The organism is Colwellia chukchiensis (assembly GCF_002104455.1).
Classification (GTDB): Bacteria; Pseudomonadota; Gammaproteobacteria; order Enterobacterales; family Alteromonadaceae; genus Cognaticolwellia; species Cognaticolwellia chukchiensis.
The window spans coordinates 230,685-274,737 of record NZ_NBOC01000003.1; the positions used below are offsets into that span (position 1 = coordinate 230,685).

The following is a 44,053-nucleotide window of genomic DNA, read 5'->3' on the forward strand; positions in this document are numbered from 1 at the left end:
CATGGCTTTATCAAGTAAAGCGAAACCCAGTGCCCGAGCTTGGTTCGCTGGGATATTGGTTTCAAAAAAGATCCATAAGTGCGCCCCGTTGCCAGAACGCGAGATTTCTATCGCGTGGGGAATATCAAACGCTTGGCACGCTTTAGACATTGCTTTGACTTCTTCTTGCCAACAGCCTTTGTCAAAATCGGCGGCTAACAAATAGCACGAATTATCTCTCAGTAAGGGATACAGCCCCACCACTTGTTGACCGGCAAGGTGCCTGTAAATAATGTGCTCGTTTAATTCGCTAAACTTTCGGTGTGAACAGTCTTGGCATTTAATGCGGGGCTTGTTGCATAGTCCGCTTACCCACTCATTATCACAGGCTACGGAATAGCCACTGCGGCCCTGTTGGTTTTGCCAACGATTGGCAAAGATATCCTCTCTTCCACGAAATCGTTGTCTGAATAGGGCGACTTTTTGTGCTGGCGTGAATGTCTGTACTGAACGCTCGTTTTGAGCGCTACGCAAGGCTTCTCTTAATGCGAGAAGCTGCTGCTTTTCGTTTTCAAGCTCAGCTAGCCTGTTATCAATAGCAGAAATGTTTGGGTAGTGAGCGTCATTCATGACAACATAATTTTTATGCGCAGCGCTATGAAGCGCGAACTTGCGGCGGTTTGATGAGCGACTCTGCTGGAATACCTAGCCCTTCATGAAGTTTCCAAATCATTTTTAGCGTGAGTGATCGCTTATGGTTTAGGATTTCATAAACACGATTGCTTTTACCTATCATGGGTTCAAGATCTTTAACGGTTAAGCCTTTGCGCTCCATCTCAAACTTTATTGCCTCAACAGGGTCTGGCAAATCCATTGGAAAATGCTTTGCTTCGTAGGCCTCGACTAACGTAACCAAAATGTCCAGCTTTTCGCCTTCAATGGTATCTGGCTCCGCCATCATTAGGTTTTCGATGTCGTTTAATGCCGCGCGGTAGTCGGCATCTGTTTTAATAGGTCTGATGTCCATTATATTTACCTCTTGTTACTACCTTTTGGCTTTAAATCGTTTGCACATCAATTTTTTATTCGGCTCGTCCATGAGCCTTACCCTTCGGGCTCGCGTTGCTCATGAAAATTCGTTCCCGACGAATTTTTCGTATTGTGCATGGTTGCCGATAAAACGTATGTAAACCACCTTGTAGGCATAATTGATCCAAACAACTAACCGGTATTTATTACCGGCAATGTTAAACACGACACGCCCATCTTTGAGGATGCTGGCATTTCTAAAGTCCTGTTTCACATCCGACGGTGATCCCCAATCAGCATTTAATGCATGCCTATACCACGCTAACGTTGGCTCTTTCGCGTCAATGTATTCTGGGCTGTCTTCCCAAAATGTTTTTAAGGTTGATAGTGCGATAATTCTCATAAACAGATGTTAGTCCCATATTGGGACTTTTGCAAGTTTGGCATTTTGATGCGGTTAGGAGTTCTTACCGCATCCCCAATTGCCCCATTCCTTGGGGCGGTTCAAATCCCTCTTATTCACCCTCTAAAGCTCGGCATATCAAGTGTTGCCCCATTGTCCCAACTGCCCACGGTAAGTGAGCAAATGGCTTGCTAGTTTCGCCTGATGGGCCTTTTCGGCATGCGGCTGCGTTTGCCATCGAAGAAGGCCAATACTCTGAACCAATAGAGAGATTCTTCATAACCTAGGCTGTACGTTGGGCGTGCAGGCGAGATGAGCCCCAGTTTGCGTCCTAGGCTGACAATCACGTAGAACGTGAGTTTTAGCGTCAGCCAAGGAGCGAGTACCACGAGTACCATCAGGCAATACCGAGTAAGTGCGTAGCCTATACCATAAGGCTGTTCGAGTAAGGCAATGCCAATACACCAACCAAGGCCTGCCAGCATGGCTATTGGAAAGGTAATGGAGGCGAGTCGCATCATCAGTTGCATGTTAACGCCCTCCTGTGTTGTGCTGTGAAGGGTGCTCAAAGTTCACCAGTGGTTCGATCACATCAGCCACTGTTTGATGGGCAATACGGCGCTCTTCAAAGTAGTCGTGGCGGTCGTAGATGCCCTCAACGCCTTTTAGCTTATGGTTAAGACAGCGTTCGGCCACGTTGCCTGCGATGCCTAAAGAGGCGGCAAGGCTGCGAAAGGTGCGGCGTAAATCGTGTACGGTGAAGTGTTCAAGCTTGCCCATTTTATTGGGTGGTTGCTTTTTCCGGCCTGGTTCTCGACCAAAGAGTTTAGAAATGGCACGGTTCAGCGTATCTGGCCCCATATGCGGACGATGGCTTGCTCGTCTGGCTGGAAAAACATAAGGCGAGCCACAAGCGCGGATTTGCAGCTCGTTAAACCAAGCAATGGCTTGGCGCGGTAAAGGGATGCTAATTGGCACGCCAGTTTTACTGCGTTCTTTGGGTAGGTCCCATACGCCTGTGGTTAAATCCATTTCACGCCACATGGCTTCGCACAATTCGCTTTTGCGCACGCCCAATACCAAGAACAGGCAGCAAGTGAGGTAGTTGTCGCGGCCAAAGCTATTGATATGGGTATGAAATACGCTAAAGGCGTAGTGAATTTCCTCTTTGCTGAGCATCCTGTCTTTACTGGACTCCACGCCACCGGCATCGTCTACGGTAAATGCTGCGGCTGGGTTGTTCAGCGTTAAGTCGAGCTTTATCGCATGCCGAAACAGCTGCTTCATGTACATCAAGGTATCGTTGGCAATGGTAGGGCGGTTACTTTCTCGAATGCGCTCTAATACTTCGCGTACGTCACGTGCAGTCACCTCAGCAATACACTTAATGCCAATGACTGGGCTTATGTCTTTGGTGTAAACCCGATACGGAATCTTGGGATGCTTAAGTCGTCGACTAAGATCGGTTCGATACCAGTCATGGAACAGTTGATCCACGGTTTCAATGTCAGGTAACTCGATTTTCTGTTTTTCCAGAAGAGGATCTATGCCGTCACGTACTTCCTTTCGAAAGTATGCAGCGGCAATTCTGGCGTCTGCCAACGACATTAAAGGAAATTGCCCCAAGGTTGCTTCTCGTCTTCCTTTGGCTGTGGTGTAGCGGATCATCCAATAAGGCGAGCCCTGTTTGCGGACGCAAAAGTATAGCCCTTCACCATCTGAATATTTTTTTGGGTCGGCTTTGCTGTATGCAAAAACCTGTTTTGCTGTGAGTTTTCCCATGTTTACTCCATAGTTGCTGAAATAATGGAGGGGGCAATAATGGCTGCCCACCACCGATTTGCTTATTGAATCAGCAGCTAACCTGTTGTGGTGGCGAGTTAAATGCGAAAATTGGGTAACTTACTGCCCACCAATTTGCTCACCGCAAAATGCTTATTGAGCAAAAATGAGGGGACTGCCCACCATTCTGCCCACCACTAAACAGGTAGTTGGTAACGGACATCTGCAAACCAATTTGGACGGGAAAAATAAAAAAGCCCTGTATTTACAAGCAAATAACAGGGCTTCTAAGACATTCTTGGACGGGTAAAAAAACTATTCGATATTTTGTATTTGCTCTCTCATCTGTTCAATCAGCACTTTTAACTCCACCGCGGCATTGGTGATGTCAGCGTTGATTGATTTTGACCCTAAGGTGTTGGCTTCGCGGTTAAATTCTTGCATCATAAAATCTAAACGTCGGCCTTGAGCGCCGCCTTTTTTCAAAATGCTGCGGGTTTCTTTTACATGGCTGTATAAGCGGTCGATTTCTTCATCTACATCCATTTTTTGTGCCAGTAGCACTAGCTCTTGCTCAACTCGGGTCGACTCTAGCTCTACCTTGGCATCAGCAAATTTGTCGGTAATGCGCTTGCGTTGCCATTGAATAATTTCTGGCATCTGGCTTTTGACTAGCTCGGCTTGGGTAACAATAGCATCAAGTCGTTGCTCTATGAGGGCTTTCATGTTGGCACCTTCATCGGCGCGGGCCGCAATAAAGTCTTGCAGCGCTTGCTCAAAGCCGGTCATTATTTCTGCTTGAATGGCATTGATGTCGGCTTCTTCTGCTTCCATCACCCCTGGCCAGCGCATGATTTCTAGCGGGTTAATTTGGCTATTAAGGGTTTGCTCATTGATCCAATTGGCGTGTTTTAGCAAATTTTCTGCCAGCGCGGTATTCATGGATAAATTGCTTTTTTCACCCGGGTTGGCATTAAAGCGTAAATTACACTCTACTTTGCCGCGATTTAATTGTTTGCGAAAACGCTCGCGTAAAAGCGGCTCTATACTGCGAAATTGCTCAGGCAGACGAAAATAGGTTTCGAGGAAACGTTGATTTACACTGCGAATTTCCCATACGGCATTGCCCCATTCACCTTTAATTTCATGGCGAGCAAACGCTGTCATACTATGTATCATTGAATTTCCTATCTTGTCTAAATGGGTTATTAGTTGCGATTATGCCCCAGCGAAAATCTGCTGGCTACTGCTATCCGTGTTGGCATCGCAATTTATCTGCATTGGCTTTAGGGTTAACTGTTGCTTTTTTGCCAGCGAGTTTTTATGTGCTCGGCAACACGAAAAGCATTGGCATAAATGGTAAAAGTATAAGGCACACTGCCGCCTGTAGGCATAAATGACGCATCAGTAATAAATAAGTTTTCTACCTCATGGGCCTGACAATTTTTATTTAATACTGAACTAGCGGGGTCGTCACCAAATCGGCAGCCGCCGGCCATTAAATTTGAAGCGGGCGCGCTACTGATAGATGATGAGACATTACTAGCGCCCATTTCATGTAATAGTTTTTCCGCTTTTTCAGCTAAATATTCGCCCACAGCGAGGTCGTGTTGATGAGCACCAATGCGAATTTTTGCCACCGGATCGCCCCACTTGTCGGTCACCGTTTCATCTAAGCTAACAAAGCAGTCATCTGTTGGTAGCCAGTCATTAAACACTTCAAAACGCAAGGTTTTATAGGTTGTAAACTCGGTTTTCATGGCTTGCTTTAACGCCTCACCCCAAACCAGTTGCTCGCTGCCCTGCTCATCAATTTGCCACTTGGTACTTTGCGCACGCGCGATCGGGTTTTGATAGAACAAAAAGTCTATGGTGCCGCCTTTGGCTTTGCCATTGCGGTGAGTGCCGGTAAAGGCTTTATCGTCAATCTGATACCAGTCTTGCAAGGCGCGATTGATAAACGGCCCTACTTGCTTTAGTTGTGCTTGTTTTTCCGCACTTAAGTCTTGATAAAAGAAGTCGCCACGCCCAATACCCCCACCACTAAAAATTAAATTTTTACCCACTTGCCCTGAGTTGTTGGCAAGACCATTGGGAAACTTTTCTCCTTTCGAGGCTAACAATAATCGTGAGGTTTCTACCGCTTGACAGGCCAGCACATAATATTTCGCGCTGGCCATTTGTTTACGACCCGCCTTATCGTAATAGCGCACCCCTAAGATATTGCCTTGCTTATCTGTGTCGACTTTATAGGCTTTAGCATGGGCTAATATGGTGCAATTACCGGTTGCCACGGCGTGATTAAGTAGCGCGGCTCGGCCACTACCTTTAGCGCCTGACGAGCAGCCATAACTGCTGCAATAGCCAGAATATTCACAGCTATTTCGGCCCATGGCTGGCTGCGATAAAATCGCCCGTGGCACAGGCACTGTGTGATAACCAAGTTTTTCAGCGCTGCTGTCTATCCAGGCAGCTATGCCATGCTCGGCAACGGGCGGATAAGGAAAGTCGGTGGAACGCGGCTCTTGCTGCGGGTGTGCGCTAACCCGTCCTGATACACCCACCACTTGCTCTACCAAGGCATAATAAGGCTCAAGTTCGTCATAGCTCAATGGCCAATCAACTACATTTGCCCCTTCAATTGCGCCAAATTCTGATTTTAAACGAAAGTCTATCGGTTTTAAGCGATGAAAGTAGCCACTCATAAAGTTAGATGAGCCGCCAACGACGTTACCATTCCAGAAGCTCCAACCCGACTCGCTAGTAGCCTCGCCGTGCCAATAACTTTCGCCACTGTCGGTTTCATACTCTTCTTCAATGACGTGTTGCTCATCTTCTAGTTTTGGATTGTAGGCATCGCGCAGGCTGATCGCTAACTCGTCTTTATAAAACTCTTTTTCCGTCAGCCAAGGGCCTTTCTCTAGTACTAATACTTTCGCGCCCGCATTCGCTAAGGTGTAAGCCACAGGTGATGCGCCAGCGCCACTGCCCACTATGCAAATATCATATTTCATGCTTTTCGAGTTCCTGTTTGCTTGCGGGTATATTGCTGGTGACTGAGCACGGCTGTGGCATCGCTTTGCTTACTCGTTTTTTTATCGCCTAAGGTGCTTGTTGTTTGACCGGGTAATTCATAATAGCGTTTACCTATCGGTGGTAACGGAAAACCTGCTTGGTGCTCTAACCACTGCCAACCGATTCCGTTTGGGTTACCGCCATAGCTTGGTGGCGTCAGCATGGCTTCAAAAATATAACCGACTAAGTTACTAAGCCAGTTCTCACCGGCTCGTGATTGACTAATAGCTTTGAGCATCTGCTCTTTTTCAGTAATGGCTAATTCAACAAAGTCTTTGTGTTTCTGGCTTTGCGTAAAGCCATTGAGCCAGCCAACGCCTTGATAAATAAACGCTGTTTCAGCGGCATCGGTAGGTTGCTGATATACGACATTGAATAAATACTGTGTCGCTTTAATATCTTCAGCACTGGGCCCTGTTGCTGATACTGGCAATAAATGCTTAAGCACGCTATCTAAGGTTAACCAAGGGTTTGATTGCATGGCTGTTTGAAATTTACCTTCAAGCGTTGCTGACCAACTTTGCCTTGGCATTGCCGCCACCATAGTCGCACCAGCGGCTGACTTTAACAGTTTGCGCCGTGAAAGCTTGGTTTTTAACCACTGGGGTGTGATAAAACTGCCGTTCATAAAGGCATTAGTGTTTGGCGCTAAAGTCATTGCGATTGTCCTTGTTATTGCGCATTTTCCATTGCGCTAAAAATGCTAACCAATGCTCTACAGAGTACTCTAAATTGTCCAGTAATTCTGCGGTATCTTTTGATAATAATAACTGCCCGCTATTTGTCGAAACATACATATGAGGGTAACCTAGCACCGGCGGCAACGACGCCATAAAGGCCTGATTATCATTGCTGTCACTGACATTAATTTTTAGCAGTACATAATTATCATGCAAAGCTTGGTAAACCTTGGGGTGCTTTTCGAGAAAGGCATCCATTTTATGACACCAAGTACACCAATTACCGCCTATTTCAATTAAGACATTACGCTGCGTTTGCTGGGCTAACGCTATCGCAGCTTGCGCATCTTTAAAGGGGTCGCGTGTGTCGTCATATACTTGGCTGTAAGCTGGTAGCCTATGTTGTAACGTTGGTGCTAATGACTGAGCGTTGGCCGTGTTAAGCAGTAATAAATTGAGCAACAATAAAAAACTAAACCGCTGAGATTGCATAAATTTTCTCTATATTGCTAACATTTTTGGTTAGCGAGTAATAATGATTAAGTACAATGACCTTAGAATAATTAACTATATTTCAAATTACTTGCTTGGTCATTATGTCAAATTGACAGATGAAGCATTATAATGCGCAACATTAAATCATTTATAGGAATTTCACCATGCGTCCAAGCGGCAGAACTTTAGGGCAAATTCGCCCTGTAACCATCACTCGTCAATACACAGCACATGCAGAAGGCTCAGTACTTATTGAGTTTGGTGAAACTAAAGTAATTTGCACCGCTAGCGTTGAATTAGGTGTACCGCGCTTTTTAAAAGGACAAGGCAAAGGTTGGATCACGGCCGAATACGGCATGTTACCACGTTCAACTCATACCCGTATGCGCCGCGAAGCTGCAAGCGGTAAACAAAGCGGTCGCACCTTAGAAATTTCTCGCTTAATCGCTCGTTCATTGCGCGCAGCCGTTGATTTAAACGCCCTCGGCGAAAACACCATTACCCTCGACTGTGATGTTATTCAAGCCGATGGCGGCACGCGCACCGCGTCAATTACTGGCGCTTGTGTTGCACTAGTTGACGCGTTAAACCAAATGCGCGCTAAAGGTATTATTACCACTAACCCGCTTAAGCACATGATAGCCGCGGTTTCCGTGGGCATGTACCAAGGTGAAGCGGTTGCGGATTTAGATTATCCGGAAGACTCTGCCGCCGATACCGATATGAACGTGGTGATGACTGAAACCGGTAAATTAATCGAAGTACAAGGCACAGCAGAAGAAGAGCCGTTTAGCTTTGACGAAATGCAAGCCATGCTAGTGTTGGCAAAAAACAGCATTAACGAACTATTTGATATTCAAAAAACCGCTTTAAGTTAAGCCTGTAGGAACTGATCATGAAAGATTATCAACGCGAATTTATTGAGTTTGCCTTAGCAAAACAAGTGTTACGATTTGGCGAGTTTACCTTAAAGTCTGGCCGTACTAGCCCTTATTTTTTCAATGCCGGTTTGTTTAATACCGGTGGCGATTTAGCTCGCCTTGGACGCTTTTATGCCGCCGCATTACAAGACTCAAAAATCGACTATAACTTATTATTTGGTCCTGCTTATAAAGGTATTCCTATTGCCACTACAACCGCAGTAGCGCTTGCCGACAGCTATAACATTGACATGCCGTACTGTTTTAATCGTAAAGAAGCGAAAAAGCACGGTGAAGGTGGTAATTTAGTTGGCTCTGCCCTTAAAGGTAAAGTTATGCTTGTCGATGATGTCATCACTGCAGGCACCGCGATTCGAGAATCAATGGAAATCATTCAAGCCCATGGCGCGGAATTATCTGGGGTATTAATTGCCCTCGACCGACAAGAAAAAGGTCGAGCTGAACTTTCTGCCATTCAAGAAGTTGAGCGTGACTTTAATACTCAGGTGATATCGATTGTCACCTTAGCTGATTTAATTAGCTACCTTGAAGAAAAGCCAGCGATGGCGGATAGCTTAGCAAGCATTAAAAAGTATCGCCAAGACTATGGTATTTAATGTCTTTATTCATCAATTCGCCATGCGAAAATAAGCAAAAAGCCTGCACATTGCAGGCTTTTTGTTAATTCAACGGGCCATTGTACAGTTAAGCCATAATTTTAAATTGATAATTTAACGGTTTTTCATAGGCTTGATTGATATTGGCATAAAACTGTTCAATGCGGCTTGCTCTAGCATCTATCGCCTGTGGTCGACGCGCTAGTACCTGCTCTTGTGCCGATAATGTTTGTTCAACCAAGGTGTCAAAAGCGACACTTTGCGCTTGGCTTTCTGTTTGCTGTTGGGCAAAAACATCATTAGGCTTTATCAAGCCAACAAAGTCAGCTTTCGCATAGGGGTCGTCTAAGGTTTCAATTGACAACTCAGACTGAGCTTGCGCAATAAGTTTCGCTGCTGATGCCGCAATGCGCGTATCTTGAATCGACGGATTAGCAGGAGCCAATGCCGCGGCATGAATTTTCTGCATTTTGGCGATAGTGGCCTTAGGATCGCCATCAACTGGCGCTAAATCAACCGACACTTCACCAGAAACTGCATATTTATTGCCATCTGGGCCAAGGGTAAAGGTATAGCTAGGTGCGCCCGTATGTGCGCCACCTACCGCGGCATGCGCCAATTCATGTGAACGAACTTCTTGATCGCGCCGTTTTAAGCTTTTTAGCTCTTGTTGCTCAACAAAAATTTGCTGTTCTGTTTTATCCGCTTGTTCTTTATCTTGCTCGCTGTCATTAGCACGATTATTTTGTGCTGAATCTTGCTCGTTTTGCTGGTTACCGTCGCTATCTTCGCCAATCACATCTTGGGCAAGCTCGGCTTGCTTACGCAAACTGGCAAAATCTAACGATTGATTATGTTGAGCAGGTGTGCGCGCTCGTTCTTTGTCTGACGCCACACCTTTTTCCGCCGCAGCCGGCAGTAATGGCTCTGTTTTGCTGATAACTTCTCGTTGTTGATTTTCACGACGCAAGCTATCTGTCTGTAGATTAACAGCCGTTGGTATTGGCAGTAGCGAGCTTTGCGGCGTAATATTCATCGACTTTAAACACGCACATCAATTAAGGTGCCAAGGTTTTCATCCGCAGACTCAACCACCTTGGCTGACGCTTTGGCTTGAAATTCAGCAACGCGTAAATCCACCACCGACTGACTCAGGCTAACAGACTCGTTATCAGCTTGGTTACTGTTTATGCTAATATTTTCTTGTGTATTAGCCGCCACTTCAGGCCTAGTGCTTACACTCGTTGCGATATTTTCAGCCGCTTTGCTAGCGTCTGCACTCGCTTTTTGAAAGCCCTGTACGCCGACGTTAAAGGCTGATTGAATTTCCATCGTCTGCTCCTAAATATATTTTTAAACCATAATATATTTCTTAAAACCCTGTGTTCAATTATCAACCAAATTAGCGAAAAAGTAAACTAAGATGCAGTTCCAAACTGCTTGGCTATCCAGTCTTCTAGCACAGTTAAAAACTCTTGCTGGTGAGAAATAAATGGTGCGTGCGACGCCTGCTTAAATAAGTAACTTTGGCTTTGCGGGGCTAAGGCGGTGATCAAAGGGATCACTTGCTTAGGCACTAAGCTGTCTTGCTGACCATAAAGTCTTAAGAAAGGCCGTTGAATAGTAGACAGTTGCTCAGACAACTGGGCAGTGGCGAGTATTTGTAATGCAGCGTCTAGTACTTGCCGTTGAGGCTGTTGGCGCTGCATTACCAAGTCTCGAATACATTTAACATCTTGACGAATACTCGGGCTGCCTAATGCTTGAATTTTTAGAAAATTACTGATGGTCTTCTCGGTATCTTCGGCCAGTTGCTGATGAAACATTGCTAGCACGTCGGCTTTAATGCCCGGCCAATTATCACGCGCCATAAATTGTGGCGAGCTCGCCACAGTCACTAAGCCCAGCACCTGCTCAGGTTGTGTAATGGCAATTTGACTCGCCACTAGACCGCCTAACGACCAGCCAACATAAAGTGCAGGCTTTGCCACCGCTTTCGTGACCTGCTGTGCGAGCTCAGCCAGTGTGTAGGCTTGTATTGAATAGGCATGATTATCACCAAAGCCCGGTAAATCAACGGTGATCACTTGAAACTTATCGACTAGCTGCAACAAACATGGTTGCCACACTGCAGAATTAAGTCCCCAACCATGAATAAATACGATAGCTAAACCTTGACCTTGGCTCGCTATTTTTAATCTTTCTGCCATGCTTAATATGCTCTGAAACGGATGAGCGGCTAGTTTAACGAAAGGATGCTATAAATGGAATTTGCCAGTAGCTTTATCACCACAAGCGCTGCCAAGCTGCAACATGGGCTGTGGTTAGCGCTTAATTATTGCAAACTGAAAGTGAGCTGTTGTATTTTGTGTACTAATCGCTGTCAAGTACAGCCCTTGCTTTGTCAATATTGTCAGGCTGACCTTGCCTATTTTAAACACCCTGTTGTTCCTTATAACTTGCTGTCTTGGCCAGCGGTCGCCCAACTTATCAAACAGCCTCATTTTGATCAGCTCATTGCGATCGCACCTTATGTCTGGCCGTTTAAGCAATGGATCAGCTTATTAAAGTATCAGCATCAAACCGAATTAGCTGGCTTGCTAAGCCATTTGTTAGTTAAACACTGGCAAGACTACCTGAAACACGATAACCCCCTAATAAACAGCCATAATTCGCTTGTATTATCCGTGCCTTTGCATATTCGAAAATGGCAAGTTCGGGGCTTTAATCAAGCGCATTTAATTGCCAAACAGTTTGCCAAGGCCAGCAATTATCGCTATCAGCATGACGTTATTATCCGTGCAAAATACACTGAAAACCAGGTTGGAAAATCGGGTGTGGCGCGCCGCAAAAACTTAAAAAATGCCTTTGAACTTAATTTAACGCCTACCCCGCCGCCACATGTCATTCTCATTGATGATGTGGTTACCACAGGCACCACCGCCAATGAAATTTGCCAGCTACTAAAGAAACACGGTGTGCAAACTGTAACTTTACTGTGTATTTCGTTAGCGCTACCACACTAGCTAACTTGCATTAATACTAGCGACCAGCGGCGCTAAAGGCTTTGGCAAAAAATAAACTATTGGCGATGACTTTCATGCTCCCTAAAAAATAACCCCGAAACGCTAAATTATCCGTACTGGCAATCACTCGGCCTTTACCAACATTGTGCGCCACTAGCGTTGGGTTATGCGCCAAGCGATTAACTAAATTTTGATCGCTATAACCACTCAATAATGGTGCTTTTGCGTAAGATGCCACAGTAATAAAGGGAACATTAGTTTGCTCCATGATCACTGTGCTATTGCGAAATACCGGCAATGGTTGCTGAGCAAAGCCGTAAGTCAACGGGTGCGTGTGATCTAAATTAGCTTGAAAAATAGCACCAGCAATACGTTTTCTGCCCGCTAATTGCTCTTTATCACCATAGTTGAGATTTTCCGTGTCAAATAATTGATCGATATGGGCTTTGTTAACAAAATCGACATTTAATAATTCTTGCTCAGACAGCCAACGCGCGGCACGTTTTTGCGAAAATAAAACACCGCCGTTTTGGAGCCAAGTTTTTAGTTGTGCAAATGCCTTTTTGCTTAAGCTGCTATAATTGCCGTCCACCATAATAACGTGGCTATAGGCTGCTAAGTCAATGCCCGCTAAGCGTGGCATTTCTACCACAGAAACCGGTATTTCCAATAAGTTATCTAAATAGTAAAGCATTTCCCCTGCTTCATATTGCGACACGCCTTTGCCCCCCACCAGTAGCACTTTAGGTAAACTAATGGTTTGCGATGAACGGCTACCAATATCAATACCTGTTGGCGTTAAACCTGTTGTTAACGCGTGTAACGGAATTTGGCTGTCCAGTGCAAGTTGGCTTAAAACCTCCCGCCAATTTTCTAGCGTTTGCGTACCAGCGGCAACGACAATACTACCCGGATTAAAGGTTTCGATTTGACCATTAATCTCGGCTGAAAATACTTTGGTAGCAACTTTAGCGGCGATCTTGGCTTTTGTAAGCTTATACAGCAACTTAGGCGCTAGAAAATCATGCCAATGAAAAACATAAGCATAGGCGTTATTGTCAACCGCTGCGTTGCTTTTTGCTTGTGCTTGCCAAGCCTGTTTGGCCGTTTTTAATCCCCATGTTCGCCCAACTTGCGCAAACTTAATATTCATGGCTAAAGGTAAAGTCCAGCCAGAAACATCATAAAACGTATTATCAGCAAAGCTTTTTTGCTGATTAAACAACGCCTTGATCAATCGATATTGGCGCTGTGCTAAAGGAATATAATAACTCTGTTGGGCAGGAAAAACCTTGTCATGAAGCTTATAGTCCTGTGTCAGTGGATAGACCTTGATTTGATGCTGGCTGAGCTTATGCAAAAATGCCTGCATGCGGTAGTGGTCTAGACTTTCACTGACGATATAGCCTTTAAAGTTTTCATCGCTCGCTTGCTGTAAAGCCTGTTGATAAAATCGTTGACGATAAGTTTTAAATTTTGTTTGGTTTTGCCATGTGCCTTCAATGGTCGACAATGACGTTAACACTTGATTTTGAATGCCGTATTCAAAGGTTAATAATCCATTAACCGTCTGCTGCTGAAAACCGCGACTGCTAGCTTGTTCAAATAACACACCAACACCACCGTTAATATCGGGGTAAGTAGAGCCTTTGCCATAATAAAAATCATCGAAGCTTTCTTCGCTATAATACAAGCGCTGTTTTGCATCTAGCGCCTTGGCATGATAACTCGCCAATAAATGAGTTAATTCCGTGTTTTTCGCTGGTGTTAACGGATGGGTGCGGGTAGGAATACCGGGCTGAAAAAAATAGCTGCTATTAGCGCCCATTTCATGGAAGTCCCCTAGCACATTGGGCTGATATTGATGGAAAAATGCTAAACGGTTTTGGCTTTCTTGTTGCGATAGCAGTAGCCAATCTCGGTTCAAGTCAAAACCAAAGTGATTGGTTCGCCCAGTACGCCAAGGCTGATGATGCTCAATGTGGTTTGGATCAGGGTTGGCAGTCACACCACGATGAGTATCAACCCAATTAACAAACCTGTCCATGCCATCTGGGTTAACGCTAGGCTCGATAACAATTATGGTGTCCGCAAGCATTTGTTTAACCTTGGCATCTTCTGCTGCCGCTAAATGATACGCCACAACCATAGCCGCATTGGTACCGCTAATTTCATCACCATGAACACTGTAACCTAACCATACCACCACAGGGTCATTAGCTGAGGCGTCGAGATCACCACGACGGGCTAAGATCTGCTCAAGATTATTCAAGTTTTCAGGACTAGAAATGGTCAGTAACACCTGTGCGCGAAACTCAACCGTGCGTCCCATTTCAGTCATCTTAATCCGCGGTGACGCAGTCGCAAGTTCGCGCAGATACGCTAACACTTGATCGTAACGAGGATGACGCTCACCAATACCGTAACCTAAACTCGCCTCAGGCTTGGGAATGCTTTCGCTATAAGCGGCACCATCAGGCAAGTAAGTACTTACATTAGCGCTCGCTGCAGTAAATGAAATACTCACTAACAATAAAAGCGCCAAACGAACTAACGATAACAACATAAAGGCTTCCTTAATTTAATAACGGCTTAAAATAACAAATTAATACTAACTCGCCTAGCAATCTGCGCTGATTGGTCATTATTTGTCGTCAATCCGCACGGTACAAGGGCAATTGGCGAATTTATCCAACTAGCACTGGCGTCAAATGACAGAGCAGAGTAAAATAGCCATACTTGAGTAAATTAGTCGGGTATTGAAATTCAAACCCAGTAGCAAAGAGTAAAATAGTATGAATATTAATATTTCAGAAACTGCACAAGCACATTTTGTAAAACTACTTTCTCAGCAAGCTGAAGGTACCAGTATCCGCGTGTTTGTTGTTAACCCGGGCACAGCTAGCGCAGAATGTGGTGTGTCATACTGTCCAGCTGATGCCGTGGAAGCTGACGATATCGAGCTAAAATACGAACATTTTTCTGCCTACATAGATGCCGACAGTAAGCCATTTTTAGAAGAGGCTGAAATTGACTTCACCACAGATCAAATGGGCTCGCAGCTAACTTTAAAAGCACCTAATGCAAAACTGCGTAAAGTCGCGGACGATGCGCCGTTATTTGATCGCGTAGATTATTTTCTTAAAGCTGAAGTCAACCCACAACTTGCTGGCCATGGCGGTGAATGTACCCTGATGGATATTACCGAAGACGGTTATGCGGTATTACAATTTGGCGGTGGCTGTAATGGCTGTGCGCAAATTGATGTTACAGTGAAAGATGGTATTGAACGCCAGTTAATTGAAATCATGGGTGATGAAATTAAAGGCGTGCGCGATATGACCGAGCATCAGCGTGGCGAGCACTCTTATTACTAAACATATTTAAATGTCTTTATTAGAAAAGTTAGGTCAAGATCCACAGCGTAGCATGCGACGCTTTCTTTGTGGACTTGGCCTTTTTATTTTTGGGCTAGGCATGATATTCATTGGTTATTATCACAGCCACCTCTGGCAGATTATCGGTTTAGCGGTTATCGCCTTGGCAATCCTTATAGCCAGCTTTGGTTACATTGGTTTGTTCGCCAATCGTTTATACCACCTGTTAAATCGCCACAAACATTAACGCCCTTACAGAGACGTATCGCAGCTATCGCACGATAACGGCACTTACATGTTATGGCGATTACCTTGATAGTGTATTGCCAATGTTAGCCCTCGCGCCAACATAAACACTGAAAACGCCGCCCACAAGCCATGATTACCATAATCTTGCAATAACCACCAAACGGGAAAGAAACAGCCAAAAGTGGCGATTAACATACTGTTACGCATAATATCAGCCTGCATCAGGCCAACATAGACACCATCGTATAAATAACACCAGCATGCTAGCAAGGGCAATGCTATCAGCCAAAACAAATGTCGTTGTGCATAACTAACCACGCTGGTGATATCAGAGATCATAACAATAAAGTAATCGCCAAGTAGGTAAAATAACAGGCTATAGCTCACCGCAAATAAACCAGTCCATAACAAGGCAATATTGACACTGACAAAAATCGCTTGCCGATTATTTTCTCCTTTCGCTTTACCTACCATGACTTCGGCGGCATTAGCTACACCGTCTAAGCCAAAGGAGATCAACATTAAAAAGTTCATGAGTATCGCATTGGCAGCGATGACATCATCACCAAGGCGCGCACCTTGAAAGGTCATAAAAATAAAGCAAATTTCTAAACAAAGTGTGCGGATTAAAATATCGCGATTAAGCTTGAAGTAACTCAGCAATGCTGAACGTTCGAACAACTCAGTCATGAGCTGTTGCGCGGAACTAAACAAGCCAGTAAAGCGTTGCTTATAGTGACGCAATATCATTGTTAAACCGAGCAGCAGGCCACTATATTCTGCGATCAAGGTGGCGGCAGCGACACCCTTGACCTGCCAACCAAAGCCAATAACAAACAATAAATCTAGCACTAGGTTAATCAAGTTAGTGGCTATAATTAGCCACATCACCACTTTCGCTTGATGATTACCCAGCAGCCAACCTAAGATCACCAAATTGGCCAAAGCCGCAGGTAGGCCCCAAACACGAATTTCGCTGTATTGACGCGCGTAAAGCTGCACTTCACTCGAACCACCTGCCAAAGACAGCGCCACATCGATATACAAGCTTTGCAGCACAATAACTGCCAAGCCGATAGCTAACGCAACGATTATGCCACGCAATAACACTAAGTTATTTAATTGTTGATTTTGCTGACCAAAAGCTTGTGCTGATAAGCCTGTGGTAGACATGCGTAAAAAACCGCACAACCAAGTCACTGCGGTAATAATCATGGCGCCAACAGTACTACCACCAAGATAATAAGCATGCTCAAGGTGACCAATAACTGCGGTATCAATTAACCCTAACAAAGGTGCCGTGATATTTGACAATATCATGGGCAATGCCAAAATAAATAACTGCTTATGACGTTCTAAATCATTAAATTTCAAAAAAGCCGCCTTTTATTGGCAAATGAACTGTAAAATTACGCCTAAAAGCGCTATTTTAAGCAGGCGCCCAAACCCTACAAATGTTTTAGGAAGATTACCATGAAAACCTTCTTGTTGGCAGCCTTGTGTTATTGTGTTCACCTCAGTAGTTTTGCCACCGTTATCCTACAATATCATCACGTTAGCGAAACAACACCAGCCAGTACCAGTATTTCGCCGCAACAGTTTTCCAAACATATGCAATACCTAAAAGATAATAACTTTAAGGTTATTGCCTTGTCGGAATTAATGCAGGCACTTAAGCAACAACAACCTTTACCCGATAAATCTGTGGTGATCACCTTTGATGATGCTTATTTAGACATACTCACTAATGGTAAACCGATTTTAGATAAATTTGGCTATCCATTTACCATATTTATTAACCCCGGCATCGTTGAGCACAGCACTGGCCAGTATCTTTCATGGCAACAACTTAAAGCCATGGCAGACGATGGCGTTATTATTGCCAATCACGGTATGGAGCATGACTCACTCGCACGCATTCCTGAGGGCATGAGCCAACAACAGTGGCTTGCGCAAAACCGCAAATCTTTGCTAGCAGCCGAGAAAATGATTGAACAACATACTGGACAAAGTTGGCGTTATTTTGCCTACCCTTATGGTGAATACAGCCCTGAAATTCAACAGTGGGTATTAGACAATAACTTTGTTGCTTTTTCGCAGCAATCAGGTGCGGTTGGCCTTGCTACTGACCTAAGCAGCATTCCTCGTTTTCCGGCTTCTCAACCTTATGATCAAATAGCCAGCTTGCGCGATAAGCTCAACTCTTTGCCGTTTAACATTCATCTTGATGCGGAAAATCAAAAAACCATTTTTCTCCAAGGGGAATCTCGCTCGATTACCTTCAATATCGAGGTTGACGACTTTTACCCGGAACAACTAAATTGCTACATCTCTGGCTTAGGTCGCCAAAAAATTACCTGGCAAGGGGATGAAATGTTTACCATTAAATACAGCGCGCCTTTACCCACAGGCCGCGTACGCTGCAACTGTACAGCCCCTAGTATTAGTGAACCGGGGCGTTATTATTGGTATTCAAAACCATGGTTTGTATTAAAAGCCAGTGGACAGTGGTACCCACTTTAATAACCGTTTCACTACCTTAACTTAAGTGGCGCTTAATAAAGTGCCACAATTTTTGCAAAGTCACTCAGTAATTTATCTGGTTCAATTACAGGTAACTCTGCTAACGCCTGCTTAGGCTTAAATATTGCCTCTATTTTACCATCGGGGTTGATCAACACTAACGAAGCGCTATGGTCAACCAAATAATTACTGACACTAGCCCCGTGTCGGGCTAAGTCCTCTGCTTGTGCCTCAGGCTCGGTTATGGCATACATTAAGCCTAAGTTGCGCGCAAAAGGCACCAGTGCTCCATGGTCGCCGCGCAAGGCCTTAAATTCAGGATTAAAGTAAGCGATATAACTCGCTAGCTTCTCTTGGCTATCACGGGCCGGATCAACAGACACTAATAACACTTGGTTATTATCGGTAATAGCCTGTAAATCATCATAAATAAAATTTAACTCTTGTAAGGTGGTTGGGCAAACATCTGGGCAAGAGGTATAGCCAAAAAACACCCAACTCCACTTTCCAGTAAGTGCAGCATTATTAAATGGCTGGCCAAGATGATCATGCAATTGAAACGTGTCTATGTCGCGTGCTTGTTGATAATGCAGGGCAAATTCGGCTGGTGCTTTCTTGTTAAGCTGTGAAAAGAACAGCCCGCCAGCGACAAGCGCACCGAGCGCAACAATCAAGGTAATAATCTTTTGCATCAGCCAGCCACCGGTAGTAAATAGTGATCAAGTAACAAAATAATAAATAGCACCATTAAATGCACAATCGAAAACTTAAAGGTATCCATCGCTGTTTCTTTATCGGCATTAAATTTAAGTTTCCAAGCGTAGGCAAAAAAGATCAAATTTAATACCACAGCGCCAATTAAATACAGCCAATTACTCATGCCCACTAAATAGGGCAGTAAACTCACCACAAATAACAGCACGGTATAAAGCAATATTTGCGTTTTGGTAAAGTTCACGCCATGGGTAACCGGCAACATAGGAATGTTCACTTTGGCATAATCATCTTTACGGTGAATGGCGAGTGCCCAGAAATGCGGCGGCGTCCAGGTAAAAATAATCAACACCAATAATAACGCATTAGGGTGAATTTCATTGGTCATGGCAGTCCAGCCGAGTAAGGGTGGAATAGCCCCTGCTAAGCCACCAATAGTGATATTTTGCGGCGTGGCACGCTTTAAATACATGGTATAAATAAAGCTATAACCGACTAGGCCAGCCAAGGTTAACCAAGCGGTTAATGGATTAACAAAACTGTATAAAACTACAAAACCTGAAACCGCCAATGTGATGGCAAACACAGAGGCATTTCGAGCGCTTAATCGACCATTGGGCAATGGACGGTTATGCGTGCGACCCATTTCACTGTCAATACGCTCATCAACAATATGATTGATTGCCGCAGCAGCGGAGGATAGCAAGCCAATACCTAACATCGACGGCACTAACACCTGCCACGGAATAATGCCTGGCACAGATAAGCACATACCCACTAAAGCAGTTAATACCAATAACGCAACGACGCGGGGCTTAGTGATCTCGTAATAATCACGCCACATTGCCGTGCTTGCTACCCGATGACTTGCTGGTACTGTATTACTTTGTCCCATACTATGCCCCTTAAATTTTCCGCTTTAAACTATATGTCATGGTAATTAATGACAACATTAACATGGCTGCGACCACGTTGTGACTCACCGCAACACTCAGTGGCAGTGACAACCAAACATTACTGATCCCTAACGCCACTTGCACACTGAGTATAAATATGACGCTAGTGGCAACTTTTCTAAAAAAAGGTGATTGTGCTTGCCGGTAAACACTGACTGCTAACCACAATAAATATATAGTCGCAACTATCGCGCCAAAACGATGCATTACATGTATGGTTAAGCGCGATGCATGGTCAAGATGACCAAATTCATAACTGTCTTTTTCTGGCGGGATCAGATCAAAGGCGTGCTCAAAATTGATTTGCTCTGCCCATCCGGCCTGACAAATAGGTAGTTCAGTACAGGTAAGCGCAGCATAATTTGCTGCGGTCCAACCACCTAAGCCAATTTGCGCGGCTAAAATAAAAATACCAATAACCGCAAATTTCGCGTATTTCTTTAAAGCCATATCACCGCCGGGCACCCGATGATCGCGTAAACGCAAGTAGAGCAAAAACAATAAGCATAAAGTGGTAAAACCGCCAAGTAGGTGCCCCATCACCACCACAGGCATTAACTTCATGGTAACTGTCCACATACCCAGCGCCGCTTGAAATATCACCACCAGTAAAATTAATACTGGTAAGCCTACCGGCCCCCCTTGCGCGCGCTGCTTAATGGACAACAAAGCAATAGCTAAAATCAACAGGCCTAACGCCCCCGCAAAATACCTATGAATCATTTCATTCCAAGCTTTATCCGCTTCAAGCGGGCGCTCAGGAAATGCTTGTTCTGCGGCAATAATTTGCGCACTGGTATTAGGCACTTTCAGCATACCATAACAACCCGGCCAATCCGGACAGCCTAATCCGGCATGAGTAAGCCGCGTATAAGCGCCTAAGCTAACGACAATTATGGCGAGTAAAATACTCACCAACACCAATGTTTTAATATTTGCTGAGCCTCGCGTTTTCATTTAACCGATCCTTGAATATTTAAGTAGTTTTTTAAAATCGGCCAAAATCGCTTTACCAAACTGGGGTAATTCTTCGGCATTTTTCGGTGGTACATGACTTAGAATCACATTACCTAAGGGGTCAACAATAAGTACTTGTGAATGGGTTATAACAGCCTTAGCCATCGCGGGCATAGATTCAAAGCGCCATTTATTGACTTGAATTTTTTCACTTTGGGTGGCGTTTAACGCGTGTTGGGTAAGGGCCACTGGCTTAACACGCGACATCTCTTTCCCCAGAGCTATGTAGGTATTATTGACACTGACTAGCGTATTTTCACATTGCTGATCACAGTGTGTTGGCAGGGTGTAAAGTAATAGCCATTGTTGCTGAAAGTCTTTATCAGCAAGGCCAAGCTCTGCTAAGGTTAGCTCATTCGCCAGCAACTGCCCCTGATTGGTCACGCCATAATTGAACCATTGTTGTTCTAGTGCCAATTTAGCCAAGACAATTGGCAAAATAAATATTGCCAATAGCATTAACATACTACGACGCGATTTATGTAATTTAGAAGCACTCATACTCGCTAGCCTTTTCTTATTATTGTGTTGTCTTCGTCTCGCAGGTGGCGCTCATTAGCACTTGCTTTGAACGCCGCCCAAACCATTAAAATTAACCATGCACAAGCCAAACTAAACCATTGAAAGGCATACGCTCGATGTTTTTCGGGCGGCATAACAATCGGTTGCCAGTTTTTTTCAAAGCCGATTGATTCTTTTGTATCTAAGTAAACGACAAAGGGCAATAGCGGTTGAGTAATAAATGACGAAAACTTATCTAGCTCAATTTGTTGTATCCTTAACGGCCAGCTCACGTTAGTTAAGTCTTGCTCCTGCAATTGAATACCCACCTCAATTTCTCGAATATGCCCTGTGATAGTATGCTGCCCCGTTAACGGTAAAATTTCTGGTAACGCTTGGCGATCGACCGAGCCAGCAACCCAGCCTAAATTAACCAACACCGCCTGTTGGTTATGAGTCATAAATTGAAATACCCGATAGCCTAATCGACCGTTATTTAATTGATTATCGAGCAAAAATATTTTATCAGCGATAAATTCACCCGTGAGCGCAACGGGTAAGTCATTGATACCATCTTGCAGACCACTAATCGCCAATACTTGAGCTAAAGACAAGGCCTGTTGCTGACTTAATTTACTGATCCGTTGCAGCCGCTGCTCTTTTTCTAAGGCACGAGATGATTGCCAAAATCCAAGCTTGATTAATAGCGAAAATACTAGCATGGTAAAGATAACCATCGGCCAGTTTAATTGTTTTATGTGCTGTTGGAATGAAACCAAATTCATAGACTACCGCATGTTTGCTAACTAAAAACCGACTATAAAAGAGAGAGTGCTGTGTTAATAAAAGTAATTGTTGTTGGCCTTATCGCCGTTATGATTTATAACTTGTTTCGCGCCTTAATAATCATGAACAAAAATGATCCTGGCCAAGTACCGATGTCAAAATATATTGGTCGCCGCGTTATCACCTCTGTGGTCATCATTTTATTGTTACTGCTTGGCATATTAACCGGCCTGATCACACCAAACCCACGCCCCTATTAATAACAAACCTGAAAAGAACATGTGCCACTTATCACAAGTGACGCATGCTCATTAATTAGTCGCTAAATAATATAAACAAAAACAAACAGTAATACCCAAACTACATCAACAAAATGCCAGTACCAACTTGCGGCTTGAAAGGCAAAATGATTTTTCGGGGTAAAGTGGCCTTTAAAGACTCTGATCAACATCACCAACAGCATGATGGTACCTAAAGTCACATGCATACCGTGAAAGCCAGTTAATAAGTAAAAGGTATTCCCGTAAATACCACTGTCTAAATACAGTTTCATTTCATCGGCATAGCCGTGTGCATACTCTAAACCTTGGCAATAAAGAAACACACACCCTAATAACACGGTCAACCCTAACCAAAACTTTAATAAACCACGTTTTTCTTGCTCTAAAGCAACATGAGCTAAATGTGCAGTAATGGAAGACGTTAGGAGTAAAATAGTATTAATTAATGGCAAACCATACCAACCCATAGCAGTAGTTTCCGTGCCATCAGGAGTTTTAACGAGCGGCCAAGTTGCGGTAAACTCTGGCCACAAAATAGCGCCGGTTGCGGCATTATTACCCGCACCACCAAGCCAAGGCACAGCAAACGTGCGCGCATAGAGTAAAGCACCGAAAAATGCCGCAAAAAACATCACTTCTGAGAAAATAAACCAACTCATGCCCTGACGAAATGAGTTGTCCATTTGATGGCTATATTTTCCCGACATTGACTCGGTGATCACATTATTAAACCAGCCAAACATCATATAAATAATCAAGGCAATTCCAGCCAATAACACCCAACCACCACCGCTGCTGTCTGGGTTATTTAAATTAGCAACATAATTGCCGGCACCTACTGCAATTAAAAATAAAGCAATAGCGCCAACGATTGGCCACTTACTTTGTGCTGGTACATAATAACTTTCGTATTCTTTTGTGGTCATTGTTGTTCCCCTCAGTTAAGTGTAAACACTTAAGAATCAACTGCGCTTGTAATATCGTACAGCGTGTAAGATAACGTAATGGTCGAAACGTCTTCTGGTAAATCCAAGTCAACATAAAACTGCAGCCCCATTTCCACGTCTTCACTGGCGTTTAGCGGTTGATTATTAAAACAAAAGCATTCTATCTTTTGAAAATAAATCGCTGCCTGCCCCGGTGAGACTGACGGTACTGCTTGGCCAACAATGGCGTTTGCAGATTGGTTTTTTGCGTAAAACTTAACCACTTTTCGTTCGCCTGGATGCACCTTTACTTCATTAATCATGGGCTCAAACTGCCAAGGAATGCCCTTAGCGGTTCGAGTCAAAAACTGCACCGTAATAGTACGTTCGCGATCAATACTGGTCGCGTTATAACGCGCTGCTACATTAGACGTTTTACCGTTTAAGCCGGTGATATCACAAAACACGTCATATAACGGCACCATCGCAAAGCCAAAACCAAACATGGCAAACACCATCAGCATCAGTTTTTTTACTGTCTTTTTTACTGATGCGTCAGCAGCTTGTTGCTGTGTTTGCGTTGATAATGTCTTTTTGTCTGCGCCGTTAGTCATTTTTACGTCCAATTAATCAATTTTCGGTGGCGTCTCAAAGGTGTGGTATGGCGCAGGGCTTGGCACTGTCCATTCTAATCCCTCGGCACCGTCCCACGGTTTCGCCTCAGCTTTTTTACCGCCTTTAATACACTTAATCACTAATACCAAGAAAATTAATTGCGATAAGCCAAAGGCAAAGCCACCAATACTGACCCACTTGTTAAAGTCAGCGAATTGCAGAGCATAATCAGGTATCCGACGCGGCATGCCCGCTAAACCTAAAAAGTGCATGGGGAAGAATAATAAGTTCACCGACACTAATGAACACCAGAAATGCCACTTACTTAAAGTGTCGTTGTACATGTACCCTGTCCACTTAGGTAACCAATAATAAGCTCCGGCAAAAATTGAAAATAGCGCACCCGTTACCAGTACATAGTGGAAGTGTGCAACCACGAAATAGGTATCATGATATTGAAAGTCCACAGGTGTCATTGCCAACATCAAGCCAGAAAAACCACCAATGGTAAATAAAATCACAAATGCGATAGAGAATAACATCGGGGTTTCAAAACTAATGGCACCGCGCCACATGGTAGCCGCCCAGTTAAACACTTTAACCCCGGTAGGTACCGCGATTAACATGGTGCAATACATAAAGAACAACTCACCAAACAACGGCATACCGGTGGTAAACATATGGTGTGCCCAAACAATAAACGACAAGAAAGCAATTGATGCTGTCGCATAAACCATTGAGCTATAACCAAAAAGCTTTTTGCGTGAAAACGCTGGAATGGTGGTTGAGACAATACCAAAGGCCGGCAATATCATAATGTACACTTCTGGGTGACCGAAAAACCAAAAGATATGCTGGAACATAACAGGGTCACCGCCACCCGCAGCATCAAAAAAGCTAGTGCCAAAGTAGGTGTCGGTTAACACCATAGTAACGGTGCCGGCAAGCACGGGCATCACGGCAATCAATAGATACGCGGTAATGAAAAATGTCCAAACGAATAATGGCATTTTCATGTATGTCATTCCCGGGGCACGCATGTTCATGATAGTCACCACTATGTTTATCGCGCCCATAATCGACGAAATACCCATAATATGCACCGCAAAAACAAAGAACGCGGTACTACCATTGCTATAAGTGGTTGATAAAGGCGCATAGAAAGTCCAACCAAAGTTAGGTGCACCACTTTCTAAAAAGAAAGTTGATAGTAAGATGGCGAATGCGAAGGGTAAAATCCAAAAACTCCAGTTATTTAACCTTGGCAATGCCATATCAGGCGCCCCGACCATCATAGGTAGCATCCAGTTAGCTAAGCCGGTAAATGCGGGCATAATGGCGCCAAATACCATAATAAGGCCATGGACTGTGGTCATTTGATTGAAAAAGTCAGGTTCAACTATCTGTAAACCGGGCTGAAACAACTCAGCACGGATCACCAGCGCCATCACGCCACCGGTTAAAAACATGATAAATGAGAACCATAAATACATAGAGCCTATATCTTTATGGTTGGTGGTGTATAACCAGCGCTTAAGGCCAGTCATTTTATGATCATGATGGCCATCGTCATGTGCGTCTTGCGTTGATTGCTCATTAATTACATTGCTTGTCATTTTAACGCCTCCCTACTTCGCGCTAGCAGCAACATCTGCTGGCTGGACTAAATCACCGGTATTGTTGCCCCAAGCATTACGCTCGTAAGTAACAACGGCTGCAATTTGCGTTTTTGTCAATTGGCTGCCAAAGGCTGCCATGGCGGGATTTTTCTTACTGCCATTGAGCACCATATCGATATGAGCAGTAACATCACCGGTGACCATTGCACTGCCTTTCAGTGCTGGGAACACCGGCGCCATACCTTCACCACTCGCTTGGTGACAGGCAGCGCACGCGCTCATATAAACTTGCTCACCCATGCTCATTAATTCAGCTTGGCTATATACTTTCGACAAATCTTCTGCGGGCTTTTCTTCACTAATCTCTGTTTTCACTTCAGTGATGCTAGTGGCTGCCGCCTTAAGACCATCTGAAACCTCGCCTCCTACAGCCGCTTTGACATCAGCTGCTTGAATCGCATCTCCGGTATTATTACCCCAAGCATTTCGTTCATAGGTAACAACCGCGGCAATTTCTTTTAAGCTCAGCTGCTTGCCATAACCTTGCATACCCGTGCCAGCACGACCATTAAAAACAATGTCAATATGCTCACTCGCCGGTCCTGTGGTGGCAATGGCACTGCCTTTGAGGGCAGGAAATGCCGGTGGTAAACCTTGGCCACTAACCTGATGACACGATGCACAATAAGCGGTGTAGGTTGTTTCACCAAGTTGCATCAATTCATCCATAGAAACTGAGGCGGTTAACGAGGCGGCTTCAGCAGCAGCAGCATTCGCTTTTAGTTGCTTTTGCTCTTCTAACCAAAGCGCATAATCGGCTTCGGTTTTAACTTCAACTACAATCGGCATAAAGCCATGATCTTTACCACACAGCTCTGCACACTGGCCTCGGTAAATACCCGGTTCGTCCACTTTAGTCCAAGCTTCGTTAATAAAACCCGGGTTAGCATCTTGTTTAACCGCGAACGCAGGCACCCACCAAGCATGAATAACATCATCTGAGGTGATAACAAAGCGCACTTTTTTATTGGTAGGGATCACTAAGGGTCGGTCAACTTCTAACAGGTAATGCTCACCTTTTTCCGCCGAGCTACCATCTTGGTTTTCGTATTGCTCGCGTGGCGTAGCAAGTACGGAATAAAACTCAAGGTCTTGGTCAAAATATTTGTAATGCCATTTCCACTGTGAACCAGTGACTTGAATGGTAATATCCGAATCATCATTATTTTCCATCGCAATCAAGGTGTAAGTGGCAGGCACTGCCATTGCGATAAGGATAATAACCGGGATCGTGGTCCAAAGAATTTCAACTTTGGTGCTTTCATGGAAAGTTGCAGGTTTAACGCCTTTTGATTTACGGTGAAATACCATAGACCAGAACATAGCACCAAACACCACCACACCAATTACAGTACAAATGTAAAGCACCAACATGTGTAAATCATATACATCTCTGCTGACTTCGGTGACCCCTTTGGTCAAATTCAGTGACATATCTGCCCATACCGAACTAGACAACAAACTCCCTAGCAACAGCCAACCTAGGTTACGTCTTTTCACTCGACATCTCCTTTACCCTTTAAGGCAAAATAACGCGAATTACTGACCAAAAAATTTGCTCATGTAGGTTATTTTGCGCATACAATTATTATTATTTAACTGATGCATATTTAACTCGTTGCGCTATGCATCCTTTTGTTATTTTTGTACGTTTTCTAGACTAGAATTACTCAAATCTTGATCTGGGTCAATTTAAAAATTCAAATACAATTAAAATAAAACATAATAAATACAATAGAGTAATAACCCTAATACAGGACAAAGTACCGTTTTCAATAGGCTTATAGAAGTGTTTATTTTTTGAACTACACATTAATTCAGTGCTGAATAATAAATCAACAGACAACAAATCAGCTGTACAAAAAACAATCTAAATAGGTGTGGTAGCAGTAGAAGTGATAATTATTTTCAACTAATAACGCTTTCAAGGGAGATCGTTAATAAAAGTCAGAAAAGGCACAGATTTAATGCACTAACGTGCTAGCGAGGCTGAGTTTCTAATAGCATTCGCTATTAATATAAACCTGTATATAGAGAATAAAAATGCGCTTGCAGGCAGTAATACAAGCGCAGCTATACTTACATCCAATCGGCAGCGCGAATAACCCCAACCGCAAGCCCTTCAACATTAAAATGTTGACTGGCTAAATCCACTTTAATAGGGGCAAAATCAGCGTTTTCTGCATGCAAATACACCACATTACCTTCGCGCTTAAAACGCTTAACAGTAACATCGTCTTCAACTCGGGCGACAATAACCTGGCCATTTTGCACATCAGTGGTTTGGTGTACCGCCAGCAAGTCACCATCTAGAATACCAATATCTTTCATACTTTCGCCGTTAACGCGTAATAAGTAGTCTGCGGCGGGATGAAACAAGCTACCATCAATTTTATAGTGCTGCTCGACATGCTCTTGCGCCAATATTGGCTCGCCTGCAGCAACCCGGCCCACCAAAGGTAAACCTGCTTCTTCAACAAATTCTTCTGCTAAGCGAATACCACGCGACGTACCAGGTAGCATGTCAATATAGCCCTTTTTAGCTAACGCTTTTAAATGTTCTTCCGCGGCGTTGGCTGACTTAAAGCCAAAAAAGCTGGCAATTTCAGCGCGAGTGGGCGGCATGCCAGTTTCAGCAATTTTTTCCCTGATCAGATCGAATATCTGCTGTTGTCTGGGTGTTAAAGGGCGCATAATTAATCCTTAAAGCGACTTAGTAGCAAGCCTGTGTTTTTAAACAGTATTACTGTTATTGTATACAGGCTGTAAATAAAGGCAAGTGTTTATTCTTAAGCGCAATTTATTTGTAGGTTTGAGATTCAGTGAATTTTTTTCTAAATAGGTGAATCTCTTACGTGTTGTAGCTTGTAGACGTAAATTCTCGCTCTCTAAACAGTGCATCAGAAACAAATATAATAAATCAGATAGGCTACTGCTAAAAAGCATATCAATGGGCTATACAAAACTAAACAAGCTTTAATAGACAACCATATATTTGGATCTTTCCTGTCATCTTGTTTATCTAATTGCTTACCTGAAAAGAAGTCTAACCAATCTTTAAAGAAACCTTTATTAAAAAATAAACCGTGATCACCTTCGAAGTACCTATTTTGTATCAAGCCCGCAAATGTATTTTTGAAACCAACTTTACCAGCCATTCCCAAGCCAACAGCAGAAGCCTGACTGAGGACTAGCGCCTTATCCGAAATACCGCAATCGTTAACAATCCCTTTAATCTCATGTTTATTAATGATTTTTTGCAATTGATAGCTGGACTTTAATACACTTCCACAGAGTACAACCCGCCCTAATTTGGGACTTGTAATTAACGGGATTTTTTCTAGCGCTTTGACAGCGACAAAAGTACCAAAGCTATGAGCTACAATGTTAATTTCTGCGGTTCTATTTCTATTTGCCAGATCTTGCAGTTCAGTAATAAAGGTCTTAACTTCACGATTTCGCAGCGGTGGTATCAAAAAAGAAAAAACAGGATAGAAGTTATATTTAAATTCTATGTGCTCAAACTCACTGCCTTGCTCTTTAATATATTCATCCAATTTGCCTTGCCAACGTCCAAATGAATGTATCCCATGAATAGAGTAAATTACCTTATCTGTAGGTTTATGAATTGTTGATGTCTGCTTAGAGTGAATATATTCATTTATAGATTCTTTTATCCCATCTGCCCAAGTCATATCTATATGATCATATACATAGGAAAATACTCTTTGTTCCGTGAATAAAGAAGCTTGTTCTTCAAATAATTCTGTGTGTTTTGTCAGCCCAATAATTACGTTTGGTGTCTTATATTTATCGCCCTTTCTCTTAACATCATGCTTTATAACTTTAAGAACATTTAACCCACCAGTATCCTTTTTTTCTTCGTTAACCCTCTGTGGAATCTGGAGATCTAATATCAACACATCAAATTTAGCGTTTTCTAGAGCAGACAAAGTTTCCTGAACACTTATAGTTCTTGAAATCCCTCTCTCTGGAATATTTAATTCTTCGATTATACTTTTTACATTTTCAAATTTTGAGTCATCATCCTCGACAACTAGAACAGATATCATTCTTACTCAACACTCTCTATAAATTTTGTTAGTTCATCTTTCCAATGTTCAGATGAAGAATCCCAAGCCAATACGTCAACCAGAAATTTACTAAAATCATTCATCAGCTCACTACTCAAGTTCTCAAGAGATATTTGACTGTTATGATGTCCAAACACATCATGTTGAGTTATGACAACCGTAGGTATGAACTTTCTTCTGTGTCTCATGAATATTAAAATATCTTTACCAGCAAGGTGTTTAATATCATCCATATCATTCATATACCTTGGTAGGCTCATATCTAGTATTAAGAGTGAAAACGTTTGAGTAGTAAGTACCTCTATAGTTTCTTCTTTATTTGTTGTCAGAGTTATATCCGCTGAATTTAAATTTAGCTGTTCTAATAGCAACTCCATTATTTGATCAGCCTTTGTAGCATTGTCTTCCGCTATCAGAATTTTCATTAGTCAGACTCCTTTTTTAAAATGTTTTTATTAACAAATTCAATCTTTACTCTAAATGAATCTCCATCTGCGCATAGCTCAATTCTATTTTGTGCATTGAGATCCTGTTCAAATATTTTCTTAATTTTATAAAAGCCACTATTTTTATCTCGGCTAGCTTTATCTAGATAATTGATATCATTAACCGTGTTATTTATTTCTTGTACTTTTGCTAAATCAATATTTTTAGAAAGAGAAGATACTGTTAAGGTAGAACTCTCATTTTGCTCTTCCCAACCGATAACTAATTCACACTTTTGTTTGAACTTTCTTCTACTTACAGAGTTCTCAAACAACATAATGAAAACCCTTATGAAGCTTTTCAAATGCCTGCCATCATATATATTTGAAACAACGGTTCCTTGCTTTATTGAAACCTCAACTATTGGAAACAAATTTTGTACAAAATTTAAAGCTTCCAATATAGGCACATTGATATCAAAATGTTCGCCAGAAGACTTAACAAAATCTAACCAGCCACTAACTTCATTACTTGCACTTATTAGATCCGTTTTTGCTAGCGAAATTTTTTCATTTACTCGATATGCATTGTTCCTCAAATCGTTTGAGACGGACTTTAACTCTCTAAAATAGCTATCTACTTTCGTTGGCAATAAGTTAACTATAATGACTTTTCCCGCTTCAATTAGCTGTTCTGCTTTTCTATCCAAAGAGTTAATATTCCATTTAATAATTTCGTCAAAAGTACTTCCACTCTTTATTAAACTGAGCATGTTATTGACTTCATCTGACTCAAATGAAAATTTAAACAAAGAATCAATTGAAGATAGGTCATCTGTGCCTATCTGCATGTAACTATTTTTTATTCGAATTAAAAAGTCATTAACAGATTTAGAAAATACCTTGAAAGCATCTTGCAGCTTGCGGTAATAAACATTCGTTAAACTTGCTTTAAAACAATCTTCTATAAACTCATTGTCTAAATATTCGCCATTGACTTGCCTGCATAGTAAATCATGCTTTTCAAAAACTGATCTCAATCTCGGCACAATACCATTGTGTCTAATGTCTACATTTAGAGAATTATCCAATCCAAACATTGGGTTTAGTGTGTAAATATCTCTTATTTCTAGCATCAAAAATAATGCTAGGTTAAAAGCCTTTCTGTCTGTTCTAACAATTTTCTGATCTTTCTGTGTAACGCTTACGCTCAACTCGCTTTGAGGAGAGGATTCCTCTCTATCTAACTCTAAAACAAGCTCTTCAAAAACTGACGCATAAAGCCTTTTTGATTCAGCAAATACTTTAGACTGATCGACATGCAGCTTACCTTTCCCCAATTTTTTAACGCATGAGTTTTTCGTATACTGATGAATCATGAACTCTAATTCTTCGAGAACTTTATCTTCTTCTCCTTCTTCAGATATCAAATTTGAAAGTATATTTACACGATCTAGAATTTTCTCATTATTAGAACGATAAATATTTAATCCTTCGAGGATACTCAAATCACATATATTTCGAAGTAAAAACCTTTGTTTATAGCAGCTTGGAAGCAACTCGCTTGGGGATTTTATTCCAAATTGCATAAGGTAATCATTTAAGTACAGAGATATTACTTGGTGCTCGGTATAATCATCTTTCAGCAGCAGATATATACTAATAACAGTATCAATCGAGTCGAAATTTATATCTTCACTTTCGTTAATTTCTTTAAAGAGAAGCTCTTTCGGTAGTTTCCAGACATTTTTGGGATTTTCAAAATATGAATTACTGATATATTCGACAGTACTTTGGCAGTTACCAGATTTGATCATACTTAATGCAATCTTAGCTCTGATCTCATCTTCTAAATGTAACGGACAGTCAGTAATTTTTTTGTATAAATCCAGTGCATCGGAAAAATGATTCTCGCTAAATAACTTGTCAGCATGCCACTTTAGCTTTCGATATTCCGGTATATCTAATAAGTAAACGTCATCATTTTTACAATTAGCAATTACATAGCTAATTGACTTTTGGTTGGGAAGGTTATTTCTAAAGGGATTAAAAGTAGAGCCATTAATGTCTAAAAAGCTATACAGTGCTCTTACAAGGTTTGTATCGTGACAAATGTTACCTTTAAGCTCTACCAATTTAACAAGCGGCATAACATCAAAATGGTTAAACTGTTGAAACAACCTAGTCAAGCTTGTAAAACTTACATCACCTCTTCCAACTATGTAACTTCGCAGTTGTGAGATAGTTTTATGAATCAAACTACCTTTATTAAAACTACTGCCTCTATCAAGAGCTATTAAGGAGTTCACATAAAATTCGTAAGCATTTGCTATATTTGGCCATTTGGTTAAATAGTGTTCACACTTTCCAATTACACTTTCAAAATCTCCCATCATATAGGTATCGCAAATATCAATTATCGCTTTATCTTCCTCCTGAAGAGTCATTTCTCCACTTTGTAAGCGATTAATATTGATGAGCTTATAATCATTAATATGAGATCCTAATGATAAAAAACCTTTTACTACATCATTTTCAAAATTGCCTTTAGCCTGACAAACCATCGCCATCCTACAAAAAGCAAGGTATTTATCAATAATGCTAGCTGGAAACAGATACTCGAAAATTCCTTTAAAATCAGAATCATCAAAGTTCAACGGATCAAAACGAAATAGAAATTCAAGTGCCTTGCCTTCCGAGTTGTTCAAACCTTCTAAAATTGCTTCAAATGAATAGTCATTCCGTTCAGATGTTCTACTACTTGAAGCATTAGATAAAATTATGTCTAAATCACGCTCTTCAACTGGCCGATTACGGTTTTCAACTAGAAACTTGTATCGCTTTAACGCTTCGCTATCTTGACTGATGAAAGATAATACTGAAAGCTCAGTTTGGACTTGCCAATACGAATACCCAAATCTATCTTTAATAATTGCAAGGGCATCTAAAACTGCTTCAAAATGACCTAACAGAACATTTTTTTCTATACTCTCTTTCAATTCTAAAAATTCATTTATTTGCTTTTTAAATTGAATGATTTGTTTTATCCAAACCTCAATTTCTTGCCAGTTATTATCAAAGCTATATGAATTAATATTTCTTCTGATAAATTTAGAATAATGTACAGGGTTGCTGTACAAATAAGTTTTAAAAATAGGGTTTCGGCATTTTGTATCCAATAAATTTCGGAATGCTTCTCTATCTGTTTCTTGATTTAGCTGAATAAGAGCCAATAAACCAACATTATTCATACTTGGTTTAACGCTTCTTGAGCTTCTTTGTTTATTTTTTCTTTTTTTGGGCATCTTCAATAGCCTAAGGTTCTGTCCAAATTTAAAGTGTGTTAAGTTTAAAAATCATCGTGAGCTAATTAGTGTTTAATAGCCAACAAACTTAAACACTTAGTTTTCATATGAATAATTAGTCTTGAATGTTAATAAATGCTGAATGAGCCTCTATCAGCCTATTCAAGAATGTCATTGCGGCTTTGCTTAGCACATATTTATCCTGAGATACTTTGAATATAAGGCTTCTAGTTGTTAGGTATTCAAGTGCTTTGTCCCAATTGTCTACCCTTAGAGCCTTTAGTGAACTTGTTAGCAAATCGTCTTGCTTTAATGCATCAATATCTGATTCTTTAAGCCCAAACATAGGATCTTGCAACTGTGCTAAATCGCCCACAGTTGAATAGTACCGTCCAATAAAAAGCAAGATAGATTGAATCTTCATGGCATTGTCATCTGATTCATCGTTGTTAGCATCACGAAGGTCTTGTGTGAAGTAAAAGTCCCCTTCCTCATCAAACTTTAGGTCATACCCCATATGTTTAAAGAAAAGCGAAAAGTGCCTAATTTTGTTGAATACCAGTGTGAACAAGTCATCATCTACTAAGCAACCGTGAACATCGTCATAACGCTGCTTATTGAGCACTCGACCTTGAGAGAATAATCGGTAAATTTCAGCACTTTTGGTGTAGGGAATTTCTTCAAAGCTGTAAATAACTTCACTTTCCATTAGTTAGACTCCTGCAAGATGACAATCCTATATACATAATATTTATTTTCTTGTTGAATGAACGCCTTGTTGTTTGTCTTAATCAGACGTTTTCCATCAAGCGTCTTTTTCATGAAATGGACAACAGCATTTATAAGATCAACAAAGTGATATTCTGGTAATAAACTTTGAAGGCGGTAATGTAGGGTAGCAATTACGTCCTTTGATTCTCTTAATGAGAGCTTTTCTATCAAGTCATATATTGCCTTTGCTCTTTTTAAGCGATCTTTCGAGGTGAAAGAGACCAAAGCTTGGCCTTCTGCTTCAATATCTTCGTTTGATAGCAGTAATTGGTCTTGAATTCGATACTCAAGGTCTTTGAATATGTTGTAAAAATAAGAACTGTTGTTTTCAATTTTTAACCCTTTGGGTCTCGGAATTCGTTTCACATTTTTCATGAAAGGAACGTCATCAGCGAAAGAGTTATCTATTTTTGTGCGATTTACACGACCATCCAGAGTTTCTTCATACTTTTTCTTAAAGCGTTCAAAATGCCATTCCATCGCGTTAAATTGAGTTAAACTCTTCTGGGTCTTGCGAATAAAACCATTTATCTTATTTGAAACGTCTTTTAGTGGGTTGATGATGTTGGTAAAACTCAGTCCATAGCGAAATACTTGGTCAGAAAGCTCATGTTTTCCATGAGCATCAAATAGCAACTTTATAGAGTTGATTGTCGCTAGCAGGTTGTCTCCATCCACTAACTTTACGTCAGGATTAACAAATCGCTGAGTGGGAAGAATATGTCTTTCATATAGATGCGTTACGTCATCTAGCACTTTTTGTCTGTACTCAACAAAGTCAGTACCGTCTTTGCTCACCTCAAACGATAGTTTTTCCAAATCACTATTAATACTCTGCATTCTAACCAAGTTGCGCTTGAGCAAATCTAGTAAACTACCGAGCTTGTGAAACAACTCATCTACCAGCTCTGTATAGTCATAATCCATTGAGTTGAAACTACAGTCACCAGAAAGAAGTTTCTTTTGAATATGCCAAAAAGAAGCTAGTTCAGCTTTTAATTTTGCATCTGTTAGTTCTTGATATAGAGATGTTTCACAAAGCCTAAAAATAGAGACAACGGATTCTTGAAACATTAAGCGGCTAACGTTATCAACCTGATCTTGATCAGCAACAATATGTGACTTTGCTAAATTGTCCGTTGCATAAGCAATTTTGAAACGTTGCTGCTCTAGCTTATCTAGGTGCTTTATACTTTCTAACACCTCAAAAGCTACGGCTCCTTCACTAATGAAACGCTCATTTTGTGCGTCCATTTTTTTAATGAGATTAAACATAATGTTAGGTCGCTCTAACATTATTTTAAGCGTTTGAATGGCGCTAAATTGTTTCATTTACACCTTCCAAAAGCTCAATCTGATCATCTTCTACAAATGATTCAAAGCTGTCCTCATCGTAAAATGACTGTGGACCATCCCAAACGACTCTCGCCCTCTCAGTTGTGTATGGCTTTGCTGTTTTTAAAGCATCAACATCATAATGATTTCCGATCATGTGAACCAATTCTGCACCAGAACTATGAGTTCCAGCAGTGAAGAGATAAAAGCCACTGTCTTTGATATCTCGTAAAAGCCACTCATATTGATTCACATTGATATTTGCCGCCTCATCCATTATCACTGGAAGCTTCACCATACAACTATCAGCACGTAATTTTGCGAGTAGGATTCGTACAAGTTTCAGGTTAATCAGTGCAGTGGTAGACGTTGATTGCTGTTTCGTTTGCCAACTGTCGTGACCATCTTTCTTAACTCTATAGCTGACTTTTTTAATTACATCAGACATTACTAGCTTGTTACGCTCACCATCTTTGAAAAACGCATTGCTAAATGCCTGAAGCCTCAGATAGAACTGCTCAGAAAGAGCTTGTTCACTAAACTCGTTATAGCTCTTTTGAATTTCAGAAATGAGATTTTTAAAACGCGGGTCTACATGGATAGAGACTTCAATTTGAGTTAAGTCATTAACCGAAATACCTTCAAACGAGCGGTTAAGTTGATTCTCAAAGCGGCTAATATGCTCAAAGTTCTTTTCTAAAATATCAACATAATTACTGACACTTTCATTATGAGAGCGTGTTTTAGACTTAAGTAACTGCCATTGACCTGCAAGCTCATCATATATTTGTTTTACGTTGGTATATGCTTGATAAATGGTGCTAGGCATAGGGCTTGGACTGAAGAGGTCGTTATCTAAATCTATAAATTTATCCCTCGCGAATTCTCTCAGTCCTTCAAGTATCTGTGCTCGCAAATGATCGACCTGTTGCAAGTCATTTTGGAGCAGAGACAAATACTCTGGTGTCACAGTAACAGGATTGTTGAATGTATCTTGCTTATCTAGCTGCTTTTGAATTTTTGGGTAGGCTTGCTTAGTGCCATTAGCGCTTCCTTGAAGCGTAAATAGCTCTGTTTGCTCGTTACTGAAAGCTGCTTTCTGTTGCTGTTCAAATTCGATTTGCTCTGATAATTCAGCTTGTCGCTTCAATAGGCTTTCAATTTGGGGAGTAAACTCAGTAATCACAGCTTGGTTATCACTAAGTTGCTTATTATAGACCTTTAAAGCACTAACATTATGATTTAATTCAGATATAGCTGTTTTTTCACGCGCTATAGCCTTTAACTCTCTATCTAGTTCCTGAAGCTTCTTCTCAACAATTAAAGGGTTTTCCGAATCTTGCCTTTCAAGTGCCGATTTTTCAGAAAGATCTGCATTTATTTCTGAGACAACATTGTCTAATTCTCGCTGCAAGTCACGAGTCATCCTTGTGTTGGATTTTTTAAACTCCTGTCCCCAAAAGTTATATAAATACCCTTGGTCATTAAATAAGCCTCTAAAGTTTTCAATTGCATCTATTTCATGCTTTTCCAACTCCTTACCCGGATTTGCTAATACCAATCGCTGATTAATGGAATTAAGTAGCTCCAACGTATCGTTGGGCAATTGCTTTTGAATCGCAAATTCAGAATTTTTAATCTCTAATTCAATATTTTGTTGTGTAATTTTATTTTGAGCGACTTGAGCTTCAAGCTTTTTGATTCTTACACGTCTCGCATTTACATCTTTAAGTGATTGAATTTTATCTTGAGTATCCTTCATTTCCTCATCAAGAAGCTCTAGTACTTCCTGTTGTGACATGTTTGCATAACGACTTAGTTCAGACTCTCCCTTATCAATGTCTTTTTGAGTTTTAGAGATACTTTGCTCAGCAGTTTTAATATTTGCATTAGCAGTAAACAAACTTTGACTAATTGTCTTAACTTGTTCAGTAATAGGAGATAATTGTTGTTGAAGGTCCTTAATTTTATTTGCTGATGTAGTTACTGATTCACTTACCTGTTTTAAGTTACTGCTCAGACATAAATAAAAATCAACAAAACGACTCTCAATTTCAGACAGTTCACTATATTTGGCAAAGTTAGATTTTAGGGCCTCGAACTCTTTAGTCTTATTTTCAATATCAGTTAACTTTTGATCTTCCTGCTTAAGGGAGTCATGTGCTGCTAAAAATGACTGAATATCAAAGTTAAGCGCATCGCTCGTCTCTTTTTTCTCTGACTCAACGATGTTAGCAACCGCTTTAGCAACACCCTCATTTGATGTTTCCATATCGAAAAGCATTAAAATTAACGCTCTCAACGACTCTACGTTTTCGTCAGATGCATCATTGAGTGGAAAAAGGCTATAGCGCATTTCAGTTTCAGATAGTATGTCTCGCGCATACATCAAATCCTTCAATTTTTGAGGGTCTCTGACTGAAATACAGTGCTTATCTTTGGCCTTAATTTTAGTAAACACATCTTGAGTCGATAGCTTTTCTACTCTAGAGCCGATGTTATGTTCGTCCTCTTTCTCTACTTGCCAGAATAGATGCTGAATTTCTTGGTATGGCAAAGCAGTAAAAATACGTTCAAATGAAAGGTTCTTACCTCTATTTAGAATCTGACAGTGGGTGTATCGTTTGCCTGCGATAACTTTCTCTACTTCGATAATTAAATGCGAGTACTTGCTAGGGAAATAATGCCCAAATGACTCGTTTTTATCATATTCATAGCCATTTGAACTTTTGAAGTTAAATTTATCTTTTGCTCTATTGAAGTTGACTTCTGGCAATAGAAACAAACGAATGCAATTAAGAAGGCTAGATTTACCGACATTACCTTCGCCAAGTAAAATTGTGTGTTTATCTAACTCTATCTCTGAATAACAAAAACCAGCCGAATCAACTAGTACCAGTTTCTTTAATACAAAATTAAATTGATGTGACAATGTTTTGATTCCTTCTTATAAAGCCAACAAAGCTTCTTGTTCCATGAATGATTTTTTAGACTTAAACAAACTGTATAGCTTGCTTAAACCAAGACTGTTGGCAGTTTCTAACGCCTTTGTGTACTGTTCTTGGGTCTTCGGTTTCTTTATGAAAAATTCATTTAAATTATCTGAGCTAGGCTCCAAGAATTTAGCCTTGCTCCCTACCATATTTCGCATCGCCTTATATATTTTCAAACCACCAAAATCGTAATCAAAGAAGCATAAAATCGAGTCATACTGATTGATAAATGTATAGTTATGCTTGTTGGATATTTGATTTCCGGCACCTAAAACCAAATCTGTATTGTCAAATGATAAGGAAAGAGAAAACGCTTTGTTCATCTGAGCAAATAGTGTTTCTCTTGCGAAAAACAACTCGGAATTTTCAATAATAACCAGACGTTTTTTAGGTTGAAATCTAAGGTGTGTTTCGTCATAACTACTAATAATCGTATCGGGGTGAATATCAACGGAAGACTGATGGTACGCTAACAAGTAGCTAGTCGATGTATTTACTTTATGAGAGTCACCTAGCAACGTTGCATCAATGCGATTCTCTGGTTTAACCGTCAGTGAACGAAGTTTCTCTAATAAATGTTCACAAGAAATGGTTACAACAACAGAGCCTTTGCTCAGAAAGTTAATAGTCGCTTTTTCTTTAACTTCCTCTCGTAATTGCTCTGGCAGCAAAGCGAGAAATTTCGAGTAATTGATTGCTTTTGATTGTTCAATATTGTGTAGATACTTAAAAATTCTACTGTCGTACATTATTAATCCTTGAACGCTTTATTACACCTAACGAGTACATTTTAGCTCGCTCATCTATTAAACAATTCATATCGTTGCTTAAGATTGTCTGACATTACTTGCGGCAATTCATGTCCAATAGAGGTGCCATCATACTGAGAATATTCACTAGCTTTTAACGAGTGTGAAATATGAACAGTGCCATTTTTATCAATGCCAATCAGGTTCAAGTCGTAAAGAGTATGAATGTCTGCCCTTAGCAATAATCCGTTACTAATCGAATAGTTGGTTTCTTGGGTATGCGGAATAATATGCGCAGCCTCCAATACAGCTAAAACTTCGTTTTTAGAAATACAGCACTTTTCATTAAAAGCTACCAATAGATTCTGCCTAAATTTAGACTGACCTCTGCGGCTTTTTATCTGCTGATACACATTGTCATCAATAGGATTCTCGATCAAATTGCTTTCAGGTTCTTTATTAGCATTCAGTTTTTTATTAAGAAAATAACATTCTGTTGCTACATGATCTCCTTTGAGCATTCTATAGACCCAATCTGTAACATCACTTTCAGAAACATTATATCCTCTAGTTAGCCCAGAAAGGCTTTTGAAGCACTCATCAATTCCATCTTTTTCAAGTCGAATAGTTTTATCGCCTACGTGTAACCTATTATTTTTACGCCAGTAATCGATCGCTGTATGACTAGACGCGAGTAAGAAATAAAGTAACTCTCGGTTCATCTCTCGGCCATCTACCTCTGAATTGTTTTGCGCAACCCTAAATGCGGCAATTGTCATTGCTCTTGCTTCTTTATTACCGCTTGGGTACACGTTAGTAGCATAAAAAGTAGTTTGCTTAAGTGGATCGTAAATTTCGGTCATTTCGTCTTCCTCTTGAAAAATTCCGTTTCATAATTAAGCCCAAACACTAACGATCAGTGTAATTTATTGGTTTAGTTCTCTAAATTTATTCGCCATCGTAGAATTATTTCTAGTAAGCTTTTTAATTGTCACATCTTGTGCTTTATCATTAGCCAAACGCAGATTTCTATCAGTACCTAACAACGCATCCTTGGTTTTTTGCAAATGATCTATCGATTTATCAATTTCATCTATCGCTGTTTTGAACTTTCGAGATGCTAAGTCATAGTTTTTAGCAAATGCTGATTTAAACTTGTCTAAGTCTTCTTCAAAGTTCGTAATATCAATATTTTGCGACTTAACTAGTGCTAGTTCTGTTTTATATTCCAGCGATTTTAATGATGCATTACGCAACAACGATATTAACGGGATAAAAAACTGCGGTCTTATCACATACATTTTAGGGTAGCGATGTGATACACCCACAATTCCAGTGTTATAAAATTCGTTGTCTGACTCTAACAGTGACACCAGTACCGCATATTCACAACCTTTCTCATTGCGATCTTTATCTAGCTCTTTGAAAAAATCTTCATTTTTCTTTTTAGTCGCTGTGGTGTCATTTTCATTTTTCATCTCAAACATAATTGAGACAATTTCAGTATCATTTGCATCCTTATCGATAAAGATGTAATCACCTTTACTACCTGAACGTGCATCATTATCTTTTTCAAAATAGGCATTAGGAAAGGCTGTCGGACGTAACTTGTTAAATTCAATTTCACAATGTTGCTCTAAGGTTTCGCCAACCATTTTCGTCGAAAGACGTGCTTTCATATCTTTCAAACGCTCAATTGCATCATCTCTATCTTTGAGCATAGTTTGGTACTTATCAGCCAATGCCTTTTCAGATAACTCTTTCTCAAGTTGAGCTTTATCTAGGCTATTTTTAAGCTCATCCCTTTGTTTTTCGACAGTTCCAACTGCTTCGGCAACTGCCAACTTTTGCGCAACATCCTTTGAATCAATTTGCGCCTTTAAGGCTTGGATTTCAGCATCCTTCTTCGCTGCACTTTCTTGAGCAGCTTTTTCTAAGCGGGTCTCAACGAGTTGCAAAGAGGTCTCATTATCTTTGCTTACTTTATCTAGTTGATGCTTGAGTTCATCCCTTTCCTTCTCCACATTTGATAACGCTTCTTTGACAGCCAATGCCTGCTTTGTATCAACAGCGTCTAGTTTTGCCTGCAAGTCTTTAATCAACATATCCTTTGCAGCTTCTGCCTGTTGAACCAAACTCTTAGCTTCACTTTTGGCAAGCTCTAATGCGCTCTCTTTTTCTTTTTCCGCTAGCTTTAATCTTTCCTGAATTTGTTGTTCGAATGTTTTATCTCGAACTTGTTTAACAATATCAGCATATCCCGCTTCATCAATAGTAAAAGCAGTATGGCAATTAGGGCAAATGATGTCGTTCATAATAAATCCTTCTAATATTCTAAGTGGTGGAATGCTCAGTATTAATATCTATCTAAAAGTTTTTCATAACGCTGTTCGGCGGTTTTATTTGCATATTCGCTATGCACCACGCCATTGTTATACAAATGCTTTTTGCAACCCGTATCTGGGTTTCTCGCATAAGTCCGAATTCTTTTGTTAAACGCTGGGTTACTTGACCAGCGAATATTGAAAGCAAAATTATGCTGAAAAAAGCAAATATCTGCGTATTCCTTAATATGCTCATGAAGCCACCAAGCTAGCGATGGCCAATCATCCGATTCATTCAAATACGGCAAGAGTTTAGGTATAACGATGCATGCCGTCGCACCAATATATCCATCACTATCCGCTCTATCCCAGATGTGGGCACCACAGTTTAATTGATTAGATGCGCAGTTAAGTTTGTTAATGTTGCCAATTTCATTTACCGTGGAAGAGCGAAAACCGGAGCGAATATGAATTCTGCCAAAGCTTTCCTGAATCGGCTCAAGCACCTTTTGGCAAAGTGATTGCCCGGCTTCAATTGCCATACTCAGATTTTCGGGTTTGTTTACAATCCCATGACTAATCGCCACTTCCGAATACAAAAACTCTCTTAAAAAGAAGTTTTCCGATAACTGAATGCGACCTATATCTTCTAAAAATTGATAGGTTGAGTTACTCATGGTGTCTCCTTACAAACGATTTCGTTCTTTAAGCTGCGCTAATATTTCTTGTTTTTCGTTTTCATCAAATGGCTGATAGGTGAAAAAGCTCAACTTTTCGGTGTATAAAACACGAGGCCATTGAAGGCTTGTAATAACATAAGCAAATACCATTAAAATAGTTACTAACCAAACATTTGACTGTATCTCTTCTAATGAGCGCATAAATATTGCGTGTTCAATCGTACATGGCAGCAACAGAACGAATTTAGCAAGCGCTATAGATAAATAGCCCAGTAACCACATTTCAAAAATATTCATTTTCGTTCCTTTTTTAGGCGCTTATATCGATGTCCAACGGTAATAATCAAATCCCCTTTGGTGACTACATAAATGCGATGCATTTTAGCCAACAGTTGATGAGGCAATTTGCCGAGCTTTAATAGCTTCTTTGCAGCGGACTTTCTAACACTGAATATCTCGCAACCTTGATGGAATTCACATTGTCCAAAGTCAAGAACTGCTTCAATCTCAACTGGCTGAATGCCTCGCTGTTGCATGCGAGCATATGCATGATTTGTATACATAACGTCACCTTCTTGTTTGAACATTCATTTAATTATGTGTATATTTTTAATACATGCAATATTTGTATACATATACATGTATATTTTTCAGGCAGACCTATGAATGTAAAAAGAGATAGTAACGACGAAATAAAGTGGGATATGTACCTGCGTTTGCGTTTAATAGAAATGGTCACGATGTGGGAGGGACGACTAACTACTGTCAGTTTGACACAAGGCTTTGGCATTAAAAGGCAGCAAGGCTCTAGAGATATTGCTTTTTACAGGAAGCAATGCCCAGAAAATCTGTACTACTGTACGAAAACGAGAGGCTACCTTCCTACCGAGTCGTTTAGCCCCAAGTTTACACGGGGAGATATTGGTGAATATTTGAAGTTTCTATCAGTTAATAAGGATGCTGCATCTTATATTACGACCATAGAGCAAGTGGATACCCCTATTGAAATACTATCCCCGCCAAACAGAATTGTTGACCCTCGAATAGTTCGGTCACTGATAAAGGCTTGTCGAAATAGAGAAAGAATTGATGTGACTTACGCCTCCATGAAAAACCCATTAGGCGAAGAACGCAATATCATTCCGCACACTTTCGTCTCTAGTGGGTATCGCTGGCACTTAAGAGCCTTTTGTGAAAAAGACAGGATCTATAAAGACTTTGTATTAGGCAGATTTATTGGTGAAGTAGAAACTATCGCTACCAATATTGATACGCCCGAAGATAAAGCGTGGAATACTTTTATTGACTTAAAAATTATTCCTAACCCTGAATACAGTGATGAGCAGCAACAATTAATCGCACGAGAATGGGGTATGACTGACATGTGCGAAGTGGTAACAATTAGGGCTGCACTTGCTCAGTATTACCTAATACTTATGCACATCCCTTATAAAGGTAACTATGAGGGAGTAAGACACCGAGTGATTTTAGAAAACTTAGATGTTATCAAGCCTTACTTAATGTCGAGTTAGAGCTACTTTTACAAACTCAAGATAACCATGTAACGAAAGAGATCCATAGAGAGTAACTGTTACAGCCTTTTTTAATTTTGACAGATACGACCCTGTAACACATTTTGTGTAACTGCCAGTTTTAAATAACATCTTTTAATCGGTCTTCGAATTCGATCATAAATCGATTCAAGGCCGATTTCCAATTTCTTATCGGCATCGTCCATTTTTTAGCT

The 44,053-nt window shown here is 41.0% G+C and carries 44 protein-coding genes (1 of these 44 running past the window's edge); 8 read left to right on the forward strand and 36 right to left on the reverse strand.

Translation table 11 applies throughout. From position 1 onward, the window contains the following. The 9 genes from B6K83_RS06275 to B6K83_RS06315 form a co-directional block, all read right to left on the reverse strand. Positions 1 to 609, reverse strand: partial view of a TOTE conflict system archaeo-eukaryotic primase domain-containing protein gene (locus B6K83_RS06275; RefSeq protein ID WP_008111251.1) — the 5' portion only. It extends 1,800 nt beyond the left edge of the window; 609 of the gene's 2,409 nt are visible here — the first part of the coding sequence; its start codon is at positions 607 to 609; the stop codon falls past the left edge of the window. Positions 610 to 634: 25 nt separating this feature from the next. Next, positions 635 to 1,006, reverse strand: coding sequence for a helix-turn-helix domain-containing protein (locus tag B6K83_RS06280; RefSeq protein WP_000354813.1), 372 nt, complete (start codon positions 1,004 to 1,006; stop codon positions 635 to 637). 99 nt (positions 1,007 to 1,105) lie between these two features. After that, positions 1,106 to 1,411 (reverse strand): type II toxin-antitoxin system HigB family toxin, encoded by a 306-nt coding sequence (locus B6K83_RS06285; protein ID WP_008111255.1) that lies wholly within the window; start codon positions 1,409 to 1,411, stop codon positions 1,106 to 1,108. Positions 1,412 to 1,602: 191 nt separating this feature from the next. Continuing rightward, positions 1,603 to 1,941 carry a hypothetical protein gene (locus tag B6K83_RS06290; protein WP_036984952.1) on the reverse strand — a complete coding sequence of 113 codons (339 nt, stop codon included), beginning with the start codon at positions 1,939 to 1,941 and terminating at the stop codon, positions 1,603 to 1,605. A 1-nt stretch (position 1,942) separates the two neighbouring features. Beyond that, positions 1,943 to 3,193, reverse strand: coding sequence for a tyrosine-type recombinase/integrase (locus tag B6K83_RS06295; RefSeq protein WP_085284100.1), 1,251 nt, complete (start codon positions 3,191 to 3,193; stop codon positions 1,943 to 1,945). 315 nt (positions 3,194 to 3,508) lie between these two features. Continuing rightward, entirely contained in the window at positions 3,509 to 4,372 is an 864-nt protein-coding gene (locus B6K83_RS06300) for a YicC/YloC family endoribonuclease (RefSeq protein WP_085284101.1), read from the reverse strand. 113 nt (positions 4,373 to 4,485) lie between these two features. Beyond that, a complete protein-coding gene (locus tag B6K83_RS06305) occupies positions 4,486 to 6,207 on the reverse strand; it encodes a GMC family oxidoreductase (protein ID WP_085284102.1) in 1,722 nt (573 codons plus the stop codon). Next, positions 6,204 to 6,926 carry a gluconate 2-dehydrogenase subunit 3 family protein gene (locus tag B6K83_RS06310; protein ID WP_085284103.1) on the reverse strand — a complete coding sequence of 241 codons (723 nt, stop codon included), beginning with the start codon at positions 6,924 to 6,926 and terminating at the stop codon, positions 6,204 to 6,206. Before B6K83_RS06310 ends, B6K83_RS06305 begins: the two co-directional genes overlap by 4 nt. Next, positions 6,904 to 7,440, reverse strand: coding sequence for a thioredoxin family protein (locus tag B6K83_RS06315; RefSeq protein WP_085284104.1), 537 nt, complete (start codon positions 7,438 to 7,440; stop codon positions 6,904 to 6,906). Before B6K83_RS06315 ends, B6K83_RS06310 begins: the two co-directional genes overlap by 23 nt. Positions 7,441 to 7,607: 167 nt before the next feature. Here B6K83_RS06315 and rph point away from each other — a divergent pair, with 167 nt between their 5' ends. Together rph and pyrE are read left to right on the forward strand one after the other, a co-directional pair. Continuing rightward, positions 7,608 to 8,321: a ribonuclease PH gene (rph, locus tag B6K83_RS06320; protein ID WP_085284105.1), complete on the forward strand. Its 714-nt coding sequence runs from the start codon at positions 7,608 to 7,610 to the stop codon at positions 8,319 to 8,321. A 17-nt stretch (positions 8,322 to 8,338) separates the two neighbouring features. Beyond that, on the forward strand, positions 8,339 to 8,980 hold the full coding sequence (pyrE, locus tag B6K83_RS06325) for an orotate phosphoribosyltransferase (protein WP_085284106.1): 642 nt from the start codon (positions 8,339 to 8,341) through the stop codon (positions 8,978 to 8,980). An 88-nt stretch (positions 8,981 to 9,068) separates the two neighbouring features. Here the strand turns inward: pyrE and B6K83_RS06330 are convergent, their stop codons facing one another. From B6K83_RS06330 to bioH, 3 genes are all read right to left on the reverse strand, one after another. Beyond that, on the reverse strand, positions 9,069 to 10,016 hold the full coding sequence (locus B6K83_RS06330; RefSeq protein ID WP_085284107.1) for a putative metalloprotease CJM1_0395 family protein: 948 nt from the start codon (positions 10,014 to 10,016) through the stop codon (positions 9,069 to 9,071). A gap of 5 nt (positions 10,017 to 10,021) precedes the next feature. Further along, positions 10,022 to 10,312, reverse strand: a complete 291-nt coding sequence (locus B6K83_RS06335; protein ID WP_085284108.1) for a hypothetical protein — start codon at positions 10,310 to 10,312, stop codon at positions 10,022 to 10,024. A gap of 86 nt (positions 10,313 to 10,398) precedes the next feature. Further along, complete coding sequence (bioH, locus tag B6K83_RS06340; protein WP_085284109.1) at positions 10,399 to 11,190, reverse strand: pimeloyl-ACP methyl ester esterase BioH; 792 nt, start codon at positions 11,188 to 11,190, stop codon at positions 10,399 to 10,401. Positions 11,191 to 11,244: 54 nt separating this feature from the next. Here bioH and B6K83_RS06345 point away from each other — a divergent pair, with 54 nt between their 5' ends. Continuing rightward, on the forward strand, positions 11,245 to 12,006 hold the full coding sequence (locus B6K83_RS06345; RefSeq protein WP_085284110.1) for a ComF family protein: 762 nt from the start codon (positions 11,245 to 11,247) through the stop codon (positions 12,004 to 12,006). Between the two features lie 16 nt (positions 12,007 to 12,022). On the opposite strand, the gene B6K83_RS06350 is transcribed toward B6K83_RS06345, so the two are convergent. Further along, complete coding sequence (locus B6K83_RS06350) at positions 12,023 to 14,572, reverse strand: M14 family zinc carboxypeptidase (protein WP_085284111.1); 2,550 nt, start codon at positions 14,570 to 14,572, stop codon at positions 12,023 to 12,025. A 229-nt stretch (positions 14,573 to 14,801) separates the two neighbouring features. Between B6K83_RS06350 and nfuA the strand changes: the two genes are divergently transcribed. Both nfuA and B6K83_RS06360 read left to right on the forward strand, forming a co-directional pair. Further along, entirely contained in the window at positions 14,802 to 15,383 is a 582-nt protein-coding gene (gene nfuA, locus B6K83_RS06355; RefSeq protein ID WP_085284112.1) for a Fe-S biogenesis protein NfuA, read from the forward strand. Between the two features lie 10 nt (positions 15,384 to 15,393). After that, positions 15,394 to 15,630: a hypothetical protein gene (locus B6K83_RS06360; RefSeq protein ID WP_085284113.1), complete on the forward strand. Its 237-nt coding sequence runs from the start codon at positions 15,394 to 15,396 to the stop codon at positions 15,628 to 15,630. Between the two features lie 44 nt (positions 15,631 to 15,674). On the opposite strand, the gene B6K83_RS06365 is transcribed toward B6K83_RS06360, so the two are convergent. After that, positions 15,675 to 17,006 (reverse strand): MATE family efflux transporter, encoded by a 1,332-nt coding sequence (locus B6K83_RS06365; protein WP_233143809.1) that lies wholly within the window; start codon positions 17,004 to 17,006, stop codon positions 15,675 to 15,677. Between the two features lie 99 nt (positions 17,007 to 17,105). Here B6K83_RS06365 and B6K83_RS06370 point away from each other — a divergent pair, with 99 nt between their 5' ends. Beyond that, positions 17,106 to 18,155 carry a polysaccharide deacetylase family protein gene (locus tag B6K83_RS06370; RefSeq protein ID WP_085284114.1) on the forward strand — a complete coding sequence of 350 codons (1,050 nt, stop codon included), beginning with the start codon at positions 17,106 to 17,108 and terminating at the stop codon, positions 18,153 to 18,155. Between the two features lie 32 nt (positions 18,156 to 18,187). On the opposite strand, the gene B6K83_RS06375 is transcribed toward B6K83_RS06370, so the two are convergent. From B6K83_RS06375 to B6K83_RS06395, 5 genes are read right to left on the reverse strand one after another with little or no spacing between them, the layout of a single operon-like run. Further along, positions 18,188 to 18,847 (reverse strand): SCO family protein, encoded by a 660-nt coding sequence (locus B6K83_RS06375; RefSeq protein ID WP_085284115.1) that lies wholly within the window; start codon positions 18,845 to 18,847, stop codon positions 18,188 to 18,190. Next, positions 18,847 to 19,764 carry a heme o synthase gene (gene cyoE, locus B6K83_RS06380; protein ID WP_085284116.1) on the reverse strand — a complete coding sequence of 306 codons (918 nt, stop codon included), beginning with the start codon at positions 19,762 to 19,764 and terminating at the stop codon, positions 18,847 to 18,849. The genes B6K83_RS06375 and cyoE overlap by 1 nt, the downstream gene beginning before the upstream one ends. Before the next feature lie 10 nt (positions 19,765 to 19,774). Then, positions 19,775 to 20,782, reverse strand: coding sequence for a COX15/CtaA family protein (locus tag B6K83_RS06385; RefSeq protein WP_233143815.1), 1,008 nt, complete (start codon positions 20,780 to 20,782; stop codon positions 19,775 to 19,777). After that, positions 20,783 to 21,343 carry a hypothetical protein gene (locus B6K83_RS06390; protein WP_085284117.1) on the reverse strand — a complete coding sequence of 187 codons (561 nt, stop codon included), beginning with the start codon at positions 21,341 to 21,343 and terminating at the stop codon, positions 20,783 to 20,785. It lies immediately after the preceding gene. A 5-nt stretch (positions 21,344 to 21,348) separates the two neighbouring features. Then, positions 21,349 to 22,128: an SURF1 family protein gene (locus B6K83_RS06395; RefSeq protein ID WP_085284118.1), complete on the reverse strand. Its 780-nt coding sequence runs from the start codon at positions 22,126 to 22,128 to the stop codon at positions 21,349 to 21,351. Positions 22,129 to 22,179: 51 nt separating this feature from the next. Between B6K83_RS06395 and B6K83_RS06400 the strand changes: the two genes are divergently transcribed. Continuing rightward, positions 22,180 to 22,389 (forward strand): DUF2909 domain-containing protein, encoded by a 210-nt coding sequence (locus B6K83_RS06400; RefSeq protein WP_085284119.1) that lies wholly within the window; start codon positions 22,180 to 22,182, stop codon positions 22,387 to 22,389. 62 nt (positions 22,390 to 22,451) lie between these two features. On the opposite strand, the gene B6K83_RS06405 is transcribed toward B6K83_RS06400, so the two are convergent. The 17 genes from B6K83_RS06405 to B6K83_RS06485 form a co-directional block, all read right to left on the reverse strand. Continuing rightward, positions 22,452 to 23,336 carry a cytochrome c oxidase subunit 3 gene (locus B6K83_RS06405; protein ID WP_085284120.1) on the reverse strand — a complete coding sequence of 295 codons (885 nt, stop codon included), beginning with the start codon at positions 23,334 to 23,336 and terminating at the stop codon, positions 22,452 to 22,454. Between the two features lie 29 nt (positions 23,337 to 23,365). Continuing rightward, complete coding sequence (locus B6K83_RS06410; protein WP_085284121.1) at positions 23,366 to 23,950, reverse strand: cytochrome c oxidase assembly protein; 585 nt, start codon at positions 23,948 to 23,950, stop codon at positions 23,366 to 23,368. Between the two features lie 12 nt (positions 23,951 to 23,962). Continuing rightward, entirely contained in the window at positions 23,963 to 25,567 is a 1,605-nt protein-coding gene (ctaD, locus tag B6K83_RS06415) for a cytochrome c oxidase subunit I (protein WP_085284122.1), read from the reverse strand. A gap of 12 nt (positions 25,568 to 25,579) precedes the next feature. Next, positions 25,580 to 27,064, reverse strand: a complete 1,485-nt coding sequence (coxB, locus tag B6K83_RS06420; protein ID WP_085284145.1) for a cytochrome c oxidase subunit II — start codon at positions 27,062 to 27,064, stop codon at positions 25,580 to 25,582. 645 nt (positions 27,065 to 27,709) lie between these two features. Continuing rightward, entirely contained in the window at positions 27,710 to 28,324 is a 615-nt protein-coding gene (lexA, locus tag B6K83_RS06425) for a transcriptional repressor LexA (protein WP_085284123.1), read from the reverse strand. Positions 28,325 to 28,530: 206 nt separating this feature from the next. Further along, positions 28,531 to 29,703, reverse strand: coding sequence for a response regulator (locus B6K83_RS06430; protein WP_085284124.1), 1,173 nt, complete (start codon positions 29,701 to 29,703; stop codon positions 28,531 to 28,533). Positions 29,704 to 29,705: 2 nt separating this feature from the next. Beyond that, the gene (locus B6K83_RS06435) at positions 29,706 to 30,149 is read right to left on the reverse strand and encodes a response regulator (RefSeq protein ID WP_085284125.1); all 444 of its coding nucleotides are present in this window, start codon (positions 30,147 to 30,149) and stop codon (positions 29,706 to 29,708) included. Then, the gene (locus B6K83_RS06440; RefSeq protein WP_085284126.1) at positions 30,149 to 33,454 is read right to left on the reverse strand and encodes a hypothetical protein; all 3,306 of its coding nucleotides are present in this window, start codon (positions 33,452 to 33,454) and stop codon (positions 30,149 to 30,151) included. Before B6K83_RS06440 ends, B6K83_RS06435 begins: the two co-directional genes overlap by 1 nt. Before the next feature lie 115 nt (positions 33,455 to 33,569). Next, positions 33,570 to 34,163 carry a condensin complex protein MksE gene (locus B6K83_RS06445; RefSeq protein WP_085284127.1) on the reverse strand — a complete coding sequence of 198 codons (594 nt, stop codon included), beginning with the start codon at positions 34,161 to 34,163 and terminating at the stop codon, positions 33,570 to 33,572. After that, complete coding sequence (locus tag B6K83_RS06450) at positions 34,163 to 35,557, reverse strand: hypothetical protein (RefSeq protein ID WP_085284128.1); 1,395 nt, start codon at positions 35,555 to 35,557, stop codon at positions 34,163 to 34,165. Before B6K83_RS06450 ends, B6K83_RS06445 begins: the two co-directional genes overlap by 1 nt. Then, a complete protein-coding gene (locus tag B6K83_RS06455) occupies positions 35,544 to 38,492 on the reverse strand; it encodes a hypothetical protein (RefSeq protein WP_085284129.1) in 2,949 nt (982 codons plus the stop codon). The genes B6K83_RS06450 and B6K83_RS06455 overlap by 14 nt, the downstream gene beginning before the upstream one ends. 15 nt (positions 38,493 to 38,507) lie before the next feature. Beyond that, positions 38,508 to 39,302, reverse strand: coding sequence for a DUF7281 domain-containing protein (locus B6K83_RS06460; RefSeq protein WP_085284130.1), 795 nt, complete (start codon positions 39,300 to 39,302; stop codon positions 38,508 to 38,510). A gap of 50 nt (positions 39,303 to 39,352) precedes the next feature. Next, positions 39,353 to 40,165, reverse strand: coding sequence for an HNH endonuclease (locus B6K83_RS06465; RefSeq protein ID WP_085284131.1), 813 nt, complete (start codon positions 40,163 to 40,165; stop codon positions 39,353 to 39,355). Between the two features lie 63 nt (positions 40,166 to 40,228). Continuing rightward, a complete protein-coding gene (locus tag B6K83_RS06470; RefSeq protein WP_085284132.1) occupies positions 40,229 to 41,617 on the reverse strand; it encodes a DUF2130 domain-containing protein in 1,389 nt (462 codons plus the stop codon). A 41-nt stretch (positions 41,618 to 41,658) separates the two neighbouring features. Beyond that, positions 41,659 to 42,303, reverse strand: coding sequence for a hypothetical protein (locus tag B6K83_RS06475; RefSeq protein WP_085284133.1), 645 nt, complete (start codon positions 42,301 to 42,303; stop codon positions 41,659 to 41,661). A 9-nt stretch (positions 42,304 to 42,312) separates the two neighbouring features. Further along, positions 42,313 to 42,603 (reverse strand): hypothetical protein, encoded by a 291-nt coding sequence (locus B6K83_RS06480; RefSeq protein ID WP_085284134.1) that lies wholly within the window; start codon positions 42,601 to 42,603, stop codon positions 42,313 to 42,315. After that, positions 42,600 to 42,869, reverse strand: coding sequence for a DUF4258 domain-containing protein (locus B6K83_RS06485; RefSeq protein ID WP_158088324.1), 270 nt, complete (start codon positions 42,867 to 42,869; stop codon positions 42,600 to 42,602). Before B6K83_RS06485 ends, B6K83_RS06480 begins: the two co-directional genes overlap by 4 nt. A gap of 369 nt (positions 42,870 to 43,238) precedes the next feature. Between B6K83_RS06485 and B6K83_RS18300 the strand changes: the two genes are divergently transcribed. Beyond that, a complete protein-coding gene (locus tag B6K83_RS18300; RefSeq protein WP_158088325.1) occupies positions 43,239 to 43,838 on the forward strand; it encodes a WYL domain-containing protein in 600 nt (199 codons plus the stop codon). Positions 43,839 to 44,053: the final 215 nt, after the last annotated feature.

What these genes read in the sequence shown, in the direction of transcription:
- B6K83_RS06460 (WP_085284130.1), bottom strand. Translation starts at nt 39,302, where the DNA reads ATGTACGACAGTAGAATTTTTAAGTATCTACACAATATTGAACAATCA.
- B6K83_RS06395 (WP_085284118.1), bottom strand. Translation starts at nt 22,128, where the DNA reads ATGAATTTGGTTTCATTCCAACAGCACATAAAACAATTAAACTGGCCG.
- B6K83_RS06470 (WP_085284132.1), bottom strand. Translation starts at nt 41,617, where the DNA reads ATGAACGACATCATTTGCCCTAATTGCCATACTGCTTTTACTATTGAT.
- B6K83_RS06370 (WP_085284114.1), top strand. Translation starts at nt 17,106, where the DNA reads ATGAAAACCTTCTTGTTGGCAGCCTTGTGTTATTGTGTTCACCTCAGT.
- B6K83_RS06485 (WP_158088324.1), bottom strand. Translation starts at nt 42,869, where the DNA reads ATGTATACAAATCATGCATATGCTCGCATGCAACAGCGAGGCATTCAG.
- B6K83_RS06345 (WP_085284110.1), top strand. Translation starts at nt 11,245, where the DNA reads ATGGAATTTGCCAGTAGCTTTATCACCACAAGCGCTGCCAAGCTGCAA.
- B6K83_RS06300 (WP_085284101.1), bottom strand. Translation starts at nt 4,372, where the DNA reads ATGATACATAGTATGACAGCGTTTGCTCGCCATGAAATTAAAGGTGAA.
- B6K83_RS06360 (WP_085284113.1), top strand. Translation starts at nt 15,394, where the DNA reads ATGTCTTTATTAGAAAAGTTAGGTCAAGATCCACAGCGTAGCATGCGA.
- lexA (WP_085284123.1), bottom strand. Translation starts at nt 28,324, where the DNA reads ATGCGCCCTTTAACACCCAGACAACAGCAGATATTCGATCTGATCAGG.
- cyoE (WP_085284116.1), bottom strand. Translation starts at nt 19,764, where the DNA reads ATGGGACAAAGTAATACAGTACCAGCAAGTCATCGGGTAGCAAGCACG.
- B6K83_RS06350 (WP_085284111.1), bottom strand. Translation starts at nt 14,572, where the DNA reads ATGTTGTTATCGTTAGTTCGTTTGGCGCTTTTATTGTTAGTGAGTATT.
- B6K83_RS06390 (WP_085284117.1), bottom strand. Translation starts at nt 21,343, where the DNA reads ATGAGTGCTTCTAAATTACATAAATCGCGTCGTAGTATGTTAATGCTA.
- B6K83_RS06450 (WP_085284128.1), bottom strand. Translation starts at nt 35,557, where the DNA reads ATGAAACAATTTAGCGCCATTCAAACGCTTAAAATAATGTTAGAGCGA.
- B6K83_RS06330 (WP_085284107.1), bottom strand. Translation starts at nt 10,016, where the DNA reads ATGAATATTACGCCGCAAAGCTCGCTACTGCCAATACCAACGGCTGTT.
- B6K83_RS06410 (WP_085284121.1), bottom strand. Translation starts at nt 23,950, where the DNA reads ATGACTAACGGCGCAGACAAAAAGACATTATCAACGCAAACACAGCAA.
- B6K83_RS06385 (WP_233143815.1), bottom strand. Translation starts at nt 20,782, where the DNA reads ATGAAAACGCGAGGCTCAGCAAATATTAAAACATTGGTGTTGGTGAGT.
- bioH (WP_085284109.1), bottom strand. Translation starts at nt 11,190, where the DNA reads ATGGCAGAAAGATTAAAAATAGCGAGCCAAGGTCAAGGTTTAGCTATC.
- B6K83_RS06295 (WP_085284100.1), bottom strand. Translation starts at nt 3,193, where the DNA reads ATGGGAAAACTCACAGCAAAACAGGTTTTTGCATACAGCAAAGCCGAC.
- B6K83_RS06375 (WP_085284115.1), bottom strand. Translation starts at nt 18,847, where the DNA reads ATGCAAAAGATTATTACCTTGATTGTTGCGCTCGGTGCGCTTGTCGCT.
- B6K83_RS06465 (WP_085284131.1), bottom strand. Translation starts at nt 40,165, where the DNA reads ATGACCGAAATTTACGATCCACTTAAGCAAACTACTTTTTATGCTACT.
- B6K83_RS06430 (WP_085284124.1), bottom strand. Translation starts at nt 29,703, where the DNA reads ATGATATCTGTTCTAGTTGTCGAGGATGATGACTCAAAATTTGAAAAT.
- B6K83_RS06285 (WP_008111255.1), bottom strand. Translation starts at nt 1,411, where the DNA reads ATGAGAATTATCGCACTATCAACCTTAAAAACATTTTGGGAAGACAGC.
- nfuA (WP_085284112.1), top strand. Translation starts at nt 14,802, where the DNA reads ATGAATATTAATATTTCAGAAACTGCACAAGCACATTTTGTAAAACTA.
- B6K83_RS06480 (WP_085284134.1), bottom strand. Translation starts at nt 42,603, where the DNA reads ATGAATATTTTTGAAATGTGGTTACTGGGCTATTTATCTATAGCGCTT.
- rph (WP_085284105.1), top strand. Translation starts at nt 7,608, where the DNA reads ATGCGTCCAAGCGGCAGAACTTTAGGGCAAATTCGCCCTGTAACCATC.
- B6K83_RS06335 (WP_085284108.1), bottom strand. Translation starts at nt 10,312, where the DNA reads ATGGAAATTCAATCAGCCTTTAACGTCGGCGTACAGGGCTTTCAAAAA.
- coxB (WP_085284145.1), bottom strand. Translation starts at nt 27,064, where the DNA reads ATGTCACTGAATTTGACCAAAGGGGTCACCGAAGTCAGCAGAGATGTA.
- B6K83_RS06290 (WP_036984952.1), bottom strand. Translation starts at nt 1,941, where the DNA reads ATGCAACTGATGATGCGACTCGCCTCCATTACCTTTCCAATAGCCATG.
- B6K83_RS06405 (WP_085284120.1), bottom strand. Translation starts at nt 23,336, where the DNA reads ATGACCACAAAAGAATACGAAAGTTATTATGTACCAGCACAAAGTAAG.
- ctaD (WP_085284122.1), bottom strand. Translation starts at nt 25,567, where the DNA reads ATGACAAGCAATGTAATTAATGAGCAATCAACGCAAGACGCACATGAC.
- B6K83_RS06280 (WP_000354813.1), bottom strand. Translation starts at nt 1,006, where the DNA reads ATGGACATCAGACCTATTAAAACAGATGCCGACTACCGCGCGGCATTA.
- B6K83_RS06445 (WP_085284127.1), bottom strand. Translation starts at nt 34,163, where the DNA reads ATGGAAAGTGAAGTTATTTACAGCTTTGAAGAAATTCCCTACACCAAA.
- pyrE (WP_085284106.1), top strand. Translation starts at nt 8,339, where the DNA reads ATGAAAGATTATCAACGCGAATTTATTGAGTTTGCCTTAGCAAAACAA.
- B6K83_RS06475 (WP_085284133.1), bottom strand. Translation starts at nt 42,303, where the DNA reads ATGAGTAACTCAACCTATCAATTTTTAGAAGATATAGGTCGCATTCAG.
- B6K83_RS06305 (WP_085284102.1), bottom strand. Translation starts at nt 6,207, where the DNA reads ATGAAATATGATATTTGCATAGTGGGCAGTGGCGCTGGCGCATCACCT.
- B6K83_RS06315 (WP_085284104.1), bottom strand. Translation starts at nt 7,440, where the DNA reads ATGCAATCTCAGCGGTTTAGTTTTTTATTGTTGCTCAATTTATTACTG.
- B6K83_RS06440 (WP_085284126.1), bottom strand. Translation starts at nt 33,454, where the DNA reads ATGCCCAAAAAAAGAAAAAATAAACAAAGAAGCTCAAGAAGCGTTAAA.
- B6K83_RS06435 (WP_085284125.1), bottom strand. Translation starts at nt 30,149, where the DNA reads ATGAAAATTCTGATAGCGGAAGACAATGCTACAAAGGCTGATCAAATA.
- B6K83_RS06310 (WP_085284103.1), bottom strand. Translation starts at nt 6,926, where the DNA reads ATGACTTTAGCGCCAAACACTAATGCCTTTATGAACGGCAGTTTTATC.